At 67.3% G+C, this 55,276-nt stretch carries 54 protein-coding genes, 1 tRNA gene and 2 pseudogenes (2 of these 57 only partly in view); 32 read left to right on the top strand and 25 right to left on the bottom strand.

Features of this window, described 5'->3' with window-relative positions:
• The 4 genes from AC3WT0_RS11090 to AC3WT0_RS11075 form a co-directional block, all read right to left on the bottom strand.
• Positions 1 to 1,408, bottom strand: the 5' portion of a protein-coding gene (locus tag AC3WT0_RS11090; RefSeq protein WP_492753608.1) for a S9 family peptidase. It extends 683 nt beyond the left edge of the window; the window shows 1,408 of its 2,091 coding nt (coding positions 1-1,408); the start codon lies at positions 1,406 to 1,408; its stop codon lies beyond the left edge, outside the window.
• Between the two features lie 110 nt (positions 1,409 to 1,518).
• Positions 1,519 to 2,400 (bottom strand): Rossmann-like and DUF2520 domain-containing protein, encoded by an 882-nt coding sequence (locus AC3WT0_RS11085; protein ID WP_492753607.1) that lies wholly within the window; start codon positions 2,398 to 2,400, stop codon positions 1,519 to 1,521.
• 231 nt (positions 2,401 to 2,631) lie between these two features.
• Entirely contained in the window at positions 2,632 to 3,096 is a 465-nt protein-coding gene (locus tag AC3WT0_RS11080) for a GNAT family N-acetyltransferase (RefSeq protein ID WP_492753606.1), read from the bottom strand.
• Positions 3,097 to 3,198: 102 nt separating this feature from the next.
• The gene (locus AC3WT0_RS11075) at positions 3,199 to 4,356 is read right to left on the bottom strand and encodes an MBL fold metallo-hydrolase (protein WP_492753605.1); all 1,158 of its coding nucleotides are present in this window, start codon (positions 4,354 to 4,356) and stop codon (positions 3,199 to 3,201) included.
• 74 nt (positions 4,357 to 4,430) lie between these two features.
• On the opposite strand from AC3WT0_RS11075, the gene AC3WT0_RS11070 reads away from it, so the two are divergent.
• A complete protein-coding gene (locus tag AC3WT0_RS11070; RefSeq protein WP_492753604.1) occupies positions 4,431 to 5,564 on the top strand; it encodes a serine hydrolase domain-containing protein in 1,134 nt (377 codons plus the stop codon).
• A 3-nt stretch (positions 5,565 to 5,567) separates the two neighbouring features.
• Here the strand turns inward: AC3WT0_RS11070 and AC3WT0_RS11065 are convergent, their stop codons facing one another.
• The gene (locus AC3WT0_RS11065) at positions 5,568 to 7,091 is read right to left on the bottom strand and encodes a fumarate hydratase (protein ID WP_492753602.1); all 1,524 of its coding nucleotides are present in this window, start codon (positions 7,089 to 7,091) and stop codon (positions 5,568 to 5,570) included.
• Positions 7,092 to 7,190: 99 nt separating this feature from the next.
• On the opposite strand from AC3WT0_RS11065, the gene AC3WT0_RS11060 reads away from it, so the two are divergent.
• Positions 7,191 to 7,910 carry a haloacid dehalogenase type II gene (locus AC3WT0_RS11060; protein WP_492753601.1) on the top strand — a complete coding sequence of 240 codons (720 nt, stop codon included), beginning with the start codon at positions 7,191 to 7,193 and terminating at the stop codon, positions 7,908 to 7,910.
• A 66-nt stretch (positions 7,911 to 7,976) separates the two neighbouring features.
• On the opposite strand, the pseudogene AC3WT0_RS11055 reads toward AC3WT0_RS11060, so the two are convergent.
• The 3 genes and pseudogenes from AC3WT0_RS11055 to AC3WT0_RS11045 all read right to left on the bottom strand — a co-directional run.
• Positions 7,977 to 8,075, bottom strand: a pseudogene (locus AC3WT0_RS11055) (PEPxxWA-CTERM sorting domain-containing protein); the annotation flags it as partial.
• 84 nt (positions 8,076 to 8,159) lie between these two features.
• Positions 8,160 to 9,134, bottom strand: a pseudogene (locus AC3WT0_RS11050) (NF038122 family metalloprotease); the annotation flags it as partial.
• A 308-nt stretch (positions 9,135 to 9,442) separates the two neighbouring features.
• Positions 9,443 to 9,529, bottom strand: a tRNA-Leu gene (locus AC3WT0_RS11045).
• 136 nt (positions 9,530 to 9,665) lie between these two features.
• Between AC3WT0_RS11045 and AC3WT0_RS11040 the strand changes: the two genes are divergently transcribed.
• Positions 9,666 to 11,036: an MATE family efflux transporter gene (locus AC3WT0_RS11040; RefSeq protein WP_492753600.1), complete on the top strand. Its 1,371-nt coding sequence runs from the start codon at positions 9,666 to 9,668 to the stop codon at positions 11,034 to 11,036.
• Here the strand turns inward: AC3WT0_RS11040 and AC3WT0_RS11035 are convergent.
• A complete protein-coding gene (locus tag AC3WT0_RS11035; protein WP_492753599.1) occupies positions 11,005 to 11,745 on the bottom strand; it encodes an MJ0042-type zinc finger domain-containing protein in 741 nt (246 codons plus the stop codon). The genes AC3WT0_RS11040 and AC3WT0_RS11035 overlap by 32 nt on opposite strands.
• A gap of 201 nt (positions 11,746 to 11,946) precedes the next feature.
• Between AC3WT0_RS11035 and ftsE the strand changes: the two genes are divergently transcribed.
• Genes ftsE through AC3WT0_RS11015 form a run of 4 tightly spaced genes read left to right on the top strand, consistent with a single transcriptional unit; the run spans position 11,947 to position 14,763 of the window.
• Complete coding sequence (gene ftsE / locus AC3WT0_RS11030) at positions 11,947 to 12,660, top strand: cell division ATP-binding protein FtsE (protein WP_492753598.1); 714 nt, start codon at positions 11,947 to 11,949, stop codon at positions 12,658 to 12,660.
• Complete coding sequence (locus tag AC3WT0_RS11025) at positions 12,657 to 13,550, top strand: cell division protein FtsX (protein ID WP_492753596.1); 894 nt, start codon at positions 12,657 to 12,659, stop codon at positions 13,548 to 13,550. The genes ftsE and AC3WT0_RS11025 overlap by 4 nt, the downstream gene beginning before the upstream one ends.
• Positions 13,547 to 14,077 (top strand): YdcF family protein, encoded by a 531-nt coding sequence (locus AC3WT0_RS11020; protein WP_492753595.1) that lies wholly within the window; start codon positions 13,547 to 13,549, stop codon positions 14,075 to 14,077. The genes AC3WT0_RS11025 and AC3WT0_RS11020 overlap by 4 nt, the downstream gene beginning before the upstream one ends.
• The gene (locus AC3WT0_RS11015) at positions 14,074 to 14,763 is read left to right on the top strand and encodes a lysophospholipid acyltransferase family protein (RefSeq protein ID WP_492753594.1); all 690 of its coding nucleotides are present in this window, start codon (positions 14,074 to 14,076) and stop codon (positions 14,761 to 14,763) included. Before AC3WT0_RS11020 ends, AC3WT0_RS11015 begins: the two co-directional genes overlap by 4 nt.
• A 28-nt stretch (positions 14,764 to 14,791) precedes the next feature.
• On the opposite strand, the gene AC3WT0_RS11010 is transcribed toward AC3WT0_RS11015, so the two are convergent.
• Together AC3WT0_RS11010 and hisC are read right to left on the bottom strand one after the other, a co-directional pair.
• Positions 14,792 to 15,700: a prephenate/arogenate dehydrogenase family protein gene (locus AC3WT0_RS11010; RefSeq protein WP_492753592.1), complete on the bottom strand. Its 909-nt coding sequence runs from the start codon at positions 15,698 to 15,700 to the stop codon at positions 14,792 to 14,794.
• On the bottom strand, positions 15,700 to 16,812 hold the full coding sequence (gene hisC / locus AC3WT0_RS11005) for a histidinol-phosphate transaminase (RefSeq protein WP_492753591.1): 1,113 nt from the start codon (positions 16,810 to 16,812) through the stop codon (positions 15,700 to 15,702). The genes AC3WT0_RS11010 and hisC overlap by 1 nt, the downstream gene beginning before the upstream one ends.
• A 68-nt stretch (positions 16,813 to 16,880) precedes the next feature.
• Here hisC and metX point away from each other — a divergent pair, with 68 nt between their 5' ends.
• The 4 genes from metX to AC3WT0_RS10985 all read left to right on the top strand — a co-directional run bounded on the left by metX (position 16,881) and on the right by AC3WT0_RS10985 (position 21,618).
• Positions 16,881 to 18,017, top strand: a complete 1,137-nt coding sequence (metX, locus tag AC3WT0_RS11000; protein ID WP_492753589.1) for a homoserine O-acetyltransferase MetX — start codon at positions 16,881 to 16,883, stop codon at positions 18,015 to 18,017.
• A gap of 94 nt (positions 18,018 to 18,111) precedes the next feature.
• Positions 18,112 to 18,702 carry a methionine biosynthesis protein MetW gene (metW, locus tag AC3WT0_RS10995; RefSeq protein ID WP_492753588.1) on the top strand — a complete coding sequence of 197 codons (591 nt, stop codon included), beginning with the start codon at positions 18,112 to 18,114 and terminating at the stop codon, positions 18,700 to 18,702.
• 105 nt (positions 18,703 to 18,807) lie between these two features.
• Positions 18,808 to 20,688 (top strand): ABC transporter ATP-binding protein, encoded by a 1,881-nt coding sequence (locus tag AC3WT0_RS10990; RefSeq protein ID WP_492753586.1) that lies wholly within the window; start codon positions 18,808 to 18,810, stop codon positions 20,686 to 20,688.
• A gap of 108 nt (positions 20,689 to 20,796) precedes the next feature.
• On the top strand, positions 20,797 to 21,618 hold the full coding sequence (locus AC3WT0_RS10985) for a hypothetical protein (protein ID WP_492753585.1): 822 nt from the start codon (positions 20,797 to 20,799) through the stop codon (positions 21,616 to 21,618).
• 11 nt (positions 21,619 to 21,629) lie between these two features.
• Here AC3WT0_RS10985 and AC3WT0_RS10980 read toward each other — a convergent pair whose 3' ends face one another.
• Together AC3WT0_RS10980 and AC3WT0_RS10975 are read right to left on the bottom strand one after the other, a co-directional pair.
• Positions 21,630 to 21,806 carry a hypothetical protein gene (locus tag AC3WT0_RS10980; RefSeq protein ID WP_492753583.1) on the bottom strand — a complete coding sequence of 59 codons (177 nt, stop codon included), beginning with the start codon at positions 21,804 to 21,806 and terminating at the stop codon, positions 21,630 to 21,632.
• Positions 21,807 to 21,813: 7 nt separating this feature from the next.
• Positions 21,814 to 22,446, bottom strand: a complete 633-nt coding sequence (locus AC3WT0_RS10975) for a TetR/AcrR family transcriptional regulator (RefSeq protein ID WP_492753582.1) — start codon at positions 22,444 to 22,446, stop codon at positions 21,814 to 21,816.
• Positions 22,447 to 22,555: 109 nt separating this feature from the next.
• On the opposite strand from AC3WT0_RS10975, the gene AC3WT0_RS10970 reads away from it, so the two are divergent.
• A complete protein-coding gene (locus AC3WT0_RS10970) occupies positions 22,556 to 24,889 on the top strand; it encodes a TonB-dependent receptor (RefSeq protein ID WP_492753581.1) in 2,334 nt (777 codons plus the stop codon).
• Here the strand turns inward: AC3WT0_RS10970 and AC3WT0_RS10965 are convergent.
• Genes AC3WT0_RS10965 through pheS form a run of 3 tightly spaced genes read right to left on the bottom strand, consistent with a single transcriptional unit; the run spans position 24,879 to position 29,214 of the window.
• Positions 24,879 to 25,751, bottom strand: a complete 873-nt coding sequence (locus AC3WT0_RS10965; RefSeq protein WP_492753579.1) for an aldose 1-epimerase family protein — start codon at positions 25,749 to 25,751, stop codon at positions 24,879 to 24,881. The two genes, AC3WT0_RS10970 and AC3WT0_RS10965, sit on opposite strands and share 11 nt — an antisense overlap.
• Positions 25,751 to 28,141: a phenylalanine--tRNA ligase subunit beta gene (gene pheT, locus AC3WT0_RS10960; RefSeq protein ID WP_492753578.1), complete on the bottom strand. Its 2,391-nt coding sequence runs from the start codon at positions 28,139 to 28,141 to the stop codon at positions 25,751 to 25,753. The genes AC3WT0_RS10965 and pheT overlap by 1 nt, the downstream gene beginning before the upstream one ends.
• A complete protein-coding gene (gene pheS, locus AC3WT0_RS10955) occupies positions 28,138 to 29,214 on the bottom strand; it encodes a phenylalanine--tRNA ligase subunit alpha (RefSeq protein WP_492753577.1) in 1,077 nt (358 codons plus the stop codon). The genes pheT and pheS overlap by 4 nt, the downstream gene beginning before the upstream one ends.
• 170 nt (positions 29,215 to 29,384) lie before the next feature.
• Between pheS and AC3WT0_RS10950 the strand changes: the two genes are divergently transcribed.
• Positions 29,385 to 29,564: an isopropylmalate isomerase gene (locus AC3WT0_RS10950; protein ID WP_492753576.1), complete on the top strand. Its 180-nt coding sequence runs from the start codon at positions 29,385 to 29,387 to the stop codon at positions 29,562 to 29,564.
• Positions 29,565 to 29,658: 94 nt separating this feature from the next.
• On the opposite strand, the gene rplT is transcribed toward AC3WT0_RS10950, so the two are convergent.
• Positions 29,659 to 30,036: a 50S ribosomal protein L20 gene (gene rplT, locus AC3WT0_RS10945; RefSeq protein WP_492753574.1), complete on the bottom strand. Its 378-nt coding sequence runs from the start codon at positions 30,034 to 30,036 to the stop codon at positions 29,659 to 29,661.
• Between the two features lie 14 nt (positions 30,037 to 30,050).
• The gene (rpmI, locus tag AC3WT0_RS10940; RefSeq protein ID WP_492753573.1) at positions 30,051 to 30,254 is read right to left on the bottom strand and encodes a 50S ribosomal protein L35; all 204 of its coding nucleotides are present in this window, start codon (positions 30,252 to 30,254) and stop codon (positions 30,051 to 30,053) included.
• Positions 30,255 to 30,428: 174 nt separating this feature from the next.
• Here rpmI and AC3WT0_RS10935 point away from each other — a divergent pair, with 174 nt between their 5' ends.
• Entirely contained in the window at positions 30,429 to 32,543 is a 2,115-nt protein-coding gene (locus AC3WT0_RS10935) for an AsmA family protein (RefSeq protein WP_492753572.1), read from the top strand.
• A gap of 4 nt (positions 32,544 to 32,547) precedes the next feature.
• Here the strand turns inward: AC3WT0_RS10935 and AC3WT0_RS10930 are convergent, their stop codons facing one another.
• Together AC3WT0_RS10930 and hisN are read right to left on the bottom strand one after the other, a co-directional pair.
• A complete protein-coding gene (locus AC3WT0_RS10930) occupies positions 32,548 to 33,018 on the bottom strand; it encodes a nuclear transport factor 2 family protein (RefSeq protein WP_492753571.1) in 471 nt (156 codons plus the stop codon).
• 54 nt (positions 33,019 to 33,072) lie between these two features.
• Positions 33,073 to 33,861 (bottom strand): histidinol-phosphatase, encoded by a 789-nt coding sequence (gene hisN, locus AC3WT0_RS10925; RefSeq protein WP_492753569.1) that lies wholly within the window; start codon positions 33,859 to 33,861, stop codon positions 33,073 to 33,075.
• A 113-nt stretch (positions 33,862 to 33,974) separates the two neighbouring features.
• Here hisN and AC3WT0_RS10920 point away from each other — a divergent pair, with 113 nt between their 5' ends.
• Positions 33,975 to 34,265, top strand: coding sequence for a hypothetical protein (locus AC3WT0_RS10920; protein ID WP_492753568.1), 291 nt, complete (start codon positions 33,975 to 33,977; stop codon positions 34,263 to 34,265).
• A gap of 131 nt (positions 34,266 to 34,396) precedes the next feature.
• Here AC3WT0_RS10920 and AC3WT0_RS10915 read toward each other — a convergent pair whose 3' ends face one another.
• Positions 34,397 to 35,332, bottom strand: a complete 936-nt coding sequence (locus tag AC3WT0_RS10915) for a ribose-phosphate pyrophosphokinase (protein WP_492753567.1) — start codon at positions 35,330 to 35,332, stop codon at positions 34,397 to 34,399.
• A 229-nt stretch (positions 35,333 to 35,561) separates the two neighbouring features.
• Here AC3WT0_RS10915 and AC3WT0_RS10910 point away from each other — a divergent pair, with 229 nt between their 5' ends.
• From AC3WT0_RS10910 to AC3WT0_RS10865, 10 genes are all read left to right on the top strand, one after another.
• On the top strand, positions 35,562 to 37,217 hold the full coding sequence (locus tag AC3WT0_RS10910) for an NAD+ synthase (protein WP_492753565.1): 1,656 nt from the start codon (positions 35,562 to 35,564) through the stop codon (positions 37,215 to 37,217).
• Positions 37,217 to 38,548: a glutamate--tRNA ligase gene (gene gltX / locus AC3WT0_RS10905; RefSeq protein WP_492753564.1), complete on the top strand. Its 1,332-nt coding sequence runs from the start codon at positions 37,217 to 37,219 to the stop codon at positions 38,546 to 38,548. The genes AC3WT0_RS10910 and gltX overlap by 1 nt, the downstream gene beginning before the upstream one ends.
• Before the next feature lie 69 nt (positions 38,549 to 38,617).
• Entirely contained in the window at positions 38,618 to 39,286 is a 669-nt protein-coding gene (locus AC3WT0_RS10900) for an energy transducer TonB (protein ID WP_492753562.1), read from the top strand.
• Positions 39,287 to 39,468: 182 nt separating this feature from the next.
• A complete protein-coding gene (locus AC3WT0_RS10895; protein ID WP_492753561.1) occupies positions 39,469 to 39,819 on the top strand; it encodes a hypothetical protein in 351 nt (116 codons plus the stop codon).
• Positions 39,807 to 40,787, top strand: coding sequence for a bifunctional diaminohydroxyphosphoribosylaminopyrimidine deaminase/5-amino-6-(5-phosphoribosylamino)uracil reductase RibD (gene ribD, locus AC3WT0_RS10890; RefSeq protein ID WP_492753560.1), 981 nt, complete (start codon positions 39,807 to 39,809; stop codon positions 40,785 to 40,787). Before AC3WT0_RS10895 ends, ribD begins: the two co-directional genes overlap by 13 nt.
• 5 nt (positions 40,788 to 40,792) lie before the next feature.
• Positions 40,793 to 41,401, top strand: a complete 609-nt coding sequence (locus tag AC3WT0_RS10885; RefSeq protein ID WP_492753559.1) for a riboflavin synthase — start codon at positions 40,793 to 40,795, stop codon at positions 41,399 to 41,401.
• Complete coding sequence (gene ribB, locus AC3WT0_RS10880) at positions 41,388 to 42,536, top strand: 3,4-dihydroxy-2-butanone-4-phosphate synthase (protein WP_492753558.1); 1,149 nt, start codon at positions 41,388 to 41,390, stop codon at positions 42,534 to 42,536. Before AC3WT0_RS10885 ends, ribB begins: the two co-directional genes overlap by 14 nt.
• Complete coding sequence (gene ribH, locus AC3WT0_RS10875; protein ID WP_492753557.1) at positions 42,536 to 42,955, top strand: 6,7-dimethyl-8-ribityllumazine synthase; 420 nt, start codon at positions 42,536 to 42,538, stop codon at positions 42,953 to 42,955. Before ribB ends, ribH begins: the two co-directional genes overlap by 1 nt.
• A 1-nt stretch (position 42,956) precedes the next feature.
• Positions 42,957 to 43,406 (top strand): hypothetical protein, encoded by a 450-nt coding sequence (locus tag AC3WT0_RS10870; protein ID WP_492753556.1) that lies wholly within the window; start codon positions 42,957 to 42,959, stop codon positions 43,404 to 43,406.
• A 63-nt stretch (positions 43,407 to 43,469) separates the two neighbouring features.
• Positions 43,470 to 44,843 carry a cytochrome P450 gene (locus tag AC3WT0_RS10865; RefSeq protein ID WP_492753555.1) on the top strand — a complete coding sequence of 458 codons (1,374 nt, stop codon included), beginning with the start codon at positions 43,470 to 43,472 and terminating at the stop codon, positions 44,841 to 44,843.
• Between the two features lie 83 nt (positions 44,844 to 44,926).
• On the opposite strand, the gene AC3WT0_RS10860 is transcribed toward AC3WT0_RS10865, so the two are convergent.
• Positions 44,927 to 46,015 carry an alkene reductase gene (locus AC3WT0_RS10860; RefSeq protein ID WP_492753554.1) on the bottom strand — a complete coding sequence of 363 codons (1,089 nt, stop codon included), beginning with the start codon at positions 46,013 to 46,015 and terminating at the stop codon, positions 44,927 to 44,929.
• A 110-nt stretch (positions 46,016 to 46,125) separates the two neighbouring features.
• On the opposite strand from AC3WT0_RS10860, the gene AC3WT0_RS10855 reads away from it, so the two are divergent.
• The 5 genes from AC3WT0_RS10855 (at position 46,126) to ssb (ending at position 50,603) form a co-directional block, all read left to right on the top strand.
• The gene (locus AC3WT0_RS10855) at positions 46,126 to 47,019 is read left to right on the top strand and encodes a DMT family transporter (RefSeq protein WP_492753552.1); all 894 of its coding nucleotides are present in this window, start codon (positions 46,126 to 46,128) and stop codon (positions 47,017 to 47,019) included.
• Between the two features lie 10 nt (positions 47,020 to 47,029).
• Positions 47,030 to 47,692 (top strand): COQ9 family protein, encoded by a 663-nt coding sequence (locus tag AC3WT0_RS10850; protein ID WP_492753551.1) that lies wholly within the window; start codon positions 47,030 to 47,032, stop codon positions 47,690 to 47,692.
• A gap of 168 nt (positions 47,693 to 47,860) precedes the next feature.
• Positions 47,861 to 48,121 (top strand): FeoA family protein, encoded by a 261-nt coding sequence (locus AC3WT0_RS10845; RefSeq protein WP_492753550.1) that lies wholly within the window; start codon positions 47,861 to 47,863, stop codon positions 48,119 to 48,121.
• The gene (gene feoB, locus AC3WT0_RS10840) at positions 48,118 to 49,974 is read left to right on the top strand and encodes a ferrous iron transporter B (protein ID WP_492753549.1); all 1,857 of its coding nucleotides are present in this window, start codon (positions 48,118 to 48,120) and stop codon (positions 49,972 to 49,974) included. The genes AC3WT0_RS10845 and feoB overlap by 4 nt, the downstream gene beginning before the upstream one ends.
• An 86-nt stretch (positions 49,975 to 50,060) precedes the next feature.
• Positions 50,061 to 50,603: a single-stranded DNA-binding protein gene (gene ssb, locus AC3WT0_RS10835; RefSeq protein ID WP_492753548.1), complete on the top strand. Its 543-nt coding sequence runs from the start codon at positions 50,061 to 50,063 to the stop codon at positions 50,601 to 50,603.
• A 37-nt stretch (positions 50,604 to 50,640) separates the two neighbouring features.
• Here the strand turns inward: ssb and AC3WT0_RS10830 are convergent, their stop codons facing one another.
• Positions 50,641 to 51,180 (bottom strand): DUF2087 domain-containing protein, encoded by a 540-nt coding sequence (locus AC3WT0_RS10830; protein ID WP_492753547.1) that lies wholly within the window; start codon positions 51,178 to 51,180, stop codon positions 50,641 to 50,643.
• 198 nt (positions 51,181 to 51,378) lie between these two features.
• Complete coding sequence (locus AC3WT0_RS10825) at positions 51,379 to 51,861, bottom strand: outer membrane protein assembly factor BamE (RefSeq protein WP_492753546.1); 483 nt, start codon at positions 51,859 to 51,861, stop codon at positions 51,379 to 51,381.
• A 127-nt stretch (positions 51,862 to 51,988) separates the two neighbouring features.
• On the opposite strand from AC3WT0_RS10825, the gene AC3WT0_RS10820 reads away from it, so the two are divergent.
• Together AC3WT0_RS10820 and AC3WT0_RS10815 are read left to right on the top strand one after the other, a co-directional pair.
• Positions 51,989 to 52,510, top strand: coding sequence for a ubiquinol-cytochrome C chaperone family protein (locus AC3WT0_RS10820; RefSeq protein ID WP_492753544.1), 522 nt, complete (start codon positions 51,989 to 51,991; stop codon positions 52,508 to 52,510).
• Positions 52,507 to 53,043 (top strand): YceD family protein, encoded by a 537-nt coding sequence (locus AC3WT0_RS10815; protein WP_492753543.1) that lies wholly within the window; start codon positions 52,507 to 52,509, stop codon positions 53,041 to 53,043. Before AC3WT0_RS10820 ends, AC3WT0_RS10815 begins: the two co-directional genes overlap by 4 nt.
• A gap of 41 nt (positions 53,044 to 53,084) precedes the next feature.
• On the opposite strand, the gene AC3WT0_RS10810 is transcribed toward AC3WT0_RS10815, so the two are convergent.
• On the bottom strand, positions 53,085 to 55,276 hold the 3' portion of the coding sequence (locus tag AC3WT0_RS10810) for an NADP-dependent malic enzyme (protein ID WP_492753542.1). 73 nt of this gene lie beyond the right edge of the window; 2,192 of the gene's 2,265 nt are visible here — the last part of the coding sequence; its start codon lies beyond the right edge, outside the window — the gene reads right to left on this strand; its stop codon occupies positions 53,085 to 53,087.

The following is a 55,276-nucleotide window of genomic DNA, read 5'->3' as shown; positions in this document are numbered from 1 at the left end:
CGAAGATCAGCCCCGCCTTGCGCGCCGAACCGCCGGCGGCGAAGAGCTGGCCGTGGATCAGCGTCCCGTCCGCCGCGGTGAAGGTGACGCTCTTCGGCACCACCATCCCCGCCGGCGCATAAGGCGCGCCTGCATCGCCCAGCTGGCGCGGCGCGGCCTTGCCCTCGGCGATCAGCACCTGCATCGGCCCGGTCGGCGATGCGCCGACATAGGCGATGCGATCGTTGCCGACCGCCGCCGCCGTAAACTCGACGCCCAGCCCCTTGGTCAACGCGACGGGCGCGCCGCCGTCGATCGCGACGCGGAACAGGTGGCGGCGATCGATGTCGTCGGTGGCCGGCCCGCTGTTCGCGTCATAGATCAGCGTGCGGCGGTCGGGCGTGATCGTCACATGCTCGACCATGAAATTGCCCGGCGTCAGCAGCCTGGGCGCGCCGCCGCTCGCCGCCAGCGCATAAAGGTGCGGCCAGCCGTCCATCTCGGCGCGGAAGACGATCCTGTCGCCCGCCGCCCAGCGGACGAACATGCCGTCGGGCACCATCGGATAGGATCCCTCGAGCGTCGCGGGGCTCGCCCACAACTGGCGCCCCGTTCCATCGGCGACATTGCCGACCCAGATCGAGAAGGGATTGGGCGTCTCGACCAGCGGCGAGGCGAGCAGATCGGCCTCGCCCTCGCGGCGGACGAAGGCGATGCGCGTGCCGTCGGGCGACCAGGCGATGTCGCCGTCGAAGGCGGTCGATGGCGCGATCCAGCTGATCGGCTTGTCGGGCCCCGCATAGATGCCGACGAAGCTGTGATCGCCGCGCCGCGAGACGAAGGCCAGCCTGGTCCCGTCGGGCGACCAGTTGAGATCGGCGACCTTGCCGCGATCGTAGAACAGCTTCTCGGGCTTGGCGCCTGCGGTCAGCGCCACCGTCCACGCCTGCCCGTCCTTCAGATAGGCGAGCCGCCCGGTCGACGAGAGCGTCGGCTCCTCGCCGTCGGCGACCTGGATCGGCGCGGCGCCGTCGATCGACACCCAGATGCTCTGCGTCGGCTGCACGACGGCCGAGGCCGGATTGGGCGGCGGCAGGTTGGCCGCCCAGCCATTATGCTCGCCGCCGCCGCGCACCCAGGCAAGGATGCGTCCATCGGGCGAGAAGGTCGCCTCGGCCAGCTCCATGCCGTCGTCGATGCCGGTGCCCGCGATCTTCGTCGCGACCAGATCGCCGCCCTTCGCCAGCCACAGGCTGCGCCGGCCCTGGCGCACCTCGATCCACGCCAGCCGGCCACCGGAATCGGGCGCTATGAGATTGGTCTTGAACGGATAGTCGAGAAAGGCCTCGAGATCGGGGGCGGGCGCGGCATGGGCCGCGGAGAAAGCGAGGCCAAGATAGAAGCCGATCGCCGCTCGTCCCAATCGCATGCCGCACTCCCCGATTGACTGCCCGGGGCGAGACTAGGCAGCCGGCACGCGCGATGCCAGCCCTTATTGCGGCGCGATAATGGCTTGCGCGCACGTTTAGTGAATCTGCATCACCCCTCATCGAGCAGGCGGTGGAGCTCCGCCGAAACGGGCCGCTCGCCGTCCCGCTCCAGTCGCTCAAGCGTCGCACGCGCCATCGCGCGATAGGCGGGCAGCACATCGGGGCGATGCGCCGCCAGCGCGTCGAGATGCCCCGCCACCGTCTCGGCATCGCCGCGCAGCACAGGGCCGGTCAGCGCCGCAAAGCCCTGATCGAGGCTGTTCTCCAGCGCCGCCCGCACCAGCGGCGCGAGCAGCGCGCCCGGTTCCGCCACCCCCGCCGCCGCCAGCGCATCGAACGCCCCGGCCATCAGCGTCACCAGATGGTTGGCCGCGTGGCAGAGGGCCGCGTGATAAAGCGGGCGCAGCGCATCGGGGATGTCGATCGCGACTCCGCCGAGCAGCGCGACGACGCCCCGCGCTTCCCCGGCCGCATCGGGCGTCGATCCGCTGACCGCGAAGCGCGCGCCGGCCATGCGCCGCACCTCGGCTGCGGGATCGCCGGCAAAGGTCATCGCCGGATGAATCGCCGCCGTTCGCGCCCCCGCCCGCCGCAGTGGATCGAGGATCGCCGCCCCGCTCCGCCCGCTCGGATGAAAGACGAAAGGCGCCCGCGCTTCCGGCAGCTCCCGCGCCAGATCGGCGGCGACCTCCGCGATCGCGTCGTCGGAAACGGCGATGACGATCAGGTCGCAAGCCGCCGCCAGCGCCGACGCGCCCTCCGCCGCCTCGGCACGCCCGATCCGCGCCACCGCCTCGGCCGAAGCCTCGGGCCGCCGTGCCCGGACCAGCACCGGGCTCACCGAATGCGGCGCGAGCCCGAGCCCGATCGCCAGCGCTACCCGCCCCGCGCCGATGATCCCCACCCGCCGATATCGATGATGCTCCGTCACGCCCCGCTTCTAGCGCGCCGTCCTGCACTTCTCCAATCTCCGGCATGACGGAAACATCTCGTTCTGGTTCGGCAAAGAGCCGACCGATCTTCTCTATCGAATCATTACCTGCATTCCGCGCAATTCCTATGCCATCCAAGGGGTTGCCCGGGGGCAGCACGACCTATTCTCGACGACGAGCGAGCGCGGCAGCCAGCACCGCAAGCAGAATGGGGGCCGCCACCACATGGCCTAGAGGCGGAGGCCCAGAAAGGATGCGCCGGGGACCGGATTGAAGGACACCGGCTCGGCCGCGACGAAATTGAAATCCGCGTAGAGCTTCCGCGCGGCGATGAACTTCTCCTGCACGTCGAGCCTCATCTCGCTGTAGCCCATGGCCCGCGCTTCCGCGATCGACCGCTCGACCAGCGCACGCCCAACCGCGCCGCCGCGCGCATGCGGGCGAACATAGAGCCGCTTCATCTCGCATATGGCACTGCTGACTTTGCGCAGGGCGATGCAGCCTTCGATATCGCCGCCGCGATCGGCCAGCAGCACGCATCCCCCTGGCGCCGCATATTTGCCGGGCAGGCTCGCAAACTCGGTGTCATTGCCCTGATAGTCGAGGTTGACCGGCGAAGCGGCGATGAACTCGCGCCAGATGCCCAGCACCGAAGCGAGGTCATCGGGGAAGATCGCGTGCCTGATGATCGTCATGGCATCACTGGCTGGTCGAAGATCGTGGCGGCAATGGGGACCGCTTCGGGCAATGTCGTGGCCGCAACGGCCGCGAGCCGGCCGCACTGTGCCGGCAGAGCCCTAGCGTAGCGCCTCCAGCTCCGCCGCGCTCGGGCATTGGCGCGTCACCCGTCTGGGCGGCGCATAGGGCGGCACCTCCACCTGCGCGCCGATCGGCACCGCGCGATAGGCGGCGGGGTCGATCCCGGCGCAGCGCATTTCCAGCGCCAGCAGCCTGGGCGGCGTGTCATAGGCTTCGTAGGACAGGTGGAACGTCCCCCAATGGATGGGGATGGCGAAGGACGCGCCCAGCCCCTCGAACACCTTCACCGCGTCGACCGGGCCGATATGGCTCCCCGCACGCATCTCGCCCGGCGCGAAGCGGAAGGCGCCGATCGGGATGAAGGCCAGGCGCACCGGGCCGTATTTCGCCGCTTCCTCGGGCCAGTGCAGGTCGCCCGGCCCGGTATCGCCCGCGAAGAAGATGTTGCCGCCGGGCAGCTTGACCACGAAGCTCGACCACAGGGCGCGGCTGCGGTCGGCGATCCAGCGCGATCCCCAATGATGGTTGCGCGTCACCACCACGGTGACGCCGGGCTTCACATTGACGCTCTGCCCCCAGTCGAGCGCGGCGACCTTCGCGCCAACCGGCTTCATCACGCTGTCATTGCCCAGGCTGGTGACGATCAGCGGATGATCGCGCGCCTCCAGCCGCTTCAGCGTCGCCAGATCCATATGATCATAATGGTCGTGGCTGACGAGGACGATGTCGATCTTAGGCAGATCGTCGAAGCGCACGCCGGGTTCGGCGACGCGCGCCGGGCCCACGCCCAGCGGCCCGGCCGTGCGCGACCAGATCGGGTCGGCAAGGATGTTCAGCCCCTGCGTCTGGATCAGCACCGTCGCATGGCCCACCCAGGTCGCGACCATGCGCTCGCCCTCGACGCGCGCGGGCGGCCTGGTCGGCGTGACGGGCACCTGCGTCGGCCATTTGGGGCGATTGTCGCGCCCCATCAGGTAGCGCATCATGAAGCGGCTCTGGCCGCCCGGCGGCCTGAACGTGTCGTCGCCGTCGGGATTGAAGAAGCGGCTGCCGTCATAATGGCCCGAGACCGGCCCGTCATAATAGCGGAAGTCGAGGAAGGGCGGGACGAGCGTCAGGATCAGGCAGATCGCGACGACAAGGAACAGCAGCACGGTTCCCATCCACCGCGCCAGCCTTCCGATTGCTCTTCCCATCGCGTCGCCTATCCTGCCTTTCCATGCAGATAAGGCTTTGGGCGATCCTCGCAAGTCTCTTGGTCGGCGGTTGCGTGAGCGCACCGCTTCCCCCGCCCACGCGCGGCGCATGGGTGCGCGTCGCCTTCGATGCGCGCGGCGTGCGCGCGGTGGAGGCGGGCGGCATCGCCGATCCCGCGACCGGCCGGCCCGTCACCGCCGACGATCCGGTGCGCGTCGCCTCGATCTCCAAACTTGCCGTGGCGATGGGCGTGATGCGGCTGGTCGAGGCGGGCACGCTCGATCTCGACAGCGACGTGTCGCGCTGGCTCGGCTGGCGGCTGCGCAATCCGGCCTTTCCCGATACGCCGATCACGCTGCGCCTGCTCCTGTCGCACCGGTCGAGTCTGATGGACGGGATCGACTATGTCCTGCCGCTGGGCGCGACGCTGCAGGGGGCGCTCGCCGATCCGCGCGCCTGGGATAGCGCGCACGCGCCGGGGGGCTGGTTCCGCTACACCAATCTCAATTTTCCGGTGATCGCCTCGGTGATGGAGAAGGCGACCGGCGAGCGCTTCGACATTCTCATGAAAAGCCTTGTATTCCAGCCACTTGACCTCGATGCCTGCATGAACTGGTCGACCTGCTCCGACAGCGCGATCGCCCACGCCGTCACCCTCACCAACGCCGAAGCTCGTGTTCTGCGTGATAACCTAGCAGGATTCCGCCCCGCCTGCCCCGTCGTCGCTTCTCCCGACGGCAGCTGCGCCCTCGCCGATTATCAGCTCGGCGCCAACGGCGCGTTGTTCAGCCCGCAGGGCGGCATGCGCATATCGGCCAAGGGGCTCGCGCGGATCGGCCGGCTCTTCCTCGATGGCGGCGAAGGCTTCCTTACCCCCGCCTCGCTCGCCACGCTCGTCGGCCCCGACTGGGTCTATGACGGCACCAACGGCGTCACCGGCGAGGATGCCGACGACGGCTTCCTCTGCACCTATGGCCTCGCGCTCCAGACGCTCGCCACCCCGCGCAAGGCGTGCCGCGACGATCCGTTCGGCGACAAGATCCGCCGGATCGGCCATGCCGGCTCGGCCTATGGCCTGCGCTCGGGCCTGTGGATCGACCGCAAGGCGAAGCGCGGCGTCGCCTATTTCGTCACCGCCGTTCCCGATGACGAAAAGGGACGCCGCTCCGCCTTCACCGCAGCCGAGGAATGGCTCGCCCGGCCCTGAGCCTCAGGCCCGTTCGAGCAGGCCTTCCTTCGCGATCTTCTCGCGCCAGACGAGCGGCGCGAGCTGGTGGACATTATTGCCCTCGCTGTCGACCGCGACGGTCACCGGGAAGTCCTTCACCTCGAACTCGTAGATCGCTTCCATGCCGAGATCCTCGAAGCCGACGACCTTCGATCCCTTGATCGCGCGCGCGACGAGATAAGCCGCACCGCCGACCGCCATCAGATAGGCGGACTTGGCCTCCTTGATCGCCTCGGTCGCCGCCGGGCCACGCTCGGCCTTGCCCACGCAGGCGAGCAGCCCCTCATCGAGCATCATGCGCATGAACTTGTCCATCCGCGTCGCGGTGGTCGGGCCGGCAGGACCAACCACTTCCTCGCCGACCGGATCGACCGGGCCGACATAGTATATCACGCGACCCTTGAATTCGACGGGCAGTTGCTCGCCGCGATCGAGCATGTCCTTGATGCGCTTGTGCGCCGCGTCGCGCCCCGTGAGCATCCTGCCGTTGAGGAGCAGCCGGTCGCCCTGCTTCCAGCTTTGCACCACCTCGGGCGTCAGCGTGTCGAGATCGACGCGCTTCGCCGCGGCATCGGGCTTCCAATCGACCTTGGGCCAGGCATCGAGATCGGGCGCGTCGAGATAGGCCGGCCCCGATCCGTCGAGCGTGAAATGCGCATGGCGCGTCGCCGCGCAATTGGGGATCATCGCCACCGGCTTGCCCGCCGCGTGGCAAGGCGCATCCATGATCTTCACGTCGAGAATGGTTGAAAGACCGCCAAGACCCTGCGCGCCGATGCCCAGCGCGTTAACCTTGTCGAAAATCTCGATGCGCAGCGCCTCGATATCATTCTGCGGCCCGCGCTCCTTGAGCACGCTCATGTCGATCTGTTCCATGAGCGCCTTCTTGGCGAGCAGCACGCAATGTTCGGCGGTGCCGCCTATGCCGATGCCTAGCATGCCGGGCGGGCACCAGCCGGCGCCCATCTGCGGCAGCATCTCGATCACCCAGTCGACGATCGAATCGCTGGGGTTCATCATCTTGAACTTGGACTTGTTCTCGCTGCCGCCGCCCTTGGCCGCGACGTCGATCGAAACCTTGCTGCCCGGCACCATCTCGACGCTCAGCACACAGGGCGTGTTGTCCCTGGTGTTGCGGCGCGTGAAGGCGGGATCGGCGAGCACCGAGGCGCGCAGCTTGTTCTCGGGATTGAGGTAGGCGCGACGCACGCCTTCGTCGACGACCTCCTGCAGCGCTTGCGACGTGTCGTCGAGGCGGCAATCCATGCCCCATTTGACGAAGACATTGACGATGCCGGTATCCTGACAGATCGGGCGATGCCCCTCTGCGCACATGCGGCTGTTGGTCAGGATCTGCGCGATCGCGTCCTTCGCGGCCGGCGATTCCTCTGCCGCATAAGCCTCGCCCAGCGCGCGGATATAATCCATCGGGTGATAGTAGCTGATATATTGGAGCGCATCGGCGACGCTTTCGATCAGGTCGGCTGCGCGGATCGTTATGGTCATCTTGCCTCGCGGAAAATGAGGATGTCGCGCGCCCTTTCGGCCTTTCCGCGCGCGAAGGAAAGGGTCTAGCGTCCGACAAAATGAGCTAAGGGGAGCGGAATGACCTCAGCGATGCCCAAGGCGCTGGCCTTCGACGTGTTCGGTACGGTGGTCGACTGGCGGACCAGCATCGCGCGGGAGGCCGCGCCTTTCCTGACGGCGATCGGGCGCGAAGACATTGATCCCGGCACATTCGCCGATGGCTGGCGCGCGCGCTACCTGCCCGCGATGGCTGCAGTGACGGCAGGCCGCTCGTTCGTCATCCTCGACACGCTTCATCGCGAAATGCTCGACAGCCTGCTTGCCGATCTCGGCATCGATGCGACGGCGATCACGGAAAGCCGGCTCGCGGATTTGAATCGGGGCTGGCACCGGCTCGATCCCTGGCCCGATTCGGTGGCCGGCCTCACGCGGCTCAAGGCGCGCTTTCCCATCGTGACGCTGTCCAACGGCAATGTCGCGCTGATGCTCGCCATGGCGAAGCGCGCCAGCCTGCCGTGGGATGCCATTCTCGGCGCCGAATATAGCCGGGCCTACAAGCCTGCGCCCGAGGCCTATCTGGCGACGGCCCGGACGCTGCAGATCGCCCCCGGCGAACTTTGCCTGGTGGCAGCACATCACAGCGATCTCGCCGCCGCGCGTGCCTGCGGGCTGATGACGGCCTATATTGATCGGCCGATGGAATATGGCGGCCGCCCCGCCCCCGATCGCGATGCGGCGCAGGATTGGGATTATCGCGCGAATAGCATCGACGAACTGGCCGATCGGCTCGGCTGCTGAGCAGCGCAAATGAAAAGGGGCGCCCGCATTGGCGGACGCCCTTTTTCATTGTGGCAAGACGATCGATCAGCCGAAGGCAATCGTCGCCCGGCGGCGGCGCACCGCAGCGCCGACCATGCCGAAGCCGGCGATCAGCATTGCCCAGGTCGCGGGCTCCGGCACGCTCGCCGCAAAACGGCGATAAATGTCGGCCGAGGTGATCTTGTAGTCGGAATTGGCGAGAACGTCGAAGGAGAGGTTCCAGCCCAGTGCATCGAAGGCCGCGAGGTCCAGCGCGGTGATCTCACCCATCTGCGCGTAGCAGAAGTTGGGATCCATGATGCCTTCCTGTCCGGTGCAGCCGCCCAGATCCTTCCAGTGCGAGGCCTGCTGGCCATCGCCCTGATTGCGACCGGTGGAGAAGAGCGAGCCGCCGAACAGCTGATTCTGACCGCCGTCGATCGAGAAATAGGCATTCGCGCCGACCGACAGGTCGAGCGCCGGCCCGGCTCCCGGAGCGACGTTGTTCGGATCGCTGCTGTAACGGAACAGGTCGAGCGTGGTCCAGATATTGCTCGATCCGTTGGCGTTGGCATTGGCGTTGGCAGGATTGTCGTAGATGTCGACACCGCTGGTGAAGCCCAGCGCGTGGCCGATCTCGTGGATCGCAACGCCGATGAAGTCCATCGTGCCCGGCGTGATGCCGTCGGTCGGGTCGAAGTCGAAGGCGAAGTTGGTGCTGAAATTCACCTGCGCATCGCGTTGAGTCGGACTGAACCCGGTATAACCGAGCGCCTTCAATGCCGCGCCGTTGACGCCCAGCGTCATGTTGTTGGCGCTGTTGTCATTGTCGAACACCTGCTTCGAAACGTCGATGCCGATCTTGGTCGCATCGTTGCGATAGCCGCTGGTGATCATCTGCAGGCCGCCGGCCGCGGTCAGCGGCGTCAGGTTGGCAACGGCGGTGGTGTCGAGCGCGCTGTTCCCGGTCGCGGCAAGCTGCTGATAGACGCTCGTCGTCGTCACGCTGTAGCGCGTGCTGCCAGTCGAACCGATCACGTTGGTAGCAAGCGGAATGTAGCCGATCTCGAGGCGGACGACGGCGTCGCTGGTCAGCACCGACGACCAGTAAGCGGCAGCCATCTTGAAACCGCGCTCGGCGACGGTGCCGGCGACCGATCCGTTATAGTCGACGAGCTGGAAGGTGAGCGCCTGAGCCGGCTGGGCGACAAGCGCGGCGCCCATCGCGGCACCGAACAGCACCGAACGCGAAAACTTGGACATTTTGAACCCCCATGAATGCAGCAGTTGACCCCAGAGCCCATTCGAGTGCGGTTTCCCCGACCGCCGAATGATTAACGTCAGATTAACTTCATTTAATGCCGGGTCAACGCGCAAAGCATTGCGCAGCAAGGGAAGGCCGGCATCAACCGTACCAAAACGGGATGGTCTGCAGCTGCCTTGCAAGCACGAGCGCCACCGATCGCGACAGGCGCGATCCGCCCGTGCTCCCGGAGCCGGAATGGCGCCCGACATTTCCGAATTTGGTGAGTTGGTGCGGTCGAGAAGACTCGAACTTCCACGGCCTTTCGGCCACAACGACCTCAACGTTGCGCGTCTACCAGTTCCGCCACGACCGCACTCAAGAACATCCGCCGGAGGACCCGGCGTCTGGCAGGCGCGTGCCTCTAGCAAAGCGGATCGGGCTCCGCAATGGCATAAGTGACTCTTTCGCGAGGGGGTGCGCAGAGCCGCCGGGCGGGCTAGTCGCATGCGATGCAGGCATCGCCCTCCCCGACGCACGATACGCTTTCCACGGAAGTGCGGCGCGTGCTGGCGCTCGCCTGGCCGGTGACGCTGACCAGCCTCAACTGGACGTTGCTGCACCTCACCGACGTGGCAGTGGTCGGGTTCGCCGGGACGGGCGAGGTCGCCGCGCTGGGGGCAAGCCGCGCGCTGACCTATGTCACGATCGTCGCGGGCATTGCCTGGCTGTCGGGCGTGCTCGTCTTCGTCTCGCGCGCGGATGGCGCGAGCGACGCATGTGAAGCCGGGCTGCGGCTGCGTGCCGGGCTGTGTTTCGGCTTCCTGCTGGGATCGGCGATGGCGGCGATCCTCTTCGTCTTCGCCGCGCCGCTCCTGACCTTCATCGGGGTCGAGGCGCATGTCGCGCCGCGCGCCGCGCAAGTCGTGCGCGCCATCGCCCTCGCCTACCCCTGTACCTTCCTGACGATGGCGGCGAGCTATTATCTCGAAGGCGTCAGCCGCCCGCGCCGCGTGCTCGCCGTCAATCTCGCCATGCTGCCCGCCAATGCGCTGCTCGCCTGGGCGCTTGCGGTCGGCGCGCTGGGGCTGCCCAGGCTTGGCGCGGTGGGCGCGGCGCTGGCGACGACGATCGTCTCGCTGTTCGGCGCAGCGCTGATGGTCGCTTCCGCGTTGAGCCTGTCACGCACCCGCGAGCGCGCCGCGCACCTCGCCCCGGAATGGAGCGCCGCCATCCGCGCCATAAACCAGCTCGTTCGCTTCGGGTTCATTCCCGCAATTGCCGCGGCCCTCGAACTTGGCGGCTTCGCGATCCTCATTGCGCTGTCGACGCAATTGGGAACGGCCGCCGCGCACGCCTTCCAGATCGTTTTTTCGGTCCATAACCTTACCTTCGCGCTGGCGCTCGGCCTGGGATCGGCGGCGGGCGTGCGCACCGGTAACGCCGTTGGCGAGGGCCGTCCCGAGGCGGCGAGGCGGCGCGCGCTGATCGCGGCGTCGATCGCCATCGGCCTGACCGCGCTGGCAGCGCTGATTGTCGGGCTGTCCGCGCGCCCGCTGGCGGGCCTTTTCCCCGCAACGGAGCAGGTCCACGTGCTGGCGGCGGCGATGCTGCCCTGGTGGGCGCCTTTCATCCTGTTCGACGGTGCGCAGGTCGTCTTCGTCTATGCGCTACGCTCGCTCGGCGATCAGGTCGCGGCGGGGATGGCCAGTATCGTCGCCTTCTTCCTGCTGACCGGGGGCGCGGGCTGGCTGCTCGTCGCGCACGGCTTCGGCCCGTTCGCGCTGGTATGGGCGTCGGGGATCGGGATGGTCGCCGCTGCCTTGCTGCAGGGCGGACGCTTCCTGTGGGTCAGCCGACCGAGCCGGCGAAACTCAGGTTGAGCGTGCGCGACGCCTTGGGAACGTTGACCTCGGCCGAATTGAATTCGGTGGTCGCCTTCGGGGCGAGGGTGCGGACCGAGGGTGTGATCGTCCAGCTATAGACCACCCGACCCTGCGCATCGCGAAGCTCGGCGCGGATATCCGGCACGCGCTGCGCCCGGTCGGTCGCGTTGATCACCCGGCCGGTCACCGCGAACAGTTCGTTGCCGCTCGCCAGCGTCCGCCGCTCGGGCTTGTTGGGCACTTCTAGGAGCAGCGCCGTCTCGCTGCTCGCGCCGGGCAGCCCCAGCCGGCCGGCGATCGTCGGGCTGCCGAAATAGCTGAGCGCGCCGATCGCTGCGAACATCAGCAATGCCGCCACCGCAGCGGCGATCGTCCAGCGGCGCGCCGGATTGCGGCGCGGGCGGAACGGCGGCTCGTGCGCGAAGGCATCATGCGTCGGGGCGGGTTCGGGAGGGGCGACGACGTCCTCGTCGACGAAGCGCTCGACGATGGGCGGCGCGGGCGGCGGTGCTGCCGGAGGCGAAGGCGCGGTAGCGACCGCGGCCGCGACTTGCGCCACCGGCTGCGGCGCATCGACCTCGATCGTCGGGCCATCCTGGAACCAGCTATGCCGGCATGCCGCGCAACGCACGGCGCGCCCCGCAGGCCCGATCGCGCTGTCTGGAACCACATAACGGGTGCGGCATTCGGGGCATTGCAGGATCATTCGCGGCCGTCGGGCTCTTTCTGGTGGTGAAATCCGTTCTAAGCATCGAACCATGGCGGCTGGCAAGCATCCATGCAGCGCATTGCGCTTGCGCAACGACGCCCGCTAAGCATTGACGGCTTTACGGCGCGCCGCCGCTCATGCGATGGCGGGCCTGCATGGGGGCGGCGTCACTCTTGAGCGGGCAGGACTGAGGGCGCGATGGCGAACATCGTGCAGTTCGAGAATGTGGGCCTGCGCTACGGCACGGGCGCCGAAACGCTGTCGGACGTCAGCTTCTCGCTCGCCTCGGGCGCCTTCTATTTCCTCACCGGCCCTTCGGGCGCGGGCAAGACCTCGCTGCTCAAGCTGCTTTATCTGGCGCAGCGGCCAAGCCGCGGGCTGATCCGCCTGTTCGGCGAGGATGCGGTGACGATGCCGCGCGATCGGCTGCCCGGCTTCCGGCGGCGGATCGGCGTCGTCTTCCAGGACTTCCGGCTGGTGCCTCATCTGTCGGCCTACGACAATGTCGCACTGCCGTTGCGCGTGGCGGGGGTCGAGGAGCGCGATCTCGAAAACCCCGTGCGCGAGATGCTGGCCTGGGTGGGGCTGGGCGAGCGGGCGAGCGCGCGTCCTGCTACCTTGTCAGGGGGAGAACAGCAGCGCGTGGCGATCGCGCGCGCGGTGATCGCGCGGCCCGAGATCCTTGTGGCCGACGAACCCACCGGCAACGTCGATCCCGAGATGGCGAACCGCCTGCTCCACCTGTTCGACGCGCTCAACAAGCTGGGCACGACGATCGTCGTCGCGACGCACGACATGCACCTGCTGGCGCGCGTGCCCAATGCGCAGATCATGCGCCTCGACAAGGGACGCGTGTCCGACCCGAGTGGGCTGCTGCGCAATCCGCCGCGCGCGCCAGGGGCCGGCGCATGAGCCTCGACTGGCGCATCTCGGCGGCAGACCGGCGGCTGCTGCCCGAGGGGCGGCTGGCCGGCCCGATGCCCTGGGTGATCGCGATCATGGTGTTCCTGACCGTGCTGGCAACCGCTGCCGGGCTTGGCCTCAACACGGCCGCAAGCTCTTTGAATGCTGAGCTTTCCGGCCGTGTCACCGTGCAGGTGATCGAGGCCAATCCCACGGTGCGCGAGCAGGCGGCGGCGCGCATCGCCGTGGCGCTCGACCGCTTGTCCAACGTCCGCGCGGTGAAGCGCGTCGACGACAAGGAAGTGATGGCGCTGCTCCGCCCCTGGCTGGGCAGCGACGCGATCGACCCCGACCTTCCCGTCCCCGCGCTGATCGACGCCGACCTGAAGCGCGTCGACGATCGCGCGCTGGCCGAGATCGATAGGACGATCCGCGCGATCAGCCCCAGTGCCCGCGCCGATGCGCATGCGCGCTGGCTGAGCCCGCTCGCGCGCCTGTTCACCGCGCTCAAATGGCTGGCGGTGGGCCTTGTCGTGCTGATGGGCATCGCGACGGCTGCGTCGGTGGTGCTCGCCGCGCGCGCGGCGCTCGACACGCACCGGCCGACGATCGACGTGCTCCACCTGCTCGGCGCGACCGACGGGCAGATCGCCCGCCTGTTCCAGCGACGCATCGCGCTCGACGCGCTGTTCAGCGGCATGCTCGGCTTCCTCGGCGGGGCGATCGTCATCCTGCTGCTCGCGATCCGCATCAATGCGGTGGGGGCCGATCTGCTGGGATCGATCCACCTGTCGCGGCTCGACTGGCTGTGGCTGCTCGCCGTACCCTGCGCCGGAACGCTCGTTGCCACCTTCTCTTCACGTCTGACGGTGATAAGGGCGTTGCGGAGGAGATTGTGATCCGGCGTTTCGTCTCGGCCCTGTTGCTTGTCTATGCGATCGGCTTCGCGCTGTTCGCGGTTCTCCTGCCGCGTCCGGCCGACGAGGAAGAGACCGACGCGATCGTCGTGCTGACCGGCGGCGCGGCGCGGATCGAGCGCGGCCTGACGCTGATCGAGGCGCGCAAGGCCAGACGCATGCTCATTTCCGGGGTCGATCGTTCGGTGCGCCCGCGCGACCTGGCGACGCGCTACAAGACGCCGATGCGCGTCTTCGACTGCTGCATCGATCTGGGGCGCGAGGCGGTGGACACGCGGTCCAACGCCGATGAAGTGGCCGAATGGGTGCGCGAGCATGGATATCGCAGCGTCCGGCTGGTGACGACCGACTGGCATATGCCGCGCGCCGCCTTCGAGATCGGACGCGCGCTGCCGCCGGGCGTCACGCTGCTGAAGGACGCGGTGCGGAGCAATCCGGGCTTCATGATGCTGCTGACCGAATATAATAAATATCTGCTGCGCCGCGCGGCGGTATTGGCGGGCCTATGATCGCCTTCATCCGATCGCTTCTGTTCGCCGTGATCTTCTACATCGGGACGGCGCTGATCGTCCTGTCCGCCTTCGCCGCCGCACTGTTCGGCCGCGCCGCGCTGCTGCGCTTCGTCCAGCTCTGGGCGCGCTATCACCGTTTCTGCGCGCGCTGGATTCTGGGCATCACCAGCCGGGTGGAAGGCGAAGTGCCCAGGGGCGCGCTGCTCGTCGTGGGCAAACATGAAGCGATGTTCGAGACGGTCGACCTGCTGCTCGTCCTCGATGCGCCCGCCATCGTGCTCAAGCGCGAGTTGATCGACATTCCGGTCTGGGGCCGGCTTGCGCGCCTCTATGGCGCGATCGTCGTAGATCGCGCGGCGGGGGCTGGCGCGATGCGCCGGATGCTGAAGGACGGGCGCGAGGCGATCGCGCAGGGTCGCGCCATCCTGCTGTTCCCCGAAGGCACGCGCGTGCGCCACGGCGCGAAGCCGCCGATGCGTTCGGGCTTCGCGGGGCTTTACAAGATGCTCGACCTGCCGGTGCTGCCGATCGCCTGCGACAGCGGACGGCTATGGCCGCGCAAGGGCTTCATCAAGCGGCCGGGCGTCATCACCTATCGCATCGGCGCGATCATGCCGCCGGGGCTCGACCGCAAGGAAGCCGAGGCACGCGTCCATGCCGCGATCAACGTGTTGAACGGTTGAGGCCTGCCCGCGCGACGATGACGACGGGCTATTCGTGCGAGCGGCCGAAATCGGGGCGGGCATCGTCCTGGCCCTGTTCGATGATGCTGCGGCGGACGGCGCGGGTGCGCGTGAACAGATCGAACAGCGCGTCGCCGTCGCCCCAGCGGATCGCGCGCTGGAGCGCGGTCAGATCCTCCGAGAAGCGTTGAAGCATCTCGAGCACCGCATCCTTGTTGGCGAGGAAGACGTCGCGCCACATCGTCGGGTCGGAAGCCGCGATGCGCGTGAAGTCACGGAAGCCGCCGGCCGAATATTTGATCACTTCGGAACGCGTCACCGCTTCGAGATCGGATGCCGTGCCGACGATCGAATAGGCGATCAGGTGCGGCAAATGGCTGGTGATGGCGAGCACGAGATCGTGGTGCGGCGCGTCCATCGTCTCGACATTGGCGCCGAGCGCCTGCCAGAAGGCCTCGACGCGCGCGACCGCTATAGGGTCCGCACCTTCGGGCGGCGTGACGATGCACCAGCGCCCGTGGAACAGGCTGGCGAAACCAGCCTCGGGCCCGCTGCGTTCGGTGCCGGCGACGGGATGCGCCGGGATGACGGTCGCGCCGGGAAGCGTCTCGCCCAATGCCGCGATCACGCTGGCCTTGGACGAGCCGACATCGCTGACGATCGCATCGGCGGGCAGATCGGCGGCGATCGCGCGTCCGACCTCGCCCATCGCGCCGACGGGCACGCACAGCACGACCAGATCGGCATCCGTGACGGCCGCGCCCGGCGTATCGGCGACGTCGTCGCACAGATCGAGCCGCCGGACGGTTTCGCGCACCTGCGGATCGGCATCATGGCCGGTCAGACGCACCGTCGGCATGCGCTGGCGGATCGCACGCGCGAGCGAGGAGCCGATCAGCCCCAGCCCGATGATCGAGACGCGCGCGAAGGGCAGCATCAGCCCTTCGCCTCGACGATGACGCGCAGCGCGGCGGCGAGCCCCTGCGTCTCTTCCTCGGTGCCGATCGAAAGGCGCAGGCCGTGGCCCAGCTTCTGCCCCGGCAGCCAGCGAACGATATAGCCGGCGTCCATCAGCCCCTTATACGCTTCCTCGGCGGTCAGCCTGCCTTCGAACAGCACGAGGAGGAAATTGGCCTTGGACGGCACGACTCGCAGGCCGTGATTGCCCAGCGCCCCGATCTCAGCCGCCAGCCAGGCGCGCCATCTGTCGTTGTGGAGACGGCTGCGCTCGATGAAGCCATCGTCGCCGAGCGCCGCGATCGCGGCCGCCTGCCCGGCGCTGGTGATGTTGAAGGGCGCGCGGATGCGGTGCATCGCGGCCACCGCCTCCGCCGAGCCATAGCCCCAGCCGATACGCTCCGCCGCCAGCCCGAAAATCTTCGAGAAGGTGCGCGTGACGATGACGTTGGGCGCGGTCTGCGCGAGCGCGAAGGCGCCATCGTCATCGGCTTCGTCGAGATATTCGGCATAGGCCTGATCGACCACGAGCATCACATGCGCAGGCAGGCCGGCGTGCAGACGCTCGATCTCGCCACGCGGCGCATAGGTGCCGGTAGGATTGTTGGGATTGGCGATGAAGACGACGCGCGTGCGCGGCGTGACGGCGGCGAGGATCGCATCGACATCGGTCGCATAATCCCTGTCGGGCGCGACGACCGGATCGGCGCCCACGCGCCGCGCCGCGATCTCATAGACCGAGAAGCCGTAGCGCACGAACACCACTTCGTCGCCCGCACCGGCATAGGCGCCGGCGGCGAGATGGAGCACTTCGTCCGAACCGGTGCCGTAGATGATGCGCGCGGGATCGAGGCCGTATTTGGCGGCGATCGCCTCGCGCAGCAGCGCAGCGCTGGCATCGGGATAGCGATCGAGATCGCCCGCGTGGCGGCCAAACGCGTCGCGCGCCGCCTGCCCGGTGCCGAGCGGATTTTCGTTCGACGACATCTTGGCGACCTTGCGCCCGTCATCGGTGGTCGAACGGCCCGGCACATAGGGCGCGATCGCCATGATCCAGTCCTTGGGAACGGGCTTGCTGAGCGTCTCTGTCATAGCCCGAGGCCCCTAGCGCCCACGCGCACCGATTGACAAGGCGGCGGCGCGCCCCCTAGCGCTGCGGCGTGCTCGACGACGCCCGCTTCGGCCTTGCCCGCCATGTTCGCCTGCCCGGCCCTTTCAGGCTGGACGGGGGGGCGAACCTCGCCGAGATCGAGATCGGATACGAGACCTATGGCGCGCTCGACGCCGAGGCGACCAACGCGATCCTCATATGCCACGCGCTGACCGGCGACCAGCATGTCGCCTCCACCCATCCGCGCACCGGCAAGCCCGGCTGGTGGCAGCGCATGGTGGGCGAAGGCAAGCCCATCGACCCGGCGCGCCACTTCATCATCTGCGCCAATGTGCTGGGCAGTTGCATGGGATCGACGGGGCCGGCGAGCATCGATCCGGCGACGGGCACGCCCTATGCGATGCGCTTTCCGGTCATCACCATCCGCGACATGGTGCGCGCGCAGAAGGCGCTGCTCGACCATCTCGGCATCGCGCGGCTGCGCGCGATCGTCGGCGGATCGATGGGCGGGATGCAGGCGCTGAGCTGGGCCGCAACCTACCCGCACCGCGCCGAGGCTTTCGTGGTGATCGCGTCGGCGGCGCGCCATTCGGCGCAGAATATCGCCTTCCACGAAGTCGGTCGGCAGGCGGTGATGGCCGATCCCCGGTGGCGGGGCGGCGATTATTATGACGGCGAGCCGCCGGCCGCAGGGCTGGCGGTCGCCCGGATGGCGGCGCACATCACCTATCTTTCCGAAGCCGGGCTGACCGAGAAGTTCGGCCGGCGCCTGCAGGCGCGCCCGGAAAAGCCATTTGGGGAAAAGAGCTTCGGCTTCGACGCCGATTTCCAGGTCGAGAGCTATTTGCGGCATCAGGGGCTGGCCTTCACCGACCGGTTCGACGCCAACAGCTATCTCTACATCACGCGCGCGATGGATTATTTCGACGTGGCGGAAGAGCATGGCGGGCGGCTGGGCGACGCCTTCCGCGGCACGCAGGCGCGCTTCTGCGTCGTCAGCTTCGACACCGACTGGCTTTACCCGACATCGGAATCGCGCGCCGTGGTCCACGCGCTCAACGCGGCGGGGGCGCCGGTGAGCTTCGTCGAGCTGAAGGCGCCCTTCGGGCATGACAGCTTCCTGCTCGACGTGCCCGAGCTTAATCGCGTGGTCGACGGCTTCCTGCGCGCGGGTGAGCGGCGATGACCGCGCTGCGCCTTTTTCCGTTCGTGTCGAGCGAAGTCGAGACATGTCGGCGCCAGCGCCCCTCGACTTCGCTCGGGACGAACGGAGGATCCGCATGACCGCGCTGCGCCCCGACCTTGCGGTGATCGCGGCCAATGTCGCCCCCGGTGCGCGCGTGCTCGACGTCGGCTGCGGCGACGGGGCGCTGATGGCGGCGCTGCGCGACACGCGCGGCGTCGATGCGCGCGGGCTGGAGATCGACGCGGAGAATGTCGCGGCGGCAGTGGCGCGCGGCCTCTCGGTCATCCAGGGCGATGCCGACGCCGATCTGGCCGACTATCCCGATGCGGCCTTCGACTATGCGATCCTCAGCCAGACGCTGCAGACGACGCAGCGGCCCGACCGCGTACTGGACCAACTGCTGAGGATCGGGACGCGCGCCTTCGTCTCCTTCCCCAATTTCGCGCACTGGCGCGTACGCGCCTCTCTGCTGTGGGGCGGGCGGATGCCGGTGACCAAGCTGTTGCCCGTCGCCTGGTATGAGACGCCCAACATCCACCATGTCACGATCGACGATTTCCGCGCCTATGTGCGCGACAATGGGATAACCGTCGAAGGGGCGTGGTTCCTCAACCGCGGGCGGCCGACCAGCGCCGCCGCCGCCAACTTCCGCGCGGAGCATGCGGTGTTCCTTTTGCGACGATAGCGACAAACGGAGTTAATTAGCGGTTCATTCGCGCATCCTTCTGTGCTTCGGTGAGTTTGCTGCGTTGCACAACCCCCTTTCCGGCCGGGTTTGAAGGAACTCATATTGCCCTTTCTCGCCAGCCCCTTGCGCTTCCTGGTCCATTATGTGGCGGCAAGGCCGATCGGATTCGCGCTGCTGACCTTGCTGGTGGTCTTCGCCTCGGCCAGCGCCGTGGGCGTCCAATATGCGATGAAGCTGCTCGTCGACGCGATGACGGGCGCGTTGCACGATCTGGGCGCCGTCCGCTTCGCGCTGTTCGCCTTTGTCGGCCTCGTTGCGATCGAGAGCGGCTTCCTGCGCGCGGGCGCCATGCAGCTGTGCCGGATGACCGTATCGACGGGCGTGCGCATCCGCCTCGACATGTTCGGCTATCTGAGCGGGCACCAGATCGCCTTCTTCCAGAATGAGCGGGCGGGATCGCTGGGGCACCGCGTCGGCGCGCTCACCGGATCGTTCAGCGCGCTGATCCACCGCATCCTGATGGAGATCACCCCGCCGCTGATCGCCTTCGCCGGCGCGCTGCTGATCTTCCTGACCATCGATGTGCGCATGGCGATCGTGCTGGCGCTGATCTTCCTTGTCGCGAGCGGCGTGCTGGTGACGCTCGGCCTGCGCGGCGACGTCTATCACAAGGCGTTCGCGCGCAAGGCGAGCAACAGCAGCGGCGAGCTGGTCGACCTCATCACCAATATCCGCGCGGTGAAGGCCTTCGCCGCGCGCGAGCGCGAGACCGACCGGCTGCGCGGCTTCTTCGAGGAGGATGCGGCGGCGCAGCGGCGCGGCTGGTTCTTCGTCGAGCGCATCCGCTGCCTGCACGACGTGGCGCTGGTCATCCTCGTCGGCGGCACCTTGCTGTGGGCGATCGGCTATTGGTCGACCGGCGCGATCACCGCCGGCGACGTGGTCGTCATCAGCGCGATGACCTTCCGCATGCTCAACGGATCGCGCGACCTGGCGATGGCGCTGATCGATACCAGCCAGCAGTTCAGCTATCTGCGCGAGACGCTGGAGATCATCGGTGCGCCGCAGACGTTGGTCGACGCACCCGACGCGCAGCCGCTGCGCCCGAGCAGCGGATCGATCCGGCTCGAGAATGTCAGCTTCGGCTACGATCCGCACCGCCCGGTGCTCCACGATCTCAGCATCGAGGTGCCGGCGGGGCAGAAAGTGGGCATCGTCGGCCCGTCGGGCGCGGGCAAATCGACCATCCTCCAGCTTGTCCAGCGCCTCTACGACGTGCAGGCGGGGCGCATCCTGATCGACGGGCAGGCGATCGACGGGGTGACGCAGGACAGCCTGCACGAAGCGGTCGCCGTGGTGCCGCAGGAAGTGCTGCTGTTTCACCGGTCGATCATGGAGAATATCCGCTTCGCGCGCGCCGATGCGACCGACGAGGAAATCCGCCGCGCGGCCGAGGCGGCGCATTGCGACGCCTTCATCCGTGCCATGCCGCAGGGCTATGACAGCATCGTGGGCGAGCGCGGCACCAACTTGTCGGGCGGCCAGCGCCAGCGCATCGGCATCGCACGTGCCTTCCTGAAGGACAGCCGTATCGTGCTGCTCGACGAGGCAACGTCGGCGCTCGACACCGGATCGGAGATCGAGGTGCAGCAGGGCCTCGACGCGCTGATGGCCAACCGCACCGTGCTGGCAGTGGCGCACCGCCTGTCGACCGTCGTCGCCTTCGACCGCATCCTCGTGGTCGAGGATGGCCGCGTGGTCGAGGACGGTCCGCCGATGCACCTGCTGCGCGAAGGCGGTGCATTCCGCCGGCTATGGGCGATGCAGGCCGAAGGGCTCGACCTGCCGCTCGCCGAAGCCGCGGAGCCGGCACGCGCGCCCACCACGACCGTCTCGCTGCCCATCGCGTTGCCGCGCCCGATGGGCGTCCGCCCCTCTGTACGGGCAGCGCGTTGGAGCGGCTTCGCCCGCCGCCGCGAATAGTATGCACGATTGACAGCCTGACCGCCGCCCCACAGGATCGGCGGCGCGGGACGGGGGGCGCTTCCGCATCGATGCCGGCTGGACCGGCGGGCGTGGCGGGGGTGGGCGATGCCGTTCAAGCGAGCGCATTATTTCGTCATATTGTTGATCGTTGCGACGGGCTTTGCCTTCTGGAGCAGCTATCTGGGCAAACTGTCGAGCGCGCCGGCCGCCTGGCACCTGCACGGCGTGAGCGCCGGGCTGTGGATGGCGCTGCTGGCGATACAAAGCTGGTCCGCGACCACAAGGCGCTTCGCGTTGCACGGCGCCGCCGGCAAGGCGAGCCTTGCACTCTTTCCCATCTTCTTCGCGGGCGGCTGGGGCGTCGTGTGGACGATGGCGAAGGCGACGCCGGGCGACATTTTCTACGAGATTTACGGCGCGCGCCTCGGCACGCTCGATATCAGCGCCAATTTTGCCGTGGGCTGGCTCTATTATGTGGCGCTGCGCGACCGGCGGAATGTCCAGCTTCATGCGCGCGCGATGCTCGCGACGCCGATCTTCCTGATTTCACCGATATTGGGGCGGCTGTTCGACCATTTCATGCCCGGCCTGATCATGGCCGGGCCGCAGGACTTCTATCTTTTCGCCTATTCGACGCACCTCGCCAATCTGGTCGCCCTGCTGCTGGCGCTATGGCTTTACCGGCAGGCCCCGCGCCACGGCAGCGCGTTTCTGTTCACCGCCATCATCATCGGGATCCAGAGCATCCTGTTCGAGACGCTGGGGCGGCGCGCCGCGTGGCGAGCGCTTTTCGTCGGGATCGGATCGCTTCCCGAACTGCCCTGGCTGCTGCTGTGGCTGGCGGTGGGCGCGGCGATCGCGTGGTTCGGCTGGACTGCGGGGCGAAAGCCGGCGCCGAAAGCAAAGACGGCCCCCGAACCCGCCTAGAGCGCCTGCCGTCAGGCCGGGGTGCGCGGCATCCACTTGCCCTTGGTGCGGCTCGTCAGGTGGAAATGCCCGCCGCGATCGCAGCGATAGGGCCTGAGCGCGAGCCCCGACTCCGCGATCGCCCGCAACGCATCGGCCTCGGTCGCGTAACGCGCCTTGCGCCGGCAGATGCTCAGCCGCGTGCGCACCAAAAGCCTATGCCTTGAGCCCGTCGCTCAGCAGGTCGCCGGCGATGCGCGCAACCTCCCCGGGCGACAGATCATCGCCCCAGACGCCGTAGCGCAGCCCCAGGAACACGTTCATGCCCATGATCGCCCAGGCATGGACCTCGCCCACGTCGGCGCGGACCTCGCCGCGCGTCGCCGCCGCCTCGAGGCGCGTGCGGATGCGGTCGACGGTGTTGCGGTAATGGCTGCGATAGCTGTCGGCATCGACGAATTCCGCCTCGTCGATGATCCGGTAAACCTCCTTATGGGCGCGCGCGAATTCGAGGAAGTGGAGCAGGCCCGCATGTTCGGCGGCAAGCTGATCGGGGGCGGCGGCGATATGGGGGGCGACATGATCGCGCACCTGCGCCGACATGTCGCTGACCAGCGCGCGGAACACCGCCTCCTTCGAATCGAAATAGGTGTAGAAGCTGCCGAGCGCGACGCCCGCCCTGTGAGTGATCTGGCTGATCGAGGCGTCGTGGAAGCCCTTTTCCGCGAACTCGCCCGCGGCCGCATCGAGAATGGCGCGCAGCGTGCGCCGACCGCGTTCGGTGCGCGGCACCTTCGCCCCTTCGACAGGCTGACGCGCTGTTGCAGCACTGCCACGCGCTTCGGACAATATCCCCTCCTTCGCGACCGAAGTTGAAACCCGGTTCAGCTTTCATTATACGGTGGATCGAAACCGGCACAACCCGCCGCATGAGCGGGGTGCCCAAAGGGAGGATGGCATGATCAGCACCACCAGCATTTCCGCGCGCGCCCTGTTCAGGCTTGGCGTCGCCGCAGCGGCCTTCGCCGCCGTTCCCGCCGTCGCGCAGGACGTCGCCCCCACCGCCTCGACCACCGACGCCAGTTCCGGCGACGTCGATTCGGGCGAGATCGTGGTCGTGGCGCGCAAGCGCGAGGAACGGCTGATCGACGTGCCGATCGCCATCACCGCGCTGACCGCCACCGATCTGGCGCGCAGCCAGGCGATCGACCTGGGCGGCATCCAGGGCACCGTACCCAACGTCAATCTGGTGCAGGGCCGCGGATCGACCTCCAACGCCAACATCTTCATTCGCGGCGTCGGCCAGCCCGACGCGCTGCAGACCTTCGACCCCGCAGTCGGCATCTATGTCGACGGCGTCTATATGAGCCGCATCCAGGGCGCGCTGTTCAGCCTGTTCGACGTCGACCATATCGAGGTGCTGCGCGGGCCGCAGGGCACGCTTTACGGCAAGAACACGATTGGCGGCGCGGTCAACATCGTCTCGAAGCGCCCCGACCTCGACACGCTGACCGCCGCCGGCAGCGTGACCTATGGCCGGTTCGACCAGTGGCTGCTCAACGGCTATGTCTCGGCCCCGATCGTCACCGACAAGGTCGCGCTGAGCCTTGCCGGCGTCTATGACAAGCGCGACGGCATCGTCACCGATCCGCTGACCGGCCGCAAATATAACGACCGCAATACCGTCGCCGGCCGGGCCATCCTGCGCGTGCAGCCGACCGAGCGTTTCGATTTCACCATTTCAGGCGACTATACGCGCCAGCGCACCGAAGCCACGCTCGGCTACGCCACCGCGCCGCTGACCCAGACCGATTTCGTGACCGGCGTGCGCATCGTGAAGCCCGCCTATCCCTATGGCGATTACGACTTCAAGGCTTCGACCAGCCTGAAGCCCGGCCAGGGCCAGCGGCTCGACCATTGGGGCGTCTCGCTCAACATGAACTATGAGCTGACCGACGCGCTGACGCTGACCTCGATCACCGCCTATCGCAAGCTGAAGCCCGAATATTATCTGGATTTCGACGCGACCGAGCTGGAAATCGCCGACGCCTTCGTGGGCTTCCGCCAGCATCAGTTCAGCCAGGAAGTCCAGCTGAAGCTCGACACCGAGCGGCTGAAGGGCGTGTTCGGCCTCTATTATCTGAACGAGAAAGTGACCTCGCATCAGGAATCCTATGACGACTCCCTGTTCACGTTGCTTGGCGGACCCATCACCTTCACGCGCTATATCGACGACGACCAGCGCACCAAGAGCTATGCCGCGTTCGGGCAGCTTACCTACGAGCTGACCGACACGCTCTCGATCACCGGCGGCCTGCGCTATACCAAGGAGAAGAAGCGCTACGACCGCATCACCACGACGGCATCTTCGCTGGCGGCGCTGAACGGCGTAACTTTCGCTTTCCCGCAGAACCTGCCCGCGCCTTACAATGCCGACGATTCGGTGAGCTTCGATGCGTGGACGCCTTCGGCCACCCTGTCCTACAAGCCCTCGCGCGACAGCCTGATCTATGTGTCGGCATCGCGCGGCTTCAAATCGGGCGGCTTCAACGGCCGCGCCAATTCGATCGCCGACGTGACCGAAGTGGTCAACGGCGTGCCGACCATCGTCCCCTATTTCAAGCCCGAGACGGTGTGGACCTATGAAGGCGGCGCGAAGGCGGCTTTCCTCGGCGGGCGGGTGCGCCTGTCGGGCGACGTCTTCTATTCGGATTACAAGGACTTCCAGGCGCGCGTCGGCGGCGGCAGCGCGGGCGCCTTCCCCGTGCTCAATGCCGGCAAGCTGCGCATCTGGGGCATTGAGAGCGAGATCGCGGTCGAGCCGGCGCGCGGGTGGAACATCCGCTCAAGCCTCGGCTATCTCGACGCCAAATATCAGCGCTTCGACGACGGCCGCCGCCCGCCGACCTTCTCGTGCAACCCGACCGGGCAGCGCGTGGTGTGCAAGCCCGCCTTCGCGCCGCCGATCAGCTTCTCGATCGGCAGCGACTATCGCATCGATCTGGGCGGCGCGGGCAGCATCACGCTGGGCGGCGATGCGCGCTTCATCGACAAGCAATATCTGTCGATCGACAACCGCCCGGGCCTGACCGAGGACGGCTACTGGGTCGCCAACGCCTATGTGCAATATGACGCGCCCAGCCAGCGCTGGTATCTGCGCGGCGGCGTGAAGAATATCGGCGATACCGTGTACAAGACCGACGGCCAGGAATTCTCGAGCGTGGGCAATATCCAGACCGCCTATTATGGCGACCCGCGCACCTGGTCGATCACCGCCGGGTTCAAATTCTGAGCGTGACGCTCATCCCGAACGCATAGGACTGGCCGGGGGCGATTTCGATCACCCCCGGCTTGTCGCGGAAATCGCGATCGAAGCCTTCGGGATCGGCGACGCCCTGCCAGGGCTCGACGCAGATGAAGGGCGCGCCGGGCTTGCTCCAGATGCCGAGCCAGGTGGCATCGGGATAAGCGATCTCGAGGCTGGGGCCGTTCCCACCGCCATAGACGAGCGAGCGGCTTTCGAGCCGTTCGAGGATCAGCGCGTCACGCGCGAAGAGGTCGTCGGTGAGGATGAGGCGCCGGCCCTCGATCGGCGTCGCCTCGGGCTCCGGCAGTTGCAGGCCGTCGGCGTCGAGGCGGCGCACGGCGTGCGGCTCGGCCTCGGCGAAATCGAGCTGGTGCTCCTGCCGCGGGGCATCGCCGAGCGGCCAGCGAAAGGCCGGATGGAAGCCGATGCTCGCGGGAAGCGCGATGGCGTCGCGGTTGATGATCGTTGCGGTGATCGCGAGCGTCGCGCCGGTCAGCCGGTAATCGAGCTCCAGCGCGAACGCGAAGGGATAGGCCGCGCGCGTCTCCGCATCATCCTCCAGCCGGAAGCGGGCATGATCGACAGCCTGCGCGACGAGCGTGAAGTCGCGGCGGCGCGCGAAGCCGTGGCGCGACAACGCATAGCTCTTGCCCGCCAGCCGATACTGGTCGCCCGCCAACGCCCCGACGATCGGGAAGAGGATCGGCGCACGGCCGCCCCACCAGGCCGGATCGCCGTCCCACAGCAGTTCGCGCCCGTCGGCAGCGGTGAGGCGCTGAAGCTCCGCGCCGAGCGGCGCGATTTCGGCGCTGAGCGCGTCGGACGCGATGGCGACCGACGCGCTCATCAGCCGCGCAGCGTCGCGCCGAGCCTGGCGGCGGCGGCGACGATCTTCGCCGCGATCGTCGACAGATCCTCCTCGGCGAAGCTCTTCTCCGCTGGCTGGAGCGTCACCTCGACCGCGAGCGACTTCTGCCCCTCGGGCACACCCTGGCCGGTGAAGAGATCGAACAGCCGCGCCGAGACGATCGCCGCCTTGTCCGCGCCCTTCACCGCGCGGACAAGCGCGTCGGCAGCAAGATCGGCGGGAACGAGGAAAGCGAAGTCGCGCGTCACCGCCTGCAGCGCGGGCGGCGCATAGGCTGGACGCATCCGGCCCGCCGCACGCCGCGCGGGGATCGCATCGAGGAAAATCTCACCCGCGACCACGACGCCGTCAAGATCGAGCGCCCTGGCGAGCGCGGGATGAAGCACGCCGAATTCGGCAAGCACGGTCTTGGGCCCGAGACGCAGCGTCGCCGAGCGGCCGGGATGATAGGCAGCCGAAGCCTCGCCCATCACCTGCAGATTCTCGACCGGCGCGCCCGCCGCGCCGAGCAGCGCAAGCGCCTCCGCCTTGGCATCGAACGCGTCGAAGGCCTGCGCCTTGCCATTCTGCCAGCCGCGCGGCGCGCGATCGCCACCAAGCACGAAGCCGAGCGTCAACCGCTCGCTGTCGGCGAGATAGCGACGCCCCACTTCGAACAGGCGGATCGTCTCCGCGCCGCGATCGGCATTGCGCTGCGCGGCGGCGAGCAGGCCGGGAAGCAGCGACGGGCGCATCACCTTCAGATCCTCGCTGATCGGATTGGCGAGGCTCCAGGCGCCCCCGCCGAACAGGGCGGCTTCGCCTTCGGCAATGAAGCTCCACGTCACCGCTTCGTTCAGCCCGCGCGCAGCGGCCGTCCGGCGCACGCGACGCTCGACAAGCTGATCGGGGGTCGCGGTCGGCCGCGCGACGCCGGGCGTGCGATCGAGAGGGACCGAAGGCACATTGTCGATGCCGGTGATGCGGACGACTTCCTCGACCAGATCGGCGGGGCCATCGACGTCGCGACGCCAGGTCGGCACCGTCACGCTGAACGGCGCATCGCCGGTGACGACGAAGCCGAGGCGTTCGAGAATCGCGCGCTGCTCGGCCGCAGCGACCTCGATGCCGCCGAGGCGCGCGCAGAGGCCGGGATCATAGGCGATCGTCCTGGTCTCGAGCGGCGGACGGCCGGCGCGCGTAATCATGCTGGGCGTGCCGCCGCAATGATCGAGCACCAGCCGCGTCGCGATGGCGAGGCCTTCGTCGAGGAAGGCGGGATCGACGCCACGTTCGAAGCGCTGGCGGGCGTCGCTGGTGAGGCCGAGCTTCTGCCCCGTCCGCGCGATATGATCGGGATCGAACCAGGCGCATTCGATGACGACGTCGGTGGTCGTGTCGGACACGCCCGAATGCTCGCCGCCCATGATGCCGCCAATGTCGTGCACGGCCGCGTCGTCGGCGATCACCGTCATCGTATCGTCGAGCGTATAGCTCTTGCCGTTGAGCGCCAGCATCTGCTCGCCCGGCCTGGCCTTGCGCGCGACGAGCCCGCCGACGAGCTTCGCGCGGTCATAGACGTGCAGCGGACGGCCGAGATCAATCGAGACGAAATTGGTGATGTCGACGAGGATCGAGATCGGCTTCTGTCCGATCGCCTTGAGCTTGGCCGCCATCCATGCCGGCGCGGCGCCGTTGGTCACGCCGGATACGGCCTGCGCGTAGAAGGCGGGGCAACCCTCGGGATCGTGCGTCTGCACGTCAGGGGCGGGATCGCTGCCATCGACCGGATCGAGCGCCGCCATGCGATAGACATCGGCCAGCGGCTTCAGCGTGCCGAGTCCGGCGGCTGCGAGGTCGCGCGCAATGCCGCGCACGCCCATGCAATCCTGCCGGTTGGGGGTGATCGCGATATCGAAAAGCGGATCGTCGAGTCCCGCCCATGCGGCATAGCCCTCGCCCACCGGCGCGTCGGCCGGCAACTCGATGATGCCGTCATGCTCCTCGCCGAGCTGGAGCTCGCGCACCGAGCACATCATGCCGCGGCTTTCGACGCCGCGGATCGCCGCGACCTTCAGCGTGATGTCGCTGCCCGGCACATAGGCGCCGGGGGCACCGAACACGCCGACCAGCCCCGCACGGGCATTGGGCGCGCCGCAGACGACCTGCACGGGGCCGTCGCCGGCATCGACCGACAGCACCTGCAGCTTGTCCGCCTGCGGATGGCGCTCGGCGGTGAGCACCCTGGCGATGCGGAAGGGCGCGAGCGCCTCGGCCGGGTTGGAGACGCTTTCGACCTCAAGCCCGATGCGGGTGAGCGCATCCGCCATCTGATCGACGGTCGCGTCGGTTTCCAGATGCTCCTTGAGCCATGACAGGGTGAACTTCATGCGCCGACTCCCGCCGAGAGGGTGGGAATGTCGAGGCTCTGGAAGCCGTAATGGCGCAGCCAGCGCAGATCGCCGTCGAAGAAGGCGCGCAGATCGTCCATGCCATATTTGAGCATCGCGAGGCGATCGACGCCGGTGCCGAAAGCGAAGCCCTGCCACTCATCAGGATCGAGGCCGCACGCCTCGATCACCTTGCGGTGGACCATGCCGCTGCCCAGCACCTCCATCCAGCCTTCGGACCCGCCGATCACCCGCCTGCCCTTCTCGATCGAATAGCCGACATCGACCTCGACCGACGGCTCGGTGAAGGGGAAATAGCTGGGGCGCAGCCGCAGCACGATGTCGTCGCGCTCAAAGAAGGCCTTGAGGAAAGTCTCCAGCGTCCAGCGCAGATGACCCAGATGGATGCCGCGATCGATCACCAGCCCCTCGATCTGGTGGAACATCGGCGTGTGCGTCGCATCGCTGTCCGACCGATAGACGCGGCCCGGCGCGATGATGCGGATCGGCGGCCGCTGGCTCGTCATCGTGCGGATCTGCACCGGCGAGGTGTGCGTGCGCAGCAGCATCTTCTTCCCGTCCTTCTCGTCGGGAAAGTAGAAGGTGTCGTGCATCGCGCGCGCCGGATGGCTCTCGGGAATGTTGAGCGCCGTGAAATTATGCCAGTCGTCCTCGATCTCCGGACCCGAGGCGACAGCAAAGCCGAGGTCAGCGAAGATCTCGGCCAGTTCGTCCATGACCTGGCTGACGGGATGGACCGAGCCGCGCGCCGCATCGGGCGCGGGCAGCGTCATGTCGACGGCTTCGGAAGCGAGCCGCGCTTCGAGCGCGGCGGCCTCGAACGCATCCTTGCGCACGGCAATCGCGCCGGCCACCGCCTCGCGCAGCCCGTTGATCAGCGGGCCTTGCACCTGACGTTCCTCTGGGCTCATCCCGCCCAGCGTCTTCAGCAGCGCGCTCACCGAGCCCTGCTTGCCAAGCGCGGCCACGCGCACGGCCTCAAGCGCATCGAGGCCCGCAGCGCCCGCAACGGCGGCGAGGATTTCGGTCTTCAGTTCATCCACGTCTGTCATGGGGCGGGCTTAAAGCCGAGAGAGCGCGAAAAAGCAAAGGTGATGAACATTGCCGCGCAGGAAAAGCCATGGCCGCAAACCGCCTTTGCGGAACCGACCGTCGCCCGACATGGTTGACAGGCGAGTCCCCGGCCTGCGAGGGGACAGGCCGAGCCTGAGTGGAGATTATGATGTCTGACGAAAAGCCCGGTAGCCGCCGCAACAGCGGAGAAAAGCGCAAATGGGTCGCGGCGGGCGTCGGTATCGGATCGGCGGCGATCGTCGCCGCCTTGCTCTACGCCAACCAGCATCGCCGCAAGCCGGCCCCGAAGCCCAAGCCGATCGATCCCGAGGAAAAAGCGACTGACTGAGTCGCACGCGGCGCCCGTGGGCCTGCGCATAAAGAAAAGGGGCGGCGACGCTTAGCGCCACCGCCCCTTAGGCATCCTCTGCTTTTTATTCCGATCAGGCCGCGACGCGCGCGCCTTCCGGGAGAGCGGCCTTCACCTGCGCGACGATCGCGCTGAAGGCTTCGCCCTCGTGCATCGCGATGTCGGCCAGGACCTTGCGGTCGAGGTCGATGTTCGCGAGCTTGAGGCCGTGGATGAACACGCCGTAGGTCAGGCCTTCGGCGCGGACGGCGGCGTTGATGCGCTGGATCCAAAGCGCGCGGAAGCTGCGCTTCTTAACCTTGCGGTCGCGGTAGGCGTACTGGCCGGCCTTTTCGACGGCCTGGCGCGCAATGCGGATCGTGTTCTTGCGACGGCCATAATAGCCCTTCGCCTGATCCAAAATCCTCTTATGCTTCGCCTTGGTGGTCGTACCACGCTTAACTCGTGCCATGTGTCAGGCCCTCCTTACTTCAAGCCGTAGGGAGCCCACGCCTTCACGCGAGCCGTATCGGCGTCGGCGAGGACGGAGGTGCCGCGGTTCTGGCGGATATATTTCGCATTGTGGCTGATCAGGCGGTGACGCTTGCCAGCGACGCCGTGCTTGATCTTGCCAGTGGCGGTGAGCTTGAAGCGCTTCTTCACACCGCTCTTGGTCTTCAGCTTGGGCATTTTCGTCTCCTTATGTTCGACGATTGCAGACGGCCTCGGCAGCCCATACAGCCGGACAGTCTCTCGATCGCATGAAGGCGGGGCGCATAACCGAAAGCGACGGGCAATGCAACCGCGCGGCCGAAACGACGGGAACCGGCGGGAAGCCGGTGGGTTGCCTTCTCCATGGACAGCATGACGAGCATAGCCGTCGATGCCCCGCTGCACCGATCGCGCGGCGAGTCCGCGCGGCGCGCGCTACGCATCGCGGGGCGCGTGGTGGCCGGGATCGTGCTGCTGATCTTCCTGCTATGGGCCGTGCTCTACATCACCAAGGGCCGTTTCCTGAAACCCTATTTCGAGCGCTTTGCCAGCCGCAGCCTTGGCCGGCAGGTCAGCGTCGGCGGCGATTTCCAGCTCTATTTCGCGCCGCTCGACATCAAGTTCCTCGCCGAGGACATGGCGGTCGCCAACCCGGCATGGGCAAGCCGCCCGCGCCTGTTCGAGGCGCGACTGGTCGAAAGCTGGATCCCGACCTTCCCGCTGATCTTCGGCAAGCGCCGCGCCGACTGGTTCCAGCTGTTCGGCGGCAAGATCGACCTCGAATGGGCGCGCGACGGGCGCAATAGCTGGACGTTCGGGCAGACAAGCGGCAAGCCGCTGGACCTGCCGACGATCCGCCGCGCAGCCATCGCGGGGACAAGCATCCGCTATATCGACCCGCGCATGGACCTCGCCGCCGACATCGCCATCGACACTGTGCGCGCGACCGACAACCGGCTGCAGGACCGGATCAGCTTCAAGGGCGACGGGCGGCTGCGCGACCGGCGCTTCACGCTGGCCGGCCGGCTCGATTCGCCGAACGAAACGCTCGCCGGAGGGCAGAACCGCTTCATGCTCGACGCGCGATCGGGCGGCACGGTGATGATGGTGGCGGGCACGCTTCCAGGCACGACGATCATCGAGGATGCGAAGCTGCGCGTCGCGGTGCGCGGGCCGAACATGGCCGATCTCTTCGGCTTCATGGGCGTCGCCGTGCCCGATACGCGCGGCTGGCGCATGTCCTCCGCGCTGACCAGACATGGCAATGAATGGCGCTTCACCGGTATGAAGGGGCTTGTCGGCAGCAGCGATGTGGCCGGCAAGATGACGATCACCATGCCCGCACCGCGCCTGCGCATCGACGCCGATCTGGCCTCCGACACGCTCGATATCGTCGATGCCGGCGCGTGGGTCGGCTATGACCCGAAACGGCTGGAGGCGATGGGCAACAAGGGCGCCGTGCGACAGGTCGATGGGCGCCCGCGCCTGCTGCCCGATGCGCCGCTCCGCGTGGATGCGGTCAAGAGTTTCGATGCACGCGTCAACTACAGCGTGCGTCGGATCAAGGCAGAGGATTTCCCGGTCTCCAACCTCGCCATGGCGCTGACGCTCGATCACGGACTGCTGACGCTCGATCCGCTGACCTTCGACATGGCGCGCGGGCACGTCACGTCGCAGATCGCGATCGACGCCAGTGCTAAGCCGGTCAGGACCAGCTACGACATCCGCCTGTCGCCGACGCCGATGGGGTTGTTGCTGAAGGGCTTCGGCGTTGCGGAGGCCGGGACGACGGGCACGGTCAGGGCGCGTGTCCAGATGGTCGGGCTCGGCGACACCGTCCATGATTCGCTGTCGACCGCGAACGGACGGATCGCGGTGATCGTGCCGCAGGGGACGATGTGGACGCAGAACGCGCAGCTCGCCGAACTCGATATCGGCACCTTCATCACCAAGATGTTCGAGGACAAGCTGAAGAAGCCCGTCGAGATCAATTGCGGGCTGATCGCGTTCACGGTGCAGGATGGCGTAGCGGCGGCGGACCCGATCCTGATCGACACGCAGAAGAATGTCGTGGTCGCACGCGGCGGCTTCAGCTTCCGGACCGAGGCGCTCGACATGGCGCTGCGCGCCGACGGCAAGAAGGTCAGCCTCTTCTCCGGCCAGTCGCCGGTCGGCCTGGGCGGCTATTTCGCGGCGCCCAGGATCAACCCGATCAGCGGCCAATTGATCGGGCGCGCAGGCGCCGCGATCGGGCTGGGCGTCGTCGCCTCACCCGTGGCGGCGGTGCTGGCCTTCGTCGACATCGGCGATGCGAAGTCGGCGAGTTGCGGCCCCGTGCTTGCCGGCGCGACCGCCGACCGGCAACGCACGACCAAGGGCAAGACACGCGACGACGTCGGCCACGGCACCACGGCCAAATCGGAAAGCGGGCGCAGCGACAAGGCCGAGCGCAAGGATCAGCGGAAGAAACTCCTCGGGATCTTCTGAGCCCTCAGTTCACCGCCTTGTGGCCGTAGCTGAGCGTCCGCGCCATTTTCCAGCCGTCGGGGGCGAGCGCCCACAGGATTACGAAATGCGCCTCGCCGACCAGCTTCTCGGGTCCGTCGCCTTGTCGTTCGTAGAAGCGGTGGTCGCCTTCCTCGATCGCGCCATAGCCGGGGACCGGATAGACATGCAGGCTTTCGCTCGCCAGTTCGCGGCGCGAGCGCCAGGCATCGGGCTTCAGCTTCTCGTGGCAGCTCTTGTCATAGTCGGCGACGAAGGCGGTCGCGTCGCGCGATATCACGCCGCCCTTGTCGTGATAGAATTCGATATCGGGCGTCACCATCGTACGCAGCACATCGGGCTGGCAGCGGTTGAAATAGAGATCGAACAGCGCGGTATCGCTGGCCGCGATCTGCCTGGTCAGATCGGGTTCTGCGGGAATCTGGATCGCGGCGGCGGCAAGGAGCAGGCTGAGCATCGTCATCTCCACTGTATTATTTATATAATACAGCTAAATCACTGACGCGCAAGCTCAATGATCGTGCGGTGCGAGCGCATCAAGTATATCCTCGATCCGCGCCGGGTCGCCGGCGGCGATCACGTCGCCCTTGCTGTCGGCGTCGAGCGGTTCGCCCGCCCAGTCGCACATCCGCCCTCCCGCGCCCTCGACCACCGGGACCAGCGCCGCGAAATCGTGGAGCTTCAAGCCGGCCTCGACGACGAGGTCGATATGGCCCGAGGCAAGCAGCCCGTAATTATAGCAATCGCCGCCATAAATGGGCTGGGTGCGCCGGGCGACGGTGGCGACGAGCCCCATGAAGCGATGCGATTCCTCCTCGCCGAAGAGATGCGGGCTGGTCGTGGCGAGCACCGCCGCCTCGATCTCGCGGCACGGGCGCGTCTGGACGGGCTTGCCGTTGAACAAGGTCGGTTGCCCCGTCACGCCCAGCCAGCGTTCGCGCCCCACCGGCTGGTCGATCACGCCCAGCACCGGCCAGCCCTCGACGAGCAATGCGATCAGCGTGCCGAAGATCGGCCGCCCCGCCATGAAGCTGCGCGTGCCGTCGATCGGATCGAGCACCCAGGTGCGCCCGCTCGTCCCTTCCTTTGCGCCATATTCCTCGCCGATGATGCCGTCGCGCGGCGATTCCGCCTCGATCAGGCGGCGCATCGCGGCTTCGGCGGCGCGATCGGCCTCGGTGACGGGCGAAGCATCGGCCTTGGTCTCGACCGAGAAAGGCGCGCGGAAAAAGGGGCGGACGACCTTGCCTGCCGCATCGGCAAGAGCGTTGGCGAGGGCGATATCGCGATCACTGAGCATGACGCCGGCCTAGCCCAGCGCGGGCGATGCCGCCAGAGCGCCCATTTAACACTTTACATAATGGCATCGGCCACGTTTACTCTGCGGAACCGCATCGAGAAGGGGACGCTCGCATGCACCGACCTGATCGGAGTCTGACGACGACCGACGATATCCGCGCCGAGATCGATGCGATCCGGGGGCGGCATGAAGACCGAAACTACAGGGCGCGTTCGCGTGCGCCTGTCTCGCCCAGCAACATCCGCCGCAGGACGGGCACGACGCTGATCGTCGCGCTGGCCGCAATCGTGCTGCTGGCCTTTTACGGGCTGGTGAAGCTGGCCTGGGGCGTCGGGATGGCCATCATCCACATCGCCTGGCCCAGCCATTCGCTGGCGAAGACCGCGCTCGACTGGCTGCTTTAAAGGCCACCCGCCGTTCGGGCTGAGCTTGTCGAAGCCCCTTCTTTCCCCTGCATGCGAAAGAAAAAGCAAAGGGCTTCGACAAGCTCAGCCCGAACGGCGCGAGGAAATGGCTCCCGCGCGCAAGCCCGCGATCAATCGAAGAGCGAGGACACCGAGCTTTCGTCGGCGATGCGCTTGATCGCCTCGGCAAGCAGCGGCGCGATCGTCAGCATGCGGATATGCTTCGCGCCTTCCGCACCCTCGGGCAGCTGGATCGAATCAGTCACGACCAGTTCGGTGAGCTGCGAGGCTTCGACCCGTGCGACCGCACCGCCCGAAAGCACGCCGTGGCTGCAATAGGCGACGACATCCTTGGCGCCGGCCTGGCGCAGCGCAGCGGCGGCATTGCACAGCGTACCCGCCGAATCGACAATATCGTCGACGAGGACGCAGAAGCGGCCCGAAACATCGCCGATGATGTTCATCACTTCGCTTTCGCCCGGCTTCTCGCGGCGCTTGTCGACGATGGCGAGCGGGGCGTTGTCGAGCCGCTTCGCAAGCGCGCGGGCGCGCACCACGCCGCCGACGTCGGGCGAGACGACCATGATATTCTCGCCGCCGAAGCGCGCGTGAATATCGGCCGAGATCACCGGCGCGGCATAGAGATTGTCCGTCGGGATATCGAAGAAACCCTGGATCTGCCCGGCGTGGAGATCGACCGAAAGCACGCGATTGGCGCCCGCGACGGTGATGAGATTGGCGACGAGCTTGGCCGAGATCGGCGTGCGCGGGCCGGGCTTCCGATCCTGGCGTGCATAACCGAAATAGGGGATCACCGCCGTGATGCGCTTGGCCGATGCACGCTTCAGCGCATCGATGCAGATCAGCAGCTCCATCAGATTGTCGTTGGCGGGATAGCCGGTCGACTGGACGACGAAGACATCCTCGCCGCGCACATTCTCGCGGATCTCGACGAAGACCTCTTCGTCGGCGAAGCGGCGAACGGCCGCCTCGGTCAGCGGGATTTCCAGATAGGACGCAATGGCCTTGGCCAGCGGCAGATTGGAATTGCCCGACATGATCTTCATCGTGGATGGTCCCGCATTTTCTGGGTGCTCAGTCGCGATGCCCTTTAGCAGCGTCCGCCGCAAGGGGAAGGGGGACGCTTGCCCGCGCGGGCCGCCGCGCCTAGATCGGCGGCGACCGGCTGGTTCCGACCGTCTCCGTTCGTCCCGAGCGAAGTCGAGGGACCATTCCGGCAAGCGCAAACGTCCCTCGACTTCGCTCGGGACGAACGGATCGGGGTATGACGGCCAAGTGACGGACAGTCTGAAGATCGCGCTCGTCCAGGCCGGCCAGCGCGTGGGCGACATCGCCGGCAACGCCGCGCGGATGATCGAATGGCGCGCCAGGGCAGCCGACGCCGATCTCGTGGTTTTCCCCGAGCTGCAACTGATCGGCTATCCGCCCGAGGATCTGGTGCTGAAGCCCGCGCTGATCGCGCGCGCCGCCGAGGCGCTGGACGGACTGGCGGCGGCGACCGCGGACGGCGGCCCGGCGATGATCGTCGGCACGGTGATCTGCGAGGACGGGCTGCTTTACAATGCGCTCGCGCTGCTCGACGGCGGACGGATCGCGGCGGTAACCCGCAAGCACGAGCTGCCCAATTACGGCACCTTCGACGAGAAAAGACTGTTCGCCAGCGGCCCCCTGCCTGCACCGATCGCGTTTCGCGGCGTCCGCATCGGCCTGCCGATCTGCGAGGATATGTGGTTCCCCGCCGTCTGCGCGCATCTGAAGGCCGAGGGCGCCGAATTGCTGATCGTCCCCAACGGCAGCCCTTATGAGATCGACAAGGACGAACTGCGATCAGGCAAGATCGCCGCTGCGCGCGTTGGAGAGACCGGCCTGCCGCTCGCCTATCTCAACCGCGTCGGCGGGCAGGACGAGCTGGTGTTCGACGGCGCATCCTTCGTGATGAACGCCGACGCGACGATCGCCTGGCAATTGCCCGACTGGGAAGAGACGCTGGTGACGACGCAGTGGGAGCGCATCGGCCGCGGCTGGCGCTGCCTGCCCGGCGAGATCGCTCCGCTCGATCCGCATCCGGGCGATATTTATCACGCCATGCTCGTCGGCCTGCGCGACTATGTAAACGCCAATCGCTTTCCGGGCGTCGTGCTCGGCCTGTCGGGCGGGATCGACAGCGCATTGTCGGCGGCGGTCGCGGTCGATGCGCTGGGCGCGGATCGCGTGCGCTGCGTGATGATGCCGTCGCGCTTCACCGGCACGGAATCGCTCGAAGATGCCGCCGAATGCGCGCGCCTGCTCGGCGTCCAGCTCGACAGCGTGCCGATCGAGCCGGCGGTCGAGGCGTTCGACGCGATGCTGGCGCCGCTGTTCGAGGGCCGCCCGCGCGACCTGACCGAGGAGAATATCCAGTCGCGCATCCGCGGCGTCACGCTAATGGCGATCAGCAACAAGTTCGGCCACATGGTGCTGACCACCGGCAACAAGAGCGAGATGTCCGTCGGCTACGCCACCATCTATGGCGATATGTGCGGCGGCTATTCGGTGCTGAAGGACGCCTACAAGACGACGGTGTTCGCTGTGTCGCGCTGGCGCAACGCGCACCGCCCGCGCCTCGCGCTCGGCCCCGACGGGCCGGTGATGCCCGAGCGCGTGATCACCAAGCCGCCGACCGCCGAACTGCGCGCCGACCAGAAGGATTCGGACAGCCTGCCGCCCTACGACGTTCTCGATCCGATCCTGCTCGGGCTGGTCGAGGATGAATTGTCGGTCGACGATGTCGTCGCGCGCGGTTTCGACCGCGACACGGTGATCCGGATCGAGCGGCTGCTCTACATCGCCGAATATAAGCGCCGGCAGGCGCCGCCGGGGGTGAAGCTCGGCCGCCGCAATTTCGGGCGCGATCGCCGCTATCCCATCACCAACGCCTTCCGGTCGGTGTGATGGCCGGCGTCGTCACCCGCTTCGCACCGTCGCCGACCGGGCGGCTGCACGTCGGCAACATCCGCACCGCGATCCATAACTGGCTGTGGGCGCGCAAGGCCGGCGGTCGCTTCATGCTGCGCATCGACGACACCGATGCCGAGCGATCGGAGGAGCGCTTCGTCGAGGCGATCCGCGCCGACCTCGAATGGTTGGGGCTCGATCATGACGGCGAGGCGCGACAGTCCGAACGCTTCGCGCTTTACGAGGCGCGCTTCGAAATGCTGCGCGCGGGCGGCCATGTCTACCCCTGCTACGAGACGCAGCAAGAGCTTGAGCTGAAACGCAAGATCCTGCTGGGGCGCGGACTGCCCCCCGTCTATGACCGTGCGGCGCTCGATCTCAGCGACGCCGATCGCGCAGTGCTCGAGGGCGAAGGACGCAAGCCGCACTGGCGCTTCAAGCTCGATCATGCTGCACCGATCGCGTGGGACGATCTGATCCGTGGACCGCAGCATTTCGATCCGAAGCTGCTCAGCGATCCGGTGATCCGTCGCGCCAACGAGTCGTGGCTTTATCTGCTGCCCTCGGCGATCGACGATGTCGACATGGGCATCACGCATGTCGTGCGCGGCGAGGATCATGTCTCGAACACCGCAGCGCAGTTGCAGATGTTCGCGGCGCTGGGTGCCGCCGCCCCGGCCTTCGCGCACGAGGCGCTGCTCGTCGGCAGCGAAGGCAAGCTGTCCAAGCGGCTCGGCGCGCTTGGTGTCGATGCGTTCCGCGAACAGGGCATCGAGCCGCAGGCGATCCTGTCGCTGCTAGCGCGTATCGGCACCGCCGATCCGGTCGAGCCCCTGGTCGATTCGGCGCCGCTGATCGCGGGGATCGACTTCGCGCGCTTCGGCCGCGCACCCGCGCGCTTCGACGATGCCGAGCTCGCGGCGCTCAGCGCACGCATCGTCCATCAGCTCGATTATGATGCGGTCGCGGCCCGCCTGCCCGCCGGGATGAGCGAGGCCGGCTGGCAGGCAGTGCGCCCCAACCTTTCGACGGTCGCCGAGGCCGCCGACTGGTGGCGGATCGTCACCGGACCGATCGAGGCGCCTGCCCCCGATCCCGACAGCGCACCGGTGATCGCCGCCGCTGCCGCTGCCGCGCGCGACGCCGACTGGCAGGCCGACCCCTGGCACGCGATCACCGGCGCCGCCAAGGCCGCGACCGGGCGCGGCGGCAAGGCGCTGTTTCTGCCGCTTCGCCTTGCGCTCACCGGCCGCGATCATGGCCCGGACATGGGCAAGCTGCTGCCGCTCATCGGCCGCGAGGAGACCATCCGAAGGTTGGGCGGCTGATCTCTTTTCTCCGATTATGTTATGTTGTAACGTCTCTGAACGGCTACCGCTCTTGGGGTGGCCGCATGGATGGAGGATGCCATGCAGAGAGAGGGTTACGCACAACGGAAAAACCTGTCCCCGACCGCGCTCACCGCGACGATCGCGATCCACGCCGCCGGGCTGGCCGCGATCCTCCTGATCCGGGGGGATTATGTTCCGAAGCTGAAGCCTACGATTCTTACCACGATCTTGATCCCTTCTGATCCGCCACCGCCGCCGCCGATTAATCTCGACCCACCCAAATCGCATGCCCGGGCGGAGCGGCCCGTTGACCAACCGAAGCCCCTCGAACCGACCAGGACCGACCGCCCAGACATCATAATCCGCCCGGTCGATCCGCTATTTCCCTCCAGCGACAACGGCAGCGAGGCGCGGATAGAGCCCACACCTATCGATCCACCCCCGCCCGTGCTCGTCGACGCAAGCCCCGATCCGCGTTTCGCCGGCGCGTTCCAGCCGCCCTATCCGCCCGCGATGCAGCGCATGGGGCGCGAGGGCAAAGTCGTCGTCCGCGTGCTCGTCGGCAGCGACGGGCGCGTCAAATCCGCAGACATAGTGGCATCCGACGACGACGCCTTTTCAAGCGTCACGCTGCGGCAGGCGCTGAGCCGCTGGCGGTTCCGCCCCGCGACACGCGACGGGGCGCCCGTGGAAGGCTGGAAAACGCTCACCGTCCGCTTCGAAATGAAGGCGTGACGCGAGCTTCGGAGGGCGCGCCGCGCGCCTTTCGCGGCACCGGCCCACCCCCCCCACCCAGCCTCCCATCAAAGGTACACTGAGTGGGAGGCCGGGTGGGGGAGCGGGCCGGTGCCGTTTCCAAACAGGGGGTTAAGCAGGCGGGGTAGCATCGGACCCCGCTTGCCCCTATCTTTGAGACCATGACCTTCCTGCGCTTCTTCAATCCCGTGGCGGCGATCCGCGACCTGCGCATCTTCTTGTCGGGGCGCCAGCGGCATGAGCTGATCTTCGGCTTTCTCGCGCTGGCGACGACGATCGTGGTGGTGACCGCCTTCTTCTACGACACCGACGATTTGAAGCGCCCGTGGAAGCGCGACATCGTTTATGTCCAGAGCTGGCCGCTCGATCGCAGCCTCGCCGAGATCCGCGCGCAGCAGAAGATCGACGAGCCCAAGAAGAAAGCCGAGCAGGAAAAGCTCGAAGCGCTCCAGAAGGAACGCCAGGCGCAGTTCAAGAAGGTCGACGACGCGCTCAACCGGTGGGGGCTTTGAGCCCCGACGAACGGTTCATGGCCGCCGCCGCCGCGATTGGATCGCGCGGACGCGGGCTGACCGCGCCCAATCCCAATGTCGGTGCGCTGCTCGTCAGGCATGGCCGGGTGATCGGGCGCGGCTGGTGCCAGCCCGGCGGCCGCCCCCACGCCGAAGCGATGGCGCTGGCCGAGGCCGGCGCGGCGGCGCGGGGCGCGACCTGCTACACCACGCTTGAGCCTTGCGCCCATCAGAGCCCGCGCGGCCCCGCCTGTTCCAGCCTGCTGATCGAGGCCGGCGTCGCCCGCGTCGTGGGCGGGCTGGTCGATCCCGATCCGCGTACCGCCGGCGAAGGCTATGCCCGGCTGCGCGCCGCCGGCATCGATGTGACCGACGGCGTGCTGTCAAGGGATTGCGCACGATCGATCGAGGGTTTCCTGACGCGCCGCCGCTTCGGCCGCCCGCATGTCACGCTCAAGCTCGCCACCTCGCTCGACGGGCGGATCGCGCTGGCCGACGGATCGAGCCGCTGGATCACCGGCGATGCGGCGCGCGCCCACGCGCACCTCGAACGCGCGCGCTGCGAGATGATCGTCGTCGGCCGCGGCACGCTGGAGGCCGACGTACCGCGCCTCGACGTCCGCCTCGCCGGGCTCGAAGCACGAACGCCGCGCCGCGCCGTGCTGACGCGCGGACCGGCGCCCGAAGGGTGGGAGGCACTGCTTTCCCCAGCCGCCATCGCGTCGACGGAAAATGTCGATCATATCCTCGTCGAGGGCGGCGCGGGCGCGGGCGCCGCTTTTCTCGCCGCCGATCTTGTCGACCGGCTGATCGTCTACCGCGCGCCGATCGTCATCGGCGCAGGCCGGGCCGCGATCGGCGACATCGGGCTGGCCGATCTCTCGGCCGCGCACGGGCGGTGGCGGATCGCGGACGCGCGGACGCTTGGCAGCGACCGGCTTGAGGTCTACGAGCGCCAGCGGAGCTGACCTGAATGTTCACCGGAATCATCACCGACATCGGCCGCATCGTCGGCGTGGAAGAGCGCGGCGACCAGCGCCTGACCATCGCCTGCGGCTATGACATGGCCTCGGTCGACCTCGGCGCGTCGATCTCCTGTTCGGGCGCCTGCCTGACCGTGGTCGAAAAGGGGCCGGACTGGTTCGTCGTCGACATTTCGGCCGAGAGCATCGCGCGCACCGCGCCGGGCATGTGGCAGAAGGATCGCCGCCTCAACCTCGAGCGCGCGATGAAGCTGGGCGACGAGTTGGGCGGCCATATCGTCACCGGGCACGTCGACGGCATCGGCCGGATCAGCGGGCTGCGCGACGAAGGCGATTCGATCCGCCTCACCGTCACCGCCGGCCCCGATGTCGCGCCTTATATCGCGCCCAAGGGATCGATCACGCTCGACGGCATCTCGCTGACCGTCAACAGCGTCGAGGATCATGGCGCCGATGTGTCCTTCGGGCTCAACATCATCCCGCACACCGCCGCGGTCACCACCTTCGACGATCTCGCGATCGGCCGCGATCTGAACATCGAGATCGACATATTGGCCCGCTATCTGGGTCGCATGGAGCAATATCGTGCCCGACGCTGAACCCGCAGTCGCGCGGCTTCGCCACGCCTTCCTGTCCACGCCCGAAGAGATTATCGACGAGGCGCGCAACGGCCGCATGTTCATCCTCGTCGACGACGAGGATCGCGAGAATGAAGGCGATCTCGTCATTCCCGCGCAGATGGCGACCCCCGACGCGATCAATTTCATGGCGACGCACGGGCGCGGACTGATCTGCCTCGCGCTGTCGAAGCCGCGCGTCGAGCAGCTCGGGCTCGATCTGATGAGCCGCAACAACGGCACGCGCCACGAAACCGCCTTCACCGTCTCGATCGAGGCGAAAGAAGGCGTGACGACGGGCATTTCCGCCGCCGATCGCGCGCGCACCATCTCGGTCGCGATCGACGCGTCCAAGGGCAGCACCGACATCGTGACGCCGGGCCATGTCTTCCCGCTCGTCGCGCGCGAGGGCGGCGTGCTCGTCCGCGCCGGCCATACCGAGGCGGCGGTCGACGTCTCGCGCCTCGCTGGCCTCAATCCCGCCGGCGTGATCTGCGAGATCATGAAGGACGACGGCACGATGGCGCGGCTCGACGATCTCGTCGCCTTCGCGCAGCTTCACGGCCTCAAGATCGGCACGATCCGCGATCTGATCGCCTATCGCCGCCGCTACGACCATCTGGTCGAAAAGCGCGCCGAGGCCCGCTTCACCAGCAAGTGGGGCGGCGAATGGATCGCCATGACCTTCTGGAACAAGGCGAGCGGCACCGAGCAGGTGGCGTTGGTCAAAGGCAAGATCGACCCGAAGAAGCCGACGCTGGTGCGCATGCACGCATTGTCGCCCTTCGGCGACATGTTCGGCGAGGAAGGGTCGCGCGGCGCGCTGCTCCGCCGTTCGATGGAGGAAATCGGGCGCGAGGGCGCCGGTGTCGTCGTCGTCATCAACAAGCCGCGCGCCGACGCCTTCACCATGGCGATCGAGACGCGCGCCGGCCAGCGGCAGGCGACCGACATGGAAGAACTGCGCGACTATGGCGTCGGCGCGACGATCCTGACCGAACTGGGCGTGCATGACATGATCCTGCTCACCAACACCCACCACACGCTCATCGGCCTCGACGGTTACGGCCTGTCGATCGTCGGCGAGCGTCCGATACCCTGTGCCGAGGAGGATTGATGGCGCGCATCCTGATCGTCGAAGCCCGCTTCTACGACCATCTGAACGACCTGCTGATCGAAGGCGCGCGCGCCGCGATCGAGGACGCCGGCCACATCCACGAGACCATCACCGTTCCCGGCGCGCTCGAGGTTCCGGGCGCGATCGCGATGGCTGCCGAAACCGGGCGCTATGACGGCTTCGTCGCGCTCGGCGTCGTGATCCGCGGCGAGACCTATCATTTCGAGGTCGTCTCCAACGAAAGCGCGCGCGGCATCATGGCGCTCACGCTCGACGGGCTGGCGATCGGCAACGGCATCCTGACCGTCGAGAACGAGGCGCAGGCGCTGGTCCGCGCGCGGCCGACCGAGAGCGACAAGGGCGGCGGGGCGGCGAAGGCAGCGCTCGCGATGATGGCGCTCAAGGAACGCTTCGCCTGAGATGAGCGAGCCGCCCGCCTCGCGATATCGCGTGGTCGAACGCAAGGGGCGGCTCATCACCATTGATACGTGGAGCGGCGAGAGCGTCGGGGGCATGGAGCCGGCGAAACCCGGCGCCGCCCCTGCCCCACGCGCGGGGTCGACGGCCCATCCCCTCGTCCGCCTGCTCTGCGGGGGCGCGACCGACGATCAGGGCAGGCCCATCCTCACCACCGCCGCGCTTTATGATGAGCAGGCGCCGCGCGATTTCGTGCTCGGTCCCGATGGCCAGCGCCTGCTGATCCGCACGACAGCGACGATCGCGGCGGTCGTCCTGCTCTCGATCGGTATCGCGATCGCCATGGGCATGCCCTTTCTGGCGCTGCTCCTCTTCTGGCCCCTGATGCACAACCAGACGCGCACGAAGCTGCGCGAATGGCTGACCCCGAGGCTCGACCGGCTGAGCGACTGACCCCGCTTCCTTTCGCGCCGTCGCTTATTTATACTCGTGTCAATAACGAGAGGAGCGTCGGACATGGCCTATGCCCACAGCTTCGCGGCAAACCCCCACTGGCTGCCGCGCAATCCCGATCGAGCCCTGGCGGCGATCCCGGGGGAGGACGGGCTTCCCGTCATCGGCAACACGCTGAGAATCTTGAAGGATCCTCTCGGATTCGGCCGACGCATGGTTGCGACCTACGGGCATGTCTATCGCAACAACGCCTTTGGCGGCCCCACCGTTCAGCTCGTCGGCCCCGAGGCGAACGAACTCGTGCTGTTCGACCGCGACAAGATCTTCTCGTCCGAACAGGGCTGGGGGCCGATGCTCAACCTGCTCTTCCCGCGCGGGCTGATGCTGATGGATTTCGAGAAGCATCGCGCCGACCGCCGCACGCTGTCAGTCGCGTTCAAGCCCGAGCCGATGCGCCATTATGCCGGCGCGCTCAATCGCGGCATCGGCGAGGCGGTATCGGGCTGGGCGAACCAGCCGCTGCGCTTCTACGATGCGATCAAGGCGCTGACGCTCGATCTGGCCGCCGAGAGCTTCCTCGGCATGCCGCTGGGGCCGGAAGCCGACCGGATCAACAAGGCCTTTGTCGACGAGGTGCAGGCATCGGTCGCGCCCATCCGCATCCCCGTCCCCGGCACCGCCATGCACCGCGGCGTGAAGGCGCGCGCTTATCTGGTCGAGATGTTCCGCCGCAAGATTCCCGCGCGCCGCGCTAGCGACGGGCAAGATTTTTTCTCGCAATTCTGCCGCGCCACCGACGAGCAGGGCAATCCGCTGAGCGACGACGCGATCGTCGATCATATGAACTTCCTGATGATGGCTGCGCACGACACGATCACCTCGTCGGCGACCAGCCTTGTCATGCTGCTCGGCCGCAATGCCGAGTGGCAGGAAAGGCTGCGCGAGGAGATTGCCGGCCTCGGCCTCAACCACGACGAGGGCGTGCCGCACGACCGGCTCGATCAGCTGGTCCTTACCGAATATGCCTTCAAGGAAGCGCTCAGGATCGTGCCGCCGGTGCCGTCATTGCCGCGCCGCGCGCTCAAGGCGTTCGATTTCGGCGGCTATCATATTCCCGCCGGCACTTTCGTCGGCGTCAGCGTCGCCTACACGCACCAGATGGCCGAGCTGTGGCCCGATCCGCAGCGTTTCGATCCGCTGCGCTTCACGCCGGAGGCGTCGCGCGGGCGGCACAAATATGCCTGGGTCCCCTTCGGCGGCGGCGCGCATATGTGCCTGGGTCTGCATTTCGCGACGATGCAGATCCGCCTGCTGATGGCGCATCTGCTGTCGCGCTACCGGATCGAATTGCCCGAAGGCAGCGGCAAGGACTGGCAGGCTTGGCCGATTCCGCGCCCGCGCGACGGCCTGCCGGTGAGATTCGTGCCGATCAGCTAAACGCCCCGTTCGTACCGAGCGCAGTCGAGACACCGGCACCGTGCCGATGGCCCGACTGCGCTCGACACGAACGGGGTTTGGATTCAGGCCGCTTCGCTTTCGAGCGCCGGGTAATCGATATAGCCCTCCGGCCCCTGGCTGTACCAGGTCGCCATCGAATCGGCATTGAGCGCCGCGCCGCTGGCAAGCCGTGCAGGCAGATCAGGGTTAGCGATGAAGGGACGGCCGAAGCTGATCGCGTCCGCCGCACCCGAGGCGACGTCATCCTGCGCCTGATCGAGCGTGTAATCGGAATTGAGGATGAGCACGCCATTGAACGCCTTGCGGATCGCCGGCGACTGCTTGGGCACTTCGGTGCGGCCGAACGTGCCTTCGGGGCCAGGCTGGCGAAGCTCGAGGAAGGCGATGCCGATATCCGACAGCGCCTTCGCGGCAAGCGGGAAGACGATATCGGGCGCGCTATCGTCGACACCCTGGCTGTCGCCGTTGGGGGACAGGCGCACGCCGGTGCGATCGGCGCCCGCGACGCTCGCCACTGCCTCGGTCACTTCGCGGAGCAGGCGGATGCGGTTTTCGGGGCTGCCGCCATAATCGTCGTCGCGATGATTGCTGCCGTCGCGCAGGAACTGGTCGATGAAATAGCCGTTCGCCGCGTGGATCTGCACGCCGTCGAACCCCGCCGCGATCGCGTTGCGCGTGGCATTCGCATAATCGTCGAGCACGCCGGGAATCTCGTCGATGCCGATCGGCCGCGCCTCGACATATTCCAGTCGGCCTTCATAGGTATGCGCCTTGCCCGGCGCCCGCGTGGCCGAGGCCGAGACGGGCAGCTCGCCGTCGAGGAAGCTGGGGTGGACGATGCGCCCCATGTGCCAGAGCTGGGCGACGATCCGCCCGCCGGCCTTGTGCACCGCCTCGGTCACCGGCTTCCACGCCTCGGTCTGCTCGGGCGTCCACAGCCCGGGCGCGAAGGGCCAGCCCAGGCCCTGGCGGCTGATCCCCGTCGCCTCGCTGATGATCAGCCCGGCGCCAGCGCGCTGGGCATAATAGGTCTGCATGATCTCGGTCGGCACATGTTCGCGCGTCGATCGCGCGCGCGTCAGCGGCGCCATGATGATGCGGTTGGGCGCATCGATGGCGCCGATGCGAATCGGATCGAAGAGAGTGGGCACGATATCAGTTTCCTTTTGAAACGAGACTGCCGACCCATAGGACGCTACAGGGCCGCATGCACGAGTCAAATTCACCCGGCGGCGAAAGAAAATTCACGCCTGCGCAAAGCGTGGATCGGCTTGCCTTCGTCGCGCTGCTGCTCGGCAACGTCGCACTCGCCTTCGGTCCGCTCTTCGTGCGCATGGCGACCGATCATGGCGGCATCGGCCCGCTCGCCTCGGCATTCTGGCGGCTCGCGCTCGCGGCACCCGTGCTGCTGCTCCTCACGCGCGTGACGCGCCAGCCGATCGGGCGGATGACGCCCTGGCTGTGGGCGACGCTGGTGCTGGGCGGACTATTCTTCGCGGCCGACCTTGCCAGCTGGCACCTCGGCATCCTCAAGACCAAGCTCGCCAACGCCACCCTGTTCGGCAATTCGACCAGCCTGATCTTCCCGATCTACGGCTTCATCGCTGCGCGCGCATGGCCGACGCGGTCGCAGGGCGTGGCGCTGGCGCTTGCGGCGGCGGGCGCGATCCTGTTGCTCGGGCGGTCCTACGAGCTGTCCGCGCAGAATATGGTCGGCGATCTGCTCTGCCTGCTCGCGGGACTGCTCTACACTTTCTACCTCATCGCGATCGATCGGGCGCGGTCGACGCTGATGCCCTGGCCCGTGCTGGCGCTCTCGACCATCTTCGGCATCGTGCCGCTGCTCGTCTTCGCCGTGGCCTTTGGCGAGCGCATCATCCCGACCGACTGGACCGCACCGGTGCTGCTCGCCCTGTTCAGCCAGATCATCGGCCAGGGACTGCTCGTCTTCGCCATGGGGCATGTCCGCCCGCTGATCGTCGGCCTCGCGCTGCTTTCCCAACCGATCGTCGCCGCGACGATCGGCTTCGTCGCCTATGGCGAGACGGTGACGACGCCCGATCTGATCGGCGCGGCGGCGATCGGCGTCGCGATCATCCTCGTCCGGCGACGCGGCAAGCCGTCCGCGCTTCCCCTCGAGGACGCCAATCTCTAGGATCAGCATCATGGACAAGCTTCCCGACGATCCGACTCTCGACGAGATCCGCGCCTGGCTTGGCGGCCGGCTCGCCATCCATGCCGCGTTCGACGGGTGGAAGCCCGAGGCGATCGACAATGCTGCGGTCGAAGCCGGGATCGACAAGGGCATCGCACGCCTCGCCTTCCCCGGCGGCGCGATCGACATGATCGATGCCTGGTTCGGGCATGTCGACCGCGTGATGCAGGAAAAGCTGCCGGCCGAGACACTCGCGACGATGAAGATTCGCGATCGGATCCGCGCGCTCGTCACGACCCGGCTGGAGGCCGTCGCGGGCGAGCGTGAGGCGCTGCGCCGCGCGCTCGCCATCCTCGCCATGCCGGTGAACATGGCCGCCGCAGCACGCTTCGGCTGGCGTACCGCCGATCTGATGTGGCGGCAGGCGGGCGACACCGCCGCAGACTTCAACCATTATACCAAGCGCATGACGCTGTCGGCGCTCTACGCCTCGACGATCCTCGTCTTCATCGACGACGAGAGCGCCGATTTCGCCGACACGCGCGCCTTCCTCGAACGCCGCATCCAGAACGTCATGGATTTCGAGAAAGCCAAGGCCGGCCTGCTCGCGCGACGCGAGCATATGCCCAGCCTGTCGCGCTTCATCGGCCGGCTGCGCTATCCGGCGGTGTAACCCCGATCGGCAACGCGATGCCCCCGTCATTGCGAGCACAGCCAAGCAATCCGGCCTCTGCCTTCGATCCCGATCCGGATTGCTTCGTCGGCTCCGCTGTCTCGCAATGACGAACATGTCTGCATATTCACTGGCGTCGCGAAGCTGTTATTGATAATCGCTTGCAGCATGAGTGCCACCGCCGCGCCGTTGCGTCTCGATCAGCTTCCCCTGCGTCGCGAAGCTCACATCCTGTCGATCGACTGGAGCGCGCTTGCCGCCAATGAAGGCCGCCGCCTGCGCGAACTGGGCTTCGACGAAGGCGTGAGCATCGAGGCGCTGCACCGGGGCGGCTTCGCTCGCGATCCGATCGCCATCCGCGTCGGGCGCATGACCGTCGCCATCCGCCGCGTGGTGGCGGCCGCCGTCTCGGTCAGTATCGACTCATGAACCAGTCGCCGATGGTGGCGCTGGTCGGCAATCCCAATGCCGGCAAGAGCGCATTGTTCAACGCGCTGACCGGCGCGCGCCAGAAGGTCGGCAACTATCCCGGCGTCACGGTCGAGCGCCATTCGGGGCGCATGGCGCTGCCAGACGGTCGTCCGGTCGAGCTGGTCGACCTGCCCGGCACATACAGCCTCGAACCCTCCAGTCCCGACGAGGCCGTGACGCGCGACGTGGTGATGGGCACGCAGGCCGGCGAGCGCCTGCCTTCCGCGCTCGTCATCGTCGTCGACGCCTCCAACCTCGACAACCATCTGCGCTTCGCGCTCCAGCTCATCGCGCTCGGCCTGCCCACCGTCGTCGCGCTTAACATGATCGATCTCGCCCGCCGCGACGGGTTGGAGATCGACACGCACAAGCTCTCGCAGGCGCTGGGCGTCCCGGTGATCGAGACGGTCGCTGTGCGCAAGAAGGGCATAGACGAGCTGAAGGCGCAGGTTGCCGACATGGTCGGCGATGGCGCGACGTTGATTCGCCCCGGTGCGGGCGAGCAGCATGAGGATATCGTCACGCTCCAGCGCCGCGCCCGCGCGGTCGCCGCCGCAGCGACGGTTTCCGAAGGCGCCGCGCGCCGGGTGACGCACGGGCTCGATTCGATCGCGCTGCATCCCGTGTTCGGGCCCATCATCCTCGCGGCGCTGATGTTCGTCATGTTCCAGGCGGTGTTCGCCTGGTCCGAAGCGCCGATCGGCTGGATCGAGGAAGGCATGCAGTGGCTGTCCGACACGGTCTCTGCGGCCATGCCCGATGGCTTCCTCCGATCGCTGATCGTCGAGGGGCTGATCGCGGGCGTGGGTGCGGTCGTCGCCTTCCTGCCCCAGATCCTGATCCTCTTCGGCTTCATCCTCGTGCTCGAAGCGTCGGGCTATATGGTCCGCGCCGCCTTCCTGATGGACCGCCTGATGGCGCGCGTCGGCCTTTCCGGCCGGGCCTTCATCCCGCTGCTGTCCTCCTTTGCCTGCGCGGTGCCGGGCATCATGGCGACGCGCACGATCGAGGATCCGAAGGACCGGCTGACGACGATCCTCATCGCCCCGCTCATGACCTGTTCGGCGCGGCTGCCCGTCTACACGCTGATCATCGCCGCCTTCATTCCCAATCGCGCGGTGTGGGGCGGGATCGGGCTGCAGGGGCTGGTGCTCTTCTGCCTCTACATCGCCGGTATCTTCGGCGCACTGCTCGTCGCCTGGGTGCTCCGCCGCACCGTGACCAAGGGGCATGGCAGCGGCTTCATGATGGAAATGCCCAAATATCAGTGGCCGCGCCTTGGCGACGTCGTGCTTGGCCTGTGGCAGCGCACGATCATCTTCCTCAAGCGCGCGGGCACGATCATCGCCGCGACCACGGTCGTGCTCTGGCTGCTCGCCAGCTTCCCGCAGGCGCCGGAAGGCGTGAAGCAAAGCGACTATTCCTTCGCCGGCCGCATCGCGTCGGGGATCGAGACGGTGGTGCGCCCGATCGGCTTCAACCACGAAATCGCGCTGGCGCTCCTCCCCGCCATGGCGGCGCGCGAGGTCGCGGTCTCGGCGATCGCGACGGTTTACGCGATCGATTCGTCGGACGAAGACAAGATGACCGTCTCGCTAGAGCAGCGGCTGCAGGGCCGCTGGTCGCTGCCGACCGCGCTGGCCTTCCTCGCCTGGTTCGTCTTCGCGCCGCAGTGCATCTCGACGATCGCGGTCACCCGGCGCGAGACCAATGGCTGGAAATGGCCGCTCTTCATGGTCGGCTATCTGTTCGTCATCGCCTATGCGGCGGCTGGGCTGACCTTCTGGACCGCGACGGCGGCCGGGCTCTGACCCGTAACTGGGGATAAGTGCCCACGCCGGTTGAACGGCCGCGCGTGACTCGCTAGCCACATCATAAATTCGCGAAGGAGCAAGACGTGGCAGGCAGCGTCAACAAGGTCATATTGGTCGGCAATCTCGGCAACGATCCCGAGGCGCGGTCGCTCAACAATGGCGGCGAGGTCGTCAATCTCTCGATCGCGACGTCGGAGCGGTGGAACGATCGCGACGGCCAGCGCCAGGAACGCACCGAGTGGCACCGCGTCGTGATCTTCAACGAGAATCTCGGCAAGATCGCCAAGCAATATCTGCGCAAGGGATCCTCGGTCTATCTCGAAGGCCAGCTCCAGACACGCAAGTGGCAGGACAATAACGGGCAGGACCGTTATTCGACCGAGATCGTGCTCCAGCGCTTCCGTGGCGAACTGGTTCTGCTCGGCGGCCGTGATGAGGGCGGCCGTGGCGGCGGCGGGGGTAGCTGGGAGGACGATCGCGGCGGCTTTTCCGGCGGCCAGTCCTCATCGGGCGGCTATGGCCAGTCGCGTGGAAGCGCAGGCGGCAATCAGGGCGGCGGCCAGGGTGGCGGATCGCGCGGCGCCAGCCCGTTCGACAGCGACCTCGACGACGACGTTCCCTTCTGACGTCCTGCGGGGGTGCCCGCGGGACGCCGGGGAATATCTAGCCGCGCGCCGCGAGGTGGCGGATCAGTACGCGCGCCTCGGCGGGCGGCTTGCGCTCGATCCGGCGATAGTCCGAACCATCGACATTGCGCCTGAGCAGCCCCGCACCGACGAGATCGCGCCGAAGCAGCGCCGGATCGCCGAAGAGATGCCAGCGATTGAGCGCCTCGTTGATCGCGCGCTCGTTCAGCGCTTCGTCCGCCGGCAGCCGCGCCCATAGCGCCCAGCAGCAGAGTGCCTGCAGCCCGCGCCGCGAGGGCAGGCGCACCATTCTGCCGCTCGCGTCGAAATGGTTGAGCGCGCGCTCGACCCGGCGATGGTCGACGGGCTCGGGCGGCGCGGCAGGCGCCTCCAACCTGGCTTCGGCCGACTGCGTCCGGCGCAGATGCTGGAAGTTGCGGAACCCGCGCGCACGCGCGAGCATGTTCATGAGCCCGAGGTGCGAGGGCGGTTCGTCAGCCGCGCGCAGTTGCTGCGCGAGCGCGCGGGAAAAGGCGGAAACATCCTCGATGAGGAGGGCAATGGTCTGTCGCGACATATCGGGTCATCCGGCTGTGCCTCGAAACCGATCGCTGGCCGCTGTCTTGCGAAGGAGGCACCGGAAAACCGGGTGTCATCCATGGAGCTGGCAGGTCTAGCGTCCCCGAAGGGACAGCGGCGCCTCGGTGAACTGCCGACCGTTGGATCGTCGCGCTAGCACGGCGTGGGGGCCGCAGGCAATCCCGGCCCCGGGGCTTCAGGGCGTGCGGCCGTCGCCCGCGCCACCGCCGCCGGGGATCGTGCCGACCTGGCCGATATTGCCGAACAGATCCTCGAAGAAGCCGCGCTTGCGGCCCAGCGACGGCGTCACCTTGCCATAGGGGTGGACCCTGGAGACCAGCTGCATCCCCATATTGTCCACGGCGGCGACATTGCCCGTGCCGTCGAAGCGGACGTGCAATATCTGCTGTTCGACCGGACGGGGCGTCGAGAAGGCGAGCTGGCGCGTCTCGCGCGAGATATAATACCAGTCATTGTCGGTGAATTCGCCCTGGAAGCTCGGATGGCCGAGCGTCTTCATCACCGATTCCTTGTTGTCGACGCCGGGCGCGATCGTCGCGACGAGCGTGGGATCGAAATAATAGCCCTGATGACCGCGCACCTGGGTGCAACCGCCAAGCGCCGCCGCCGCCAGCAGAAGGGCGGCCAGTACCGGCGTGCGCCGCGACGTCGAAACCATCATGCTCTCCAAATCCACTTCACGCCCGATACTCGTCATGCAGGGCGTTGCATCGCGCGCCCGACGCCTCAATATGCGGTGAATTGCGCCCGAACAAGGGCGCGGCATTGATCTGGAGCCCGAACGCTTGGCGATCCTCGACCGACTGTTCCGCCGCGGCGACGACCGCGCGGCGTTGAATCCCCTCTACAGCGCCATCGTGCGCGCCGGCCGCGCGCCGCACTGGTATGTCGAAGGCCGCGTTGCCGACTCGATCGACGGGCGCTTCGACATGCTCGCGACGATCCTGTCGATCGTGCTCGTCCGCATGGAATCGAGCGAGGCGCTGCGCGCACCCTCGGTGCATCTCACCGAATTGTTCATCGACGACATGGACGGCCAGCTGCGCGAGATCGGCATTGGCGACGTCGTCGTCGGCAAGCATGTCGGCAAGCTGCTGGGCGCGCTGGGCGGGCGGATCGGTGCGATGCGCGAGGGCATGGCGCCCGGCGGCGACCTTCCGGCCGCGCTCGTCCGCAACCTCTATCGCGCCGCCGATCCGGGTGCCGACGCGCTGGCGCATGTCGAGGCGCGGCTGCGCGCCTTGGCCGCCGGCCTCGCCGCGACGAGCGATGCGGCGCTGCTCGCCGGCACGCTGGAGGCGGCATGACCACGCCCGAATTTTCCCGGCCCGTCGCGATCGACACGATCGGAGACGGCGCGCGCACGATCGCGATCGATGCCGACGACAATGAACGCGCGGCGCTCGCCCGGCGATTCGGCCTGAAGTCCATCGATTCGCTCGCTGCGCAGTTCAGCGTCCTGCGCCGGAACGGCTTCCCCTTCGCCGAAGGCCGCGTGACGGCCGACATCGTCCAGTCATGCGTGGTCACCGACGAACCGATCGTCGCGCACGTCGAGGAGCGCGTCGCCATCCGCTTCCTCCCCGAGAGCGAGACCGCCGGCGGCGAGGAGGAAATCGAGCTCGAGGCCGATGATTGCGACACCGTATTCTACACGGGCGGCGCGATCGACCTCGGCGAAGCGGCGGCGGAGACGATGGCGCTCGCCCTCGATCCCTTTCCCCGCGGCCCCAATGCCGATGCGGCGCTGAAGGCCGCCGGCGTGCTCAGCGAAGGCGAGGCGGGCCCGTTCGGCGCGCTCGCTGCACTCAAGGACAAGCTCTCGGGCAAGGAGAGCTGATCCTGCATCCCGTCGTTCGGGTCGAACGGCGCGATATTTGCCTACCGCGCGATCCCTGCAGCCGCGAGTACCGCCAGCGTCATCAGGTCCGACGCGTTCGAACCCATGGTCGCGATCTGCACGGGTTTCTCCATGCCGATCAGCATCGGGCCGATCACCGATTCGCCGCCCAGCTCGCGCAGCAGCTTGGCCGAAAGGTTGGCCGACTGGAGCCCCGGCATGATGAGGACATTGGCCGGCCCCGACAGGCGGCTGAACGGATAGTTCTTCATCACATCGGGATTGAGCGCGACGTCGGGCGCCATCTCGCCTTCATATTCGAAGCTCACGCGCCGCTGGTCCATCAGCTCCACCGCATCGCGGATATTGTCGAGCCACTTGCCCGGCGGATTGCCGAAGCTCGAATAGCTGAGGAACGCCACGCGCGGCTCCTGCCCCATGCGCCGCGCGACCGCCGCGGTGCGCTCCGCAATGTCGGCCAGCTCCTCGCCGGTCGGCCGCTCGTTGACCGTGGTGTCGGCCATGAACACGGTATGCGCGCGCCCGACGAGCACATGGATGCCGAAAGGCGCCTTGCCCTCGTCGGGATTGAGCACCCGGCGTATCTCGCGCATCGACTGGGCGTAGGTGCGCGTGACGCCGGTCACCATCGCATCGGCCTCGCCCATTTCGAGCATCAGCGCGCCGAAGATGTTGCGATCGCGATTGACCATGCGCTGGCATTCGCGGCGCAGATAGCCGCGCCGCTGGAGCCGCGCATAGAGGCGGTCGACCATCGCGGGGACGAGCGGCGAATGGACGCTGTTATGCACCTCGAAGCGCGAGGGATCGTCGACCCCCAACGCGCGGAGCCGATCGTGCACGTCGTCGCGGCCGATCAGCACGGGAATGCCGTAGCCGCCGTCGCAGAACTGGATCGCAGCGCGCAGCACCACTTCCTCCTCGCCTTCGGCGAAGATCACGCGCTTGGGGTGGCTGCGCGCGGTTTCGTAGGCGAGCGACAGCGTCGAGGTGGTCGGCGTCAGCCGTCCGCGCAGCTGCTGGCGATAGGCCACCATGTCGAGGATCGGGTGGGTGGCCACGCCCGAATCCATCGCCGCGCGCGCGACGGCGGCGGGCACGATCTCGATCAGCCGGGGATCGAAGGGCGCCGGGATGATATAGTCGGGGCCGAAGCTGCTCGCGCGGCCGCCATAGGCCAGCGCCACTTCCTCGGGCACCTGCTGGCGCGCGAGATCGGCCAATGCTTGCGCCGCCGCGATCTTCATCTCGTCGTTGATCGTCGTCGCGCGCACGTCGAGCGCACCGCGGAAGATGAAGGGGAAGCCGAGGACGTTGTTGACCTGATTGGGATAGTCCGACCGCCCCGTCGCGACGATCGCGTCCTGACGAATCTTGTGGACCTCGCCCGGCGCGATCTCGGGATCGGGATTGGCCATGGCGAAGATGATCGGCTTGTCGGCCATCGACGCGACCATCTCGGGCGTCAGCGCCCCGGCGACCGACAGGCCGAAGAACACGTCCGCCCCGCGCATCGCGTCCTCCAGCGTGCGCGCATCGGTTTCGACCGCATGCGCCGATTTCCACTGGTTCATGCCTTCGGTGCGGCCCTGGTAGATGACGCCCTTCGAATCGCACATCAGGACATTGTCGTGCGGCACGCCCATCGCCTTCACCAGCTCGGTGCAGGCGATCGAGGCCGCGCCCGCGCCGTTCACGACCATGCGCACATCCTTGATGTCGCGCCCGGTGATCTTGAGCGCGTTGATCAGCCCGGCGGCGGAGATGATCGCGGTGCCGTGCTGGTCGTCATGGAAGACGGGGATGTTCATCCGCTCGCGCAGCGTCTGCTCGATGATGAAGCATTCCGGCGCCTTGATGTCCTCGAGGTTGATGCCGCCGAAGCTCGGCTCCATCAGCTCGACCGCGTCGATGAAGCGATCGACGTCCTCTGTCTTCAGCTCGATATCGATCGAATCGACGTCGGCGAAACGCTTGAACAGCACCGCCTTGCCTTCCATCACCGGCTTCGAGGCAAGCGCGCCGAGATTGCCGAGGCCGAGGATCGCGGTACCGTTCGAGATGACGGCGACGAGATTGCCCTTGGCGGTATAGTCATAGGCCGTGGCCGGATCGGCGGCGATCGCGCGGACTGGCACGGCGACGCCCGGCGAATAGGCCAGGCTCAGGTCGCGCTGGGTCGCCATCGGCTTGGTCGCGACGATCTCGATCT

Source organism: Sphingomonas sp. EU05-FHT14C10, assembly GCF_058790595.1.
This window is presented reverse-complemented; position numbering and strand designations above follow the sequence as displayed.

Excerpts from the sequence above, each read along its gene's own strand:
- AC3WT0_RS11080 (WP_492753606.1), bottom strand. The coding sequence starts at position 3,096 with ATGACGATCATCAGGCACGCGATCTTCCCCGATGACCTCGCTTCGGTG.
- AC3WT0_RS11075 (WP_492753605.1), bottom strand. The coding sequence starts at position 4,356 with ATGGGAAGAGCAATCGGAAGGCTGGCGCGGTGGATGGGAACCGTGCTG.
- AC3WT0_RS11065 (WP_492753602.1), bottom strand. The coding sequence starts at position 7,091 with ATGACCATAACGATCCGCGCAGCCGACCTGATCGAAAGCGTCGCCGAT.
- AC3WT0_RS11060 (WP_492753601.1), top strand. The coding sequence starts at position 7,191 with ATGACCTCAGCGATGCCCAAGGCGCTGGCCTTCGACGTGTTCGGTACG.
- AC3WT0_RS11040 (WP_492753600.1), top strand. The coding sequence starts at position 9,666 with ATGCAGGCATCGCCCTCCCCGACGCACGATACGCTTTCCACGGAAGTG.
- AC3WT0_RS11035 (WP_492753599.1), bottom strand. The coding sequence starts at position 11,745 with ATGATCCTGCAATGCCCCGAATGCCGCACCCGTTATGTGGTTCCAGAC.
- ftsE (WP_492753598.1), top strand. The coding sequence starts at position 11,947 with ATGGCGAACATCGTGCAGTTCGAGAATGTGGGCCTGCGCTACGGCACG.
- AC3WT0_RS11025 (WP_492753596.1), top strand. The coding sequence starts at position 12,657 with ATGAGCCTCGACTGGCGCATCTCGGCGGCAGACCGGCGGCTGCTGCCC.
- AC3WT0_RS11015 (WP_492753594.1), top strand. The coding sequence starts at position 14,074 with ATGATCGCCTTCATCCGATCGCTTCTGTTCGCCGTGATCTTCTACATC.
- AC3WT0_RS11010 (WP_492753592.1), bottom strand. The coding sequence starts at position 15,700 with ATGCTGCCCTTCGCGCGCGTCTCGATCATCGGGCTGGGGCTGATCGGC.
- hisC (WP_492753591.1), bottom strand. The coding sequence starts at position 16,812 with ATGACAGAGACGCTCAGCAAGCCCGTTCCCAAGGACTGGATCATGGCG.
- metW (WP_492753588.1), top strand. The coding sequence starts at position 18,112 with ATGACCGCGCTGCGCCCCGACCTTGCGGTGATCGCGGCCAATGTCGCC.
- AC3WT0_RS10985 (WP_492753585.1), top strand. The coding sequence starts at position 20,797 with ATGCCGTTCAAGCGAGCGCATTATTTCGTCATATTGTTGATCGTTGCG.
- AC3WT0_RS10970 (WP_492753581.1), top strand. The coding sequence starts at position 22,556 with ATGATCAGCACCACCAGCATTTCCGCGCGCGCCCTGTTCAGGCTTGGC.
- AC3WT0_RS10965 (WP_492753579.1), bottom strand. The coding sequence starts at position 25,751 with ATGAGCGCGTCGGTCGCCATCGCGTCCGACGCGCTCAGCGCCGAAATC.
- pheT (WP_492753578.1), bottom strand. The coding sequence starts at position 28,141 with ATGAAGTTCACCCTGTCATGGCTCAAGGAGCATCTGGAAACCGACGCG.
- pheS (WP_492753577.1), bottom strand. The coding sequence starts at position 29,214 with ATGACAGACGTGGATGAACTGAAGACCGAAATCCTCGCCGCCGTTGCG.
- AC3WT0_RS10950 (WP_492753576.1), top strand. The coding sequence starts at position 29,385 with ATGTCTGACGAAAAGCCCGGTAGCCGCCGCAACAGCGGAGAAAAGCGC.
- rplT (WP_492753574.1), bottom strand. The coding sequence starts at position 30,036 with ATGGCACGAGTTAAGCGTGGTACGACCACCAAGGCGAAGCATAAGAGG.
- rpmI (WP_492753573.1), bottom strand. The coding sequence starts at position 30,254 with ATGCCCAAGCTGAAGACCAAGAGCGGTGTGAAGAAGCGCTTCAAGCTC.
- AC3WT0_RS10935 (WP_492753572.1), top strand. The coding sequence starts at position 30,429 with ATGACGAGCATAGCCGTCGATGCCCCGCTGCACCGATCGCGCGGCGAG.
- AC3WT0_RS10930 (WP_492753571.1), bottom strand. The coding sequence starts at position 33,018 with ATGCTCAGCCTGCTCCTTGCCGCCGCCGCGATCCAGATTCCCGCAGAA.
- hisN (WP_492753569.1), bottom strand. The coding sequence starts at position 33,861 with ATGCTCAGTGATCGCGATATCGCCCTCGCCAACGCTCTTGCCGATGCG.
- AC3WT0_RS10920 (WP_492753568.1), top strand. The coding sequence starts at position 33,975 with ATGCACCGACCTGATCGGAGTCTGACGACGACCGACGATATCCGCGCC.
- AC3WT0_RS10915 (WP_492753567.1), bottom strand. The coding sequence starts at position 35,332 with ATGAAGATCATGTCGGGCAATTCCAATCTGCCGCTGGCCAAGGCCATT.
- gltX (WP_492753564.1), top strand. The coding sequence starts at position 37,217 with ATGGCCGGCGTCGTCACCCGCTTCGCACCGTCGCCGACCGGGCGGCTG.
- AC3WT0_RS10900 (WP_492753562.1), top strand. The coding sequence starts at position 38,618 with ATGGAGGATGCCATGCAGAGAGAGGGTTACGCACAACGGAAAAACCTG.
- AC3WT0_RS10895 (WP_492753561.1), top strand. The coding sequence starts at position 39,469 with ATGACCTTCCTGCGCTTCTTCAATCCCGTGGCGGCGATCCGCGACCTG.
- AC3WT0_RS10885 (WP_492753559.1), top strand. The coding sequence starts at position 40,793 with ATGTTCACCGGAATCATCACCGACATCGGCCGCATCGTCGGCGTGGAA.
- ribH (WP_492753557.1), top strand. The coding sequence starts at position 42,536 with ATGGCGCGCATCCTGATCGTCGAAGCCCGCTTCTACGACCATCTGAAC.
- AC3WT0_RS10870 (WP_492753556.1), top strand. The coding sequence starts at position 42,957 with ATGAGCGAGCCGCCCGCCTCGCGATATCGCGTGGTCGAACGCAAGGGG.
- AC3WT0_RS10865 (WP_492753555.1), top strand. The coding sequence starts at position 43,470 with ATGGCCTATGCCCACAGCTTCGCGGCAAACCCCCACTGGCTGCCGCGC.
- AC3WT0_RS10850 (WP_492753551.1), top strand. The coding sequence starts at position 47,030 with ATGGACAAGCTTCCCGACGATCCGACTCTCGACGAGATCCGCGCCTGG.
- AC3WT0_RS10845 (WP_492753550.1), top strand. The coding sequence starts at position 47,861 with ATGAGTGCCACCGCCGCGCCGTTGCGTCTCGATCAGCTTCCCCTGCGT.
- feoB (WP_492753549.1), top strand. The coding sequence starts at position 48,118 with ATGAACCAGTCGCCGATGGTGGCGCTGGTCGGCAATCCCAATGCCGGC.
- AC3WT0_RS10830 (WP_492753547.1), bottom strand. The coding sequence starts at position 51,180 with ATGTCGCGACAGACCATTGCCCTCCTCATCGAGGATGTTTCCGCCTTT.
- AC3WT0_RS10825 (WP_492753546.1), bottom strand. The coding sequence starts at position 51,861 with ATGGTTTCGACGTCGCGGCGCACGCCGGTACTGGCCGCCCTTCTGCTG.
- AC3WT0_RS10815 (WP_492753543.1), top strand. The coding sequence starts at position 52,507 with ATGACCACGCCCGAATTTTCCCGGCCCGTCGCGATCGACACGATCGGA.